Raw genomic sequence first — 57,671 nt, forward strand, 5'->3', positions numbered from 1 at the left:
TATTCTGTTTCAGATCCACGTGCAGAAGTCTTTAAAGGCTATGTGGAACAGCTTGCAAGAGAAAAGGGCAGAATGAAGGATTATCAGCTGTATGCTGCAGTAGAGCGTCTTGCACCAAAGGTTATCGCAGAGGAGCGTAAGATCTATAAGGGTGTCAGTGCCAATGTGGATTTTTACAGCGGATTTGTTTACAGCATGCTGGATCTGCCGCTGGAGCTTTACACACCGATGTTTGCTATTGCACGTATCGTAGGCTGGAGCGCACATCGTATGGAAGAGCTTATCAATGTGGATAAGATCATCCGTCCCGCATATAAGAATGTCCTTCCGGAAGCAGAGTATATTCCTCTTTGCGAGCGATAGGAAAGGACTGAGGTGGAATAGATGTTCAGATGCTTTTTTCCGGATGAATATCTGGATTCTGCGTATGGGATCGATTATGAGAAGCTTTACAGAGAAGGATACAGAGGGCTGCTCTTTGATATCGATAATACCATTGTTCCCCACGGTGCACCGGCAGATGACCGGGCAAAGAAACTGTTTGAAAAGCTGAGGGCTCTCGGGTTTCGATACTGCTTTGTATCCAATAACCAGAAACCTCGTGTGGAGCCCTTTGCCAAAGCAGTAGAGGGGGATTTTATAGAAAATGCCCATAAACCGGCTGTGAAAAATTATAAAAAAGCCTGCCAGGTGATCGGAATCGATCTTGACAGGACGATCTTTATAGGAGATCAGTTGTTTACGGATATTTATGGAGCAAAGAGAGCAGGGATCCGGACGATCCTTGTGAAACCGATTCATCCAAAAGAGGAGATCCAGATCGTACTGAAGCGATATCTGGAAAAAATAGTATTACATTTTTACCAAAAAGAGGAGGGAAAGAATTCATGAACCATATTGTAATCATCGGCTTTATGGGTTCAGGAAAGACACGAGTTGGAAAGAGACTGGCGAAGGACCTGGGGCTTCCGTTTATTGACGTGGACAGACTGATCGTGAAAAAAATGAACATGTCAGTAAAGGAGGTATTTGAACGCTTTGGAGAAGCATTTTACCGTGCGCTGGAGACTATGGCAGTCAAGGAACTGTCCACAGACAGCGAACGGAAGGTAATCTCTGTAAGTGCGGGATTGCCTCTTCAGGAGCAGAACCAGAAATATCTCCAGAGTATGGGAACGATCATCTATCTGAAGGGATCTGCTGCAACGTTGATCAAACGTCTGGAAGGAAGTAACAATCCCACATTGGAAGGAACTGAGAATAAAGAAGAGAAGATCAAGAAACTTCTGAAACAGAGAGATCCGGTTTATGAGAAGTTTGCGGACATTAAAGTTGTCACAGGAGTGAAGCCTTTTGATGAGCTGATCGCAGAAATTGAAGAAAAATTGAAGGCTTAAACAAAAAAACAGTTGAAAAATGGCAAAAGGTATTATAGAATAATCCATAGCGAAAAAGAACCGCATATATTAAGGAGGAAATATTTATGATTTCAGCAGGTGATTTCAAAAATGGTATCACACTTGAAATTGATGGAAACGTATGTCAGATCGTTGAATTCCAGCATGTAAAACCAGGAAAAGGCGCAGCCTTTGTAAGAACAAAATACAAGAACATTATCACAGGCTCTGTAGTAGAGAAATCCTTCCGCCCTACAGAGAAATTCCCGGCAGCACGTATTGAGCGTGTAGATATGCAGTATCTGTATCAGGATGGTGGTTTATACTACTTCATGAATACAGAGACATATGATCAGGTTGGTCTTACAGAGGAGCAGGTTGGCGATTCTCTGAAATTTGTTAAGGATAATGAGATGGTTAAGGTTTGCTCTCATAACGGAGAGGTATTCGCAATCGAGCCACCTCTTTTTGTAGAGCTTGAGGTTATTGAGACAGAGCCAGGATTCGCAGGAAATACAGCACAGGGTGCTACCAAACCGGCAACTGTTGAGACAGGTGCACAGGTTCAGGTTCCTCTGTTCGTAAACCAGGGCGACAAACTGAAGATCGATACAAGAACAGGTGAGTATCTCTCACGTGTATAATGCAGCAAAAAACCCGCGTAAGCGGGTTTTTTTGTGCCATAAAATTAAAAGATCATTTTGACAGTATTTAAAATACCAAAGTTTGAATGCATATTCCAGACTGTACAGGTAAGAAAAACTGTACAGTCTGGACTTTTTTTGAAATATCCTTGACACGAAAAATCATTCTGGTATAATTAAACCCAGTCAAAAAACTGACTAAGAAGTTCGTCTGTCCACCAGAGATGACCGGAAATGATCCTGTCACAGAAGTCTTTTAAGGGCTTGTACTGGTTTCGACGGGGGCTTTGAAGTTAGGGAAGCCATCCGCAGACTCCTGGACTGCGTACCAACCGGGAACTAAATATAAACGCAGACGAAAAGTTAGCGTTAGCAGCCTAAGCTGCTCGTCAGCCCCGTTGCACTCACACATCGGGAATCTGGCGTCGACCATGTGAGAAACCTTGCCGGGTAAGCTTTGCCCCGGTAGATGTATCATGAAGCTACTGAAGCAGTAAGCCTGTCGGTGGGCGTACTGCTGAGGGAATGTTAAATCAGCGACTGTGATGGGAGATGCCTTAAGGGATAGGCTTTCGGACAGGGGTTCGATTCCCCTCAGGTCCATTTATGGAACGTCCCGGAAAGACAGCATTTATGCGGCTTTCCGGGAATTTTTTTTACTTTCTTTATTACTCGTGGATATCAGGAAATTCTTCGCAGATACAGAAAGCGATGGTGATAGAATGAAAAAAACTCTGCTTAACAGAAAAAAGCAGAATAAGAAATCTGATTATTATGATTATAATCTGGTAGCTGTTATTGTACTGCTGGTGTGCTTTGGACTGGTCATGCTTTACAGCACCAGTTCATATATGGCAGAAGTGAATTATGGCAACGATATGTTTTATTTTAAGAAACAGGCACTGATCAGTGCAGCATGTCTGATCGGAGCGTTATTTATTTCAAAAATACTGGATTATCATATCCTTCTTCCTTTTACAACTGCGTTGTATGTGGCTTCGCTGATCCTTATGGGACTTGTGCGGACTCCGCTGGGACATTCCTCTCATGGTGCTACCAGATGGCTGTATATCGGACCGATCAACTTTCAGCCTGCCGAGCTGGCAAAGATCGCGGTTATTATCATGATGGCTTACATGATCGGAAAAATGGGACGAAAGGTGAAAACTTTAAAGAGCTGTATGATCCTGGGACTTCCGGGGGCAGGACTTGCGCTTGCGGCTTATATACTTACAGATAACCTGAGTACAGCCATGATCATTTTGGGAATAACAGTTGGAATGGTGTTTGTGGCACATCCGGATATGCGTCCGTTTATTGCTGTGGCAGCGGCAGGAGTGATCCTTATTGTGATCGGAGTACTTTTTCTGGTTGCGACGACCAAGAATAGTGACAGCTTCCGTGTTATGCGAGTACTTGTATGGCTTCAGCCTGAGAAATATTCCGATGAAGGCGGTTATCAGACGCTGCAGGCATTGTATGCCATTGGCTCCGGAGGGCTTTTTGGCCGCGGGCTTGGAAATAGTATCCAGAAGCTTGGAAGTGTTCCGGAAGCACAAAATGATATGATCTTTTCCATTATCTGTGAGGAGCTTGGAATTTTCGGAGGGATTTTTGTACTGATCCTGTTCGGATATCTTTTGTACAGGTTGTTTTTTATTGCGCAGAATGCACCGGATCTGTTTGGCTCACTGATCGTTACCGGGATTTTTATACATATTGCGCTGCAGGTGATCCTTAACATTGCCGTTGTACTGAATCTGATGCCCAATACAGGTGTCACCTTGCCCTTTATCAGTTACGGAGGAACGTCCATTGTGTTCCTGATGCTGGAGATGGCAATAGCTCTCAGCGTGGCCCGTCAGATAAAATTTCAAGAGTAAAATAGTTTTAAAATCAAAATATTTTTGCTCTGGAGCCATTTTTTGGGAAAATCCTCTTGACAACTGTTTTTGCAGACTATATACTTTGCTCAAAAAGAGGAAACAGATTCGATCTGTAACGATTAAAGGAGAGAATAAGACATGTTAGAAAAAATGAAAGAAATGCTTGCAGAGCAGTTAAATTGTGAGGCATCTACAATCACACCGGAGACATCTTTCAAGGATGATCTTGGTGCAGATTCTCTTGACCTGTTTGAACTGGTCATGGCTCTTGAGGATGAGTACAATGTTGAGATCCCGGCAGAGGAGCTTACAGATCTGAACACAGTTGGAGATGTGATCGATTATCTTAAGAACAAAGGCGTAGAAGCATAAGCAGAAATCTAGGATCCTCTGGGACGACAGTGTCTCAGAGGATTTTTTTGTATATGCGAAGATACATGAGAGGGATGGCAGGGTATTCCGCCGGAAAACCTATGGACATTTTGAAGGATTTGGGTATATAATAGCACCTATAAAGAGAAACAACAAAAACGAGGAGAAAAGAAATGACAAAGATCAGAACAAGATTTGCACCGAGCCCTACAGGAAGAATGCATGTGGGTAATTTAAGAACAGCTCTTTATGCTTATTTGATCACAAAACATGAAGGCGGAGATTTTATCCTCCGTATTGAAGATACAGACCAGGAACGTTATGTGGAGGGAGCTGTAGATATCATCTACCGTACTCTTGAGAAAACAGGACTTCTCCATGATGAGGGACCGGACAAGGATGGCGGATTTGGCCCGTATGTACAGAGCGAGCGTCAGGCAACAGGCATGTATCTGAAATATGCCAAACAGCTTATTGAGCAGGGAGATGCATATTACTGCTTCTGCGGCAAGGAAGAGCTGGAAAGCATGAAACGTACTGTTGCGGGTAAGGAAATCTCTATTTATGACAAGAGATGTCTCCATCTTTCCAAGGAAGAGGTTCAGCGCCGTCTGGATGCAGGTGAGCCGCATGTTATCCGCTTTAATATGCCAACAGAGGGAACCACTACATTCCATGATGTTATTTACGGAGATATCACCGTTAACAATGAGGAGATGGAGGATTTGATCCTGATCAAATCTGACGGTTATCCGACCTACAACTTCGCAAATGTAATTGATGATCACCTTATGGGAATCACACATGTTGTAAGAGGTAACGAATACCTTTCCTCTTCACCGAAGTATAATCGTATTTATGAGGCATTCGGATGGGAAATCCCGACCTATGTTCACTGTCCGCTGATCACAGACGAGACACATCAGAAGCTTTCCAAGAGATGTGGACATTCTTCCTATGAAGATCTGATCGATCAGGGATTTGTGACAGAGGCAGTGATCAACTATGTTGCACTCCTTGGATGGAGCCCGGCAGACAACCGTGAGATCTTTTCTCTTCCGGAGCTTGTGGAGGCATTTGATTATCATCATATCAACAAATCACCGGCAGTTTTTGACATTGCCAAGCTGAAATGGATGAATGGTGAGTATATCAAGAAGATGGATCCGGAGGCATTCTATGAGAGAGCACTTCCGTATCTGAAAGAAGTTCTGAAAAAAGACTTTGATCTTAAGAAGATTGCAGGAATGGTTCAGACCAGAATTGAAGTATTCCCGGATATTCCGGAGCTTGTAGATTTCTTTGAGGCAGTTCCGGAGTATGACAGTGCGATGTACCGCCACAAAAAGATGAAAACAACAGAGGAGACTTCTCTTGCAGTTCTCAAGGAAGTGCTTCCGGTACTGGAAGCACAGGAGGATTATACCAATGATCCGCTGTATGCATCTTTAAGCGCTTTTGTAAAGGAGCACGGATATAAGAATGGTTATGTTATGTGGCCGCTTCGTACAGCAGTATCCGGCAAGCAGATGACACCGGCCGGTGCAACAGAGATCATGGAGATCATTGGCAAGGAAGAGACACTGAAACGTGTACATGCAGCAATCGAAAAGCTTGAAAATAAATAAGAGTGTGATCGATAATCCAGTTATGAAACGAAATCCATCTCAGAAAAGGGCAATCGCCCACCTGTCAGGACCTATGATGGTTCTGGCAGGCCCCGGTTCGGGGAAAACTTCCGTCATAGTAGAAAGAACAGCACATATGATCCAGGAAGGGAAGATACCGGCTTCCTCTGTTCTTGTTGTGACTTTTTCCAGGGCAGCAGCAGTGGAAATGAAAGAACGGTTTCTGAAATTTACCAGTGTTCAGCGAACCGGCGTTACTTTCGGGACTTTTCACGGAGTGTTTTACGGGATCCTCAAACAGGCTTATGGTCTGAATGGAGGAAATATCCTGTCAGAAGAAGAAAAATATGCGATCTTAAGAGAACTGGTGGTAAACTGTGCTGCAGAACAGTCCCAGGAAGGGGATTTTGTGGAAGATATTGCCAAGGAGATCAGTGTTGTAAAAGGTGGAAGGATCTCTCTGGAACATTATTATTCTTCCTGCTGCCCGGATGAAGTATTCCGACAGATTTTTCAGGGATATCGAAAAGTCCTGAATGAAAGAAGAAAACTTGACTTTGATGATATGCTGTTAAGCTGTTATGAACTTCTGAAAAAGCGAAAAGATATCCTATCTGCATGGCAGAAGAAGTTTCACTATATTCTGGTGGATGAGTTTCAGGATATCAATCATCTTCAGTATGATATCGTGAAGATGCTGGCAGCACCGGAGAACAATCTGTTTGTGGTGGGAGACGATGATCAGTCTATCTATCATTTCCGCGGCGCTCACCCGGAGATCATGCTGAATTTCCCGGAAGATTTTAAAAATGCGGAGACGGTGATCCTGAATATCAATTACCGGTGCAGTGGAAATATCTTGGATACAGCCATGAAGGTGATCGATCATAATGAAAACCGTTATGTGAAAAAACTTTCCACACCAAATGAACCGGGAGAGCCGGTGCAGATAAAAGAATTTCGAAATCCCAGAGACGAATATATGGCAGTTGCAGGCCTGCTGCGGAATCGGATGGAAGAAGGGGATAATATTGAAGATACAGCGCTGCTTTTCAGGACTAATCAGGAAGCCGAAGGACTGGTCGCTGCGTTGATGGAGTATGGGGTTCCTTTCACTATGAAGGAAAAACTGCCCAACCTGTTCCGACACTGGATCTGCCGGAATATGATCGCTTATTTGAAAATGGCAGAAGGAGACCGGAGCCGCAGTACATTTCTGGAGATCATGAACCGGCCAAACCGATACATAGCCAGAGATGCTCTGACAGAAAAAAACGTTGATTTTAAAGCATTGGGAGAGTTTTACAAAGACAAAGACTGGATGTGTGACAGGATCACAACGATGGAGACACATCTTCGGATCTTAAAGACTATGGCCCCTTATGCAGCCATTAATTTTATCCGGAATGGCATGGGATACGAAGAATACTTGCAGGAATATGCAAGGTATCGTAAAATAAAACCGGAAGAGCTTATGGAAACCCTGAACCGGATCCATGAAAGTGCCAGAGGAATGAAAACATTGGAAGAATGGATGGCCTATATGGACGAGTATACCAGAAAGCTTGAAGAACAGGCGAAGAAACAGGATGTGAAACGGGAAGGAGTGGTGATATCCACTCTTCATGCGGTCAAAGGTCTGGAATATGACAATGTATATATCATGAATGTAAATGAAGGCAGCATGCCTTATCGGAAGGCAGTCCTGGAGGCACATCTGGAGGAAGAACGGAGGCTTTTCTACGTTGGTATGACACGGGCAAAGAAGAAACTCTGCCTGTATTATGTAAGACAGCAGTATGAGAAGGAACGGGAACCGTCCCGTTTTCTTGAGGAGGCCGGATTATGAATGGGATTATTTATTATACGAAGATCAGAGATGAATATAACAGCAAGAATATGGAGCATATGATCGGGGAAAAACTTCTGGAAATCGGACTTGAGCGGGAATTTGGACGAAAGCTTGCTTTTGAGCCTCGGTCAAAGGGGGAACATGGGAAACCGTTTTTTACCCTGCTTCCAAGAATTCATTATAATATCACACATTCCGGAAAATATGTGATGTGTCTGTTTGCCGGAGAAGAGGTGGGCATTGATGTGCAGATCCACAAGAAGGTAAATTACGAACGGCTCCTTGAAAGAATGGTGCCGGCAGATATGATACGGGAAATCCTGGATGCAGATGATATGGAGAAAGCCTTTTTTGCCCAGTGGGTTTTGAGAGAGGCATATATCAAATGGACCGGAGAGGGACTGTCCAGGGATCTGCGTACGATTTCCATGGATAAGGGAAATTACATAATGCTGGAGCTGGAACCGGGATACAGTGGTGCAATCTGGTCCAGGGACAGCCTGGAATTACGATTTGAATACGAAGACATCATTTTGAAATAGCAAATAGAGACGATGAAATGAACAAAGAGATGAAACGCAGCTTCAGGATTTTCATTCTGAAGATCCTGGCAGTTGTTTTTGTGCTGTGCATATGTTATTTTTTATATGCATTTGTTTACCGTGCAAAAACGGAGCTGCCCACAAAAGCTGTGGTGACAAACCGAGGTGCTGCAGTGTATACACTGCGGGGACAGAAACAGATGCTTTCCCAGAAAGAGGATTTTTCTTATTTTGCCTTTGATGGGAGAGAAAAAGAGAAGGAATATGGAACATATGTCATTCCCGGGCTGAAGAATACCAGGACGCTGCTCACAAAAAAGGGTGCCACTCCTGCCATGTGTACATCCATGACGCCTCAGGGACTGGCGGTTACAGAGGATTATGTGCTGGTCAGCGCTTACTGCAGCACACAGAAACATAATTCGGTCATTTATGTGATCGATAAGGAAAATCATAATTTTATTAAAGAAGTGATACTGCCTGGACAGCCTCATGTGGGAGGACTTGCCTATGACCCGGAGCATAAGTTATTATGGTGTTCCTCCAATATCAATGGGATCGCACAGGCAGTGAGTATAAAGATGGATACAATAGAAGCCTACGATTATGATGACAGCCATCTGCCGGTGGATACTTTCCAGATAGTCAGTCTTTATGGGATCGTGAGAGATTCTTTTATGACCTTTTATAAGGGATGTCTGTATGTAGGCTGCTTTGAAAAATATAACGAAAGTGTAATTGCACGATACGGAGTTGACGAAGAGGGAAAACTGATCAATACCATGGACGAGAAACTGGGCATGGATTTTGAAATGGCAGTTCCGTTGGATTATTCCACCATATCGGAGCAGGTTCAGGGAATTGCTTTTTATAATGATAAGCTTTTGATCTCTCATTCTTTTGGAATCCTGCCATCCAGGCTGGTGTTTTATGAACAATCCGATAAGCGTTTGTATGTAAACGAGAATTCTGCCAGAACTTATCGTTTTCCGGAACGACTGGAACAGATCGTGGTGGAGGGTGACAGTCTTTATGTGATGTTTGAATCCTGTGCCTATGCATACCGTGCGTCCTCCGTAAATATTGTGGATCGGGTCCTGAAGCTGAATCTTTCGAAGATGGAGACCTATGACGAAGAAGAAAGTCTTTTTTTTCTGTCGGAATAAAGAAAAAACGAGAGAGCATCAAAAAAGACAACAGGTACTAAATCCGGCATGTCCGCAATATATTTAAGTGTAAGAGGTGAAAACATGGACGCAAACCAGATCCAGAACCTGTTTGCCAGTAATGTCCGCCAGCTTCTGGTGGATGCAGACCTTGATTATGATAAATTATATGAGATACGTCTCCGCGTGGGAAGACCTCTGTTCCTCACTTATGATGGGGGAGAATGTTTCCTCCGGCAAAAAGATACAGAACCTTATCTGGTTACGCGGGAGGATCTTAAGGAAACACTGGAGTATGTCAGCGGCTATTCCCTGTATGCTTATGAAGATGAGATTCGCCAGGGGTTTTTGAGTGTACAGGGTGGGCACCGTGTAGGAGTTACCGGAAAGGTGATCCTGGACGGAAACCGTATCCGTGGGATGAAATATATTTCCTGCATCAATGTCCGTCTGGCACATGAGATCCAGGGATGTGCAGAAGAAGTGCTGCCATATATCCAGACAAGAGAGCAGATCATGCATACCTTGATCGTTTCTCCGCCCAGATGTGGGAAGACCACGCTTCTTCGGGATATCATCCGGCAGATGAGTAATGGATGGGGAAATATTTCCGGTGTTACGGTAGGAGTAGTCGATGAGCGCAGTGAGCTGGCCGGATGCTATCAGGGGATCCCTCAGAATGACCTTGGAATGCGTACGGATATCCTGGACGGCTGTCCGAAAGCAGAAGGGATGCAGATGCTGATCCGGTCAATGTCGCCGGTTGTGGTTGCTGTGGATGAACTTGGAAAAGAAGAAGATTTCAAGGCTGTGGAATCAGTTATCCACTGTGGATGTCGTCTGATCGCAACTGCACATGGAGCTTCCATGGAAGAAACATTATCCCAGCCGTTTTTCCGGAAATTGTGGGAAGCGCGGGTTTTCCAGAGATATATTTTTCTGGGAAAGCATGAACGTGCAGGAATCGTGGAAGGAATCTATGATGAAAATGGGAAATGCCTATGTACCGGATTGTAGGCTGTATTCTGGTAGTGGCGGCAGGAGCCGGAATGGGATTTTCCGGAAGTATGAGACTTTCGGAGCAGATTCGTATACTGGAAAAACTGCTTCAGATGGTGATCTGCCTGAAAGGCGAGATCCGCTGCGGGAATGCATCACTGCCGGATGCTTTTTATGGAGCAGCAGGAAGAATGAATGGAAAATACAGAGAGTTTCTCATCAGTGCCGCGGACAGGATGAAAGCGGGAACAGGAGAAAAACTTTCACAGATATGCAGGGAATGTGCGGAAAGCGCCCTGAAAAAAAGCTGCCTTACCCATGGGGAAAAGGACGCTTTTTTTTCTTTCGGAGAATATCTGGGCTATATGGATCTGGAAATGCAGATGCGACAGCTTTCCCTGTATGAAAATAATCTGGAAGCAGAGATATTGAAGCGGAAAGCGGAGGTTTCCGGAAAGAAAAAACTGTACCAGGGAATTGGGATTCTTGGAGGCCTGCTGCTTGCGGTTCTCCTGGTATAGTATTGTTTATCAGACAGTAGTAAGAAGGACAGGCTTTCAGAAGAAAAGGAGGGATCATTTGGAGGTCAGTATCATATTTAAGATCGGTGCAGTAGGGATCCTGGTCTCTGTTCTTTCTCAGATCCTGAAACATAGCGGAAGGGAGGAACAGGCTTTTCTGGTGAGTTTTTCAGGACTTCTTTTAGTACTGTTCTGGATCGTGCCGTATATTTATGAGCTTTTTAAAAATATCCAGCAGCTTTTTGTACTGTAGGGGAGGGAAAGAACCGTGGATATTCTGAAGATTTCTGTTCTGGGAGCGGCAGGGGTTCTTCTGGGGATTCTTCTGAAAGACCGCGCACCGGAGTATGTAAGCCTTGTTACGATGGGAATAGGTCTTGTGATACTGGGATTAGCGGTAGGGAAGATCAGCTATCTGTTCCAGTCTCTGGAGAGACTGAAACAGAGTCTTCCGATTGATGGAAGCTATATTACTACTTTGCTGAAGATGATCGGGATCACCTATATCGGACAATTTTCATCCGGTATATGCAGAGATGCAGGATATTCCTCCACTGGTGCACAGATCGAACTGTTCTGCCGGTTATCTGTAATGGTTTTAAGTATGCCGGTTCTTCTGGCACTGCTGGATACCATACAGGGATTTCTTGCATGAAAAGATATTGGTCAGAGATTTGTGCAGCCCTGTTTCTGGCTGTAGTTATAAGCTGTTTTGGCGGTGTGATCGTTTATGCTTCTTCGGCGGAACAACAGATCACAGATCAGATGGAGCTTACCGACCTGCAGTCCATGGTAGATGAGATGCTTGGAGAAAAAACATTTTCTGTTACAGAAGCGTTTCACAGACTGTTGTCAGGGGAAGAGGTGCTTTCGGAGGAGAGTGTGCGGGAATTTTTGCACAGTCTCCTTTTTTACGGTATTGAAAGAGAAAAAGAGCTGATCGTGAAGTTGCTGCTTCTGCTGTTGTTCGCTGCCGTTTTTTCCGGGTTTGCCGGTGCCTTTGATAACGGGCAGGTGGGAGAGATCAGTTTTTATGTGGTGTATCTTCTTGTTTTTACTCTTCTGATGAACAGTTTTTCCGGTTTGAGTGCATCATTGCTTTCAATGCTTGCGTGGATCACGGAGTTTATGAAGGAACTCTCACCGGTGTATTTTATGGCAGTGGCAGCAGCGTCAGGTGCATCCAGTGCAGCTGCTTTTTATCAGGGAGTATTGCTTCTGGTGTGGCTTTTTCAATGGATCCTGGAACGAGTACTGCTTCCCGGAGTGAGTTTATATATTCTTCTGAAATTTGTAAATCATCTTTCCAGGGAAGAAATGCTGGGAAAAATGGCTGAGCTGATCGAGACGGTGATCTCCTGGGGGCTTCGGACATTACTTGGAGTGGCAGCAGGACTGCAGGTGGTGCGTGGGCTTGTAGCTCCGGTAATGGATTCTCTGAAGCGGAGTGCTGTGGGAAAAACTGCCGGTGCTCTTCCTGGGATCGGGAGCGCGGTAAATGCAGTTACGGAACTGGTCCTTACCACAGCTGTTCTTGTAAGAAACAGTCTGGGCATTGCGCTTTTACTGGTGATCCTGGCGGTGGGGGCGGGGCCATTGGTCCGATATGGACTTTTGTCACTGACCTATCGCTTTCTGGCGGCTGCGGCGCAGCCTGTATCAGACAAACGGCTGGTAGAAGCCTTTGGTACCATGGCAGAGGGATGTGCACTTCTGATGAGAATCCTGTTTACTGCGGAAATTTTATGTATGCTTACATTTCTGATCCTGATGGCAGGAGGAGGCTTGGGATGAGAACAGAACTTTATCAGTGGATGAAAAGCCTGGCTTTTTTTCATGTACTTACTACAGCACTTCTGCATATTCTGCCTGATAAGCGTTATGAGCAGTATATACGGCTGTTTATGGGGCTTCTGTTGGTGCTTTTGATCTGTACACCTATATTTGCCGTAGTGGGAAAAAGTGAAGAACTTCTGTCCGGATTCAGCAATAATTATGGGAGAGAAGAACAGGTACGTATGGAGACAGAAGCAGAAGGAATAAGGGAAACATTTCTTAAAGGAGCATATGAACAGGAGTTGAAGGATCAGGTTCAGGGTATCCTCAGGAAAGAAGGGGTTTTTTCGGCAAAAACAGAAGTAGATCTGGAGAAAGAGCTTCAGCTGACCATAACACTTTATGGAACAGTCACAGAAAAACAGAGGGAGGCGGTGAAAAATGAGCTCGAAAGAATCTGCGGACTCAGGAAAGGACAGTATCAGATCCTGGCTTCTGAGGATGGGATGGAAGGAGTGGGGAGTTTTCCTTCTTCTGGGAATCCTTCTTCTGGTGGCAGGACTTCCGGTAACCCGAAAGAACAGTAAAACAGCAGAGGATCAGAATGCGGAGAAAACCCGCCTGGAGAGCCGCCTTGAGGAACTGCTTTCTAATGTGGAAGGAGTCGGAGAAGTGGAAGTGATCATTATGACCGGGGATGAGGGAAATACGGAAAACTTTTCCATAAGCAGCAAAAATGAAGTTACCGGTGTACTGGTGGCGGCCCAGGGAGCAGGCAGCGCAGTGACAGTCCAGAATATTCAGCAGGCAATTATGGCATTATTTCAGATCGACGCTAATAAAATTAGAATAATGAAAATGAAATGAGGAGAGTAGAAGTGAAAAAGATCATGAAGAAAAATCAGGTAATCATCACCTCGCTGGCCATTCTCATTGCTGTGGCCGGATATCTGAATTTCGCAGATGTGGATCTGGGATTTAAGGATAAGGAGACGAGTACAGACAGCAGCAGTATCCTGGATGACGTGGATTATGATCTGACCGATGAAACAGCCCTTCTGGATGAGAACGGGGCAGATGGCACAACCCAGTCGGAGGTGATGGATACCGCATCTCCGGGCGAGGCCGTACTTACCGGTGCTTCGGATTTTGCAGCACAGGCAAAAGTCAGCAGGGAGCAGGTGCGTTCCCAGAACAAAGCGGACCTGCAGGCAATCATCAGTAATAAAGACATCAGTGATGAGGAAAAACAGAATGCCATTAACACAATGGTTTCCATGACAGATCTTACAGAAAAAGAGGCGGCTGCAGAGCTTCTTCTGGAGGCGAAGGGCTTTGAAAATGTGATCGTAAATCTGACGGGTGAAACTGCGGATGTTGTGGTGCCGGATGCAGATCTGGAGGATGCAAAACGTGCACAGATCGAGGATATTGTAAAGAGGAAAACCGGTGTGGCAGCAGAGAGCATTGTGATCACGCCTCTGAGTCAAAGTAAAAATGCATCGGATGTCATAAATACTGCAGATGAAGCTGAAAAAAATACGGGAGGTGCAGAGGATAATGCGGAAAGTACAGGTGATGAGGTGCAGGATACCGCTGCATCTGTGGAAAGCGATCCGGCGGATCAAACATCTGAGGACGCAGAGACGGCTGCAGATATCCAGAACGATCAGACTATTGATACAGAGGGAATTTACGACTGAATTGCCTTGACAGCAAAGCCTTGTCTATACTAGAATAGGAAAGGTTATAGTAAAATAGAGATATCAGAGAATATACAGGAGGCTCACGTGTCGAAGTATACGAAAGAAATAGAAAAAAGAAGAACATTTGCCATCATCTCTCATCCGGATGCTGGTAAAACAACATTAACAGAAAAATTTCTGCTGTATGGAGGGGCCATCAATCTGGCCGGAAGTGTAAAGGGTAAGGCTACGGCCCGCCATGCAGTATCAGACTGGATGGAGATCGAGAAGGAAAGAGGTATTTCCGTTACTTCATCCGTTCTTCAGTTCCATTATGACGGATATTGTATAAACATTCTGGATACACCTGGACATCAGGATTTCTCCGAGGATACCTACCGTACATTGATGGCTGCGGATTCAGCAGTTATGGTCATCGATGGATCCAAGGGTGTTGAGGCACAGACCCGTAAGCTTTTCAAGGTCTGTGTTATGAGACACATTCCGATCTTTACTTTTATCAATAAGATGGACAGAGATGCCAACGATACTTTTGATCTTCTGGATGAGATCGAAAAAGAGCTTGGTATTGCAACCTGTCCGATCAACTGGCCAATCGGCTCCGGTAAGAAATTCCGGGGTGTGTTTGATCGTAATACAAAGAAGATCCTTACCTTTTCCGATACACAGAAGGGCACCAAGGAAGGTGTGATAGAAGAGATTGATATTAATGATCCCCGTGCAGATGAGGTCATGGATCCTGAGCAGAAAGAGCAGCTGATGGAAGAAATCGAGCTTCTGGATGGCGCAAGCGCGGAGTTTTCTCAGGAAGAGGTCAGCAAAGGACAGCTGACACCGGTATTTTTCGGTTCTGCTCTTACCAACTTTGGTGTGGAAACATTTCTGGAGCATTTCCTGAAGATGACCACTTCTCCGCTTCCGAGAACTGCAGACTGCGGACCGGTAGATCCTATGAGTGATGATTTTTCAGCCTTTGTATTTAAGATTCAGGCGAATATGAACAAGGCTCACAGAGACCGTATCGCATTTATGAGGATCTGTTCAGGCAAGTTTGATGCGACCAAAGAGGTTTATCATGTGCAGGGAGACAAGAAGATGCGACTTCTTCAGCCGCAGCAGATGATGGCAGAATCCCGTCATGTTGTGGAGGAGGCTTATGCAGGTGATATCATCGGTGTCTTTGACCCGGGTATTTTTTCTATTGGAGATACCATCTGCGCACCTGGAAAGAAATTTGCCTTTGAGGGGATCCCGACCTTCGCGCCGGAGCATTTCGCACGTGTGCGTCAGATCGATACCATGAAGAGAAAACAGTTTGTAAAAGGTATCAACCAGATCGCTCAGGAAGGTGCGATCCAGATATTCCAGGAGTTTAACACCGGTATGGAGGAGATTATTGTGGGTGTTGTCGGTATCCTGCAGTTTGATGTCCTGAAATACCGTCTGGAGAATGAGTACAATGTAGATATCCGCCTGGAAACACTTCCATATGAGCATATCCGCTGGATTGCCAACAAGGAGACTGTAAAAGTAGATAAGATCGTGGGAACTTCTGATATGAAGAAAGTCACAGACCTTAAGGGAAATCCGTTGCTGCTCTTTGTCAATGCATGGAGTGTTGGCATGGTTGAGGACAGAAACCCTGATCTGGTACTGACAGAATTCAGTAAATAAGCCCTTTTATTTCATAACTTTTTTTGATATAATAGTATAAAATTACGAACAAAAATATTATATCCGTAGGAGGGTTTCCCATGGCAGAAAAAAGAACAACATATAAGATACAGGATTTGGGCGGAATCGGTGAAGTTCACATTGCAGATGAAGTTGTTGCGATCGTTGCAGGACTTGCAGCAACAGATGTGGATGGAGTTGCTTCCATGGCAGGAAATATCACCAATGAGCTGGTAAGTAAACTTGGAAAGAAGAATCTGTCCAAGGGCGTGAGAGTAACCATTCTGGAAGGAGTCGTTACCGTGGATCTGTCACTGAATATCGAGTATGGCAGAAACATTCTTGAGACAAGCAAGAAGGTTCAGGAGAAGGTTAAATCCGCTATTGAGAATATGACAGGACTTGAGGTTGCAGATGTAAATATTCATATTGCCAGCGTGGATATGGAGAACGAAAAAGGAAAGTAAACCTTTCCTTTTTTCCGTCTTAGGAGGAAATTATGAGAAGAAGAGAACAGAGAGAACATGTATTTAAACTTATGTTTATGACAGAGTTTAATTCAGAAGAAGAGATGACAGAACAGCTCTCTCTTTATTTTGAAGGTCTTGGAGAACTTTCAGAACAGGACCAGGAATATATGAAGAAGAAGTACGCACATGTGAAAGAACATCTGGAAGAGATCGATGCACAGCTGAACAGTGCAAGCCGTGGATGGAAGACAAAGCGTATGAGCCGTGTGGATCTTGCGGCACTTCGTCTGGCAGTATATGAGATGGAATATGATGCAGACGTACCGACAGGAGTAGCTATCAACGAAGCGGTAGAACTTGCCAAAAGATTTGGCGGAGATGCTTCCGGCTCCTTTGTAAATGGAGTACTGGGTAAGATCGCATCTGAGAAGGATGAAAAGAAAAACGAGGAGGAGACTGCTGACACAGAAGAGAAGGCAGCAGAAGCCCCGGAAGAGAACGCATGAGAAATGTCTATTCTGTCGGTCAGGTAAACCATTATGTCAAAAATATGTTTACCCAGGATTACTTTCTCCGGAAAGTCTATGTAAAGGGAGAGGTATCCAACTGTAAATACCATACCAGCGGACATATTTATTTTTCCCTGAAGGATGAAACAGGCACATTAAGCTGTGTGATGTTTGCGGGACACCGTAGGGGTCTTGCTTTTCGCATGAAGGACGGGGATAAGGTAGTTGCAGGCGGAATTGTAGACGTATATGAGAGAGACGGGCGTTATCAGCTTTATGCAAAAGAGATCACACTGGAGGGTGCTGGTGCCCTCTATGAGCGGTATCTGGCACTGAAACAGGAACTTGAGGATATGGGGATGTTTGCCCAGGAATATAAGCAGCCCATTCCTCATTTTATTCATACCCTTGGCGTGGTGACAGCACCTACTGGTGCAGCAGTACAGGATATCCGCAATATTGCAGGCAGAAGGAATCCATATCTGCAGGTGATCCTTTATCCGGCACTTGTGCAGGGAGAGGGAGCGGCGCAGAGTATCGTAAAGGGAATCCGGATGCTGGATAAAGCAGGGGTGGACGTGATCATCGTCGGCCGTGGAGGTGGCTCTATTGAAGATCTCTGGGCCTTTAACGAGGAGAGCGTTGCCCGTGCTATTTTTGAGTGCAGGACACCGGTGATCTCGGCAGTGGGACATGAGACGGATTTTACCATTGCGGATTTTGTAGCAGACCTGCGGGCACCTACACCATCTGCTGCAGCAGAGCTGGCAGTGGATGATTTTCGCAGTGTTCTGGAGAGCTTTCATATGTACGGAGACCGTCTGCAGCGTGCCATGAACAGTAAGACAGAACTTTTTGCCGCAAAACTTAAGGCCTATGAGAACAGATTCCAGTATCTGAGTCCGGAGTCCATGCTACGTGAAAAACGTCAGTATGCATCGGAGCTGGAGGAATGCCTGTGTTCTTCCATGAAACAAAAGCTTACAGAGAAAAGACATGAACTGGCAATATGGATCCAGCGGTTTGAGGGACTTTCTCCATTAAGAAAGCTAAATGGAGGATATGCATTTGTGTCCGACTTAGGCGGACATGCGGTGACAGAGATCAGTCAGATAAAAAAAGGTGACAGGATCTCCATTGCAGTAACCGATGGAGTCATAGAAGCAGTTGCGGATCGCATCAGGAAGGAAGAGCGATAATGGCAGAAGCAAAGAAAGAAGAGAAATCCATAGAAGATACTTTTGGGGAGCTTGATCTGCTTGCCCGGAAGCTGGAGGATAAAGAAACACCTCTTGAGGAGTCTTTCCGCCTCTACAGACAGGGAATGGAGCTCCTAAAGGATCTGAACGGAAGACTGGATACTGTAGAAAAAAAGATGCTTCAGATGAATGAGGATGGGACATTTCGTGAATTTTAAAGAAGAACTGAAAAGAAGAACAGAAGAAGCAGAACATGTGATCCGGGAATATCTTCCGGAAGAATCCGGTTTTGCAAAAACCATGGCAGAGGCTATGAATTACAGTATGACGGCAGGTGGAAAGAGACTCCGCCCGATCCTGATCAGGGAAACCTACGAGCTGTTTGGAGGAAAGGATAAGCTTTGTGAGCCTTTTATGGCGGCTATGGAGATGATCCATACACATTCGTTGATCCATGATGATCTCCCTGCACTGGATAACGATGATTACCGAAGGGGAAGGCTGACCACACATAAAGTATACGGAGAGGCCATGGGCGTTTTAAGCGGTGTGGCACTCCTTAACAGAGCTTATGAAGTAATGCTTTCCGCCTTTGATCTGACCGAGGATAAAGACCGTGTGATAGCCGCCATGCGGATCATTGCAGATAAGACCGGCATCAACGGTATGCTAGGTGGACAGAGTGTGGATGTGGAGAATGATGGGAAACCTCTGGAACACAAGATGCTGGATTATATTTACAAAAACAAGACCTCCGCATTGATCGAGGCTTCCATGATGACCGGTGCTGTGCTGGCAGGGGCATCTGAGAAAGAACTTGAGATTGTGGAGCAGGCTGCAGAAAACATCGGGCTGGCTTTTCAGATCCAGGATGATATCCTTGATGTGACCAGTATCCAGGAGGAACTGGGAAAACCGATCCACAGTGATGAAAAAAACAACAAGGTTACCTATGTAAGCCTTGTTGGAGCCCCGGCAGCAGCCAGCAGGGTTAAAGAACTTTCTGACCATGCGGTAGAACTTTTAGACGACCTTGACAGGAAGAACGGCTTTCTGGATCTTCTTGTGGAAAGTCTTGTCAGCCGCAGGAAATAGAAAGAACAAAGGAAGGGTACAAATGATTCTGGAAAAAATTAAAAAGCCAAATGATATTCATAAAGTTTCATTGGAGGATTTTCCGCGCCTTGCTGAGGAAATCAGGAGCTTTTTGATCCAGAGTGTAAGTGAGACAGGTGGCCATCTGGCATCCAATCTGGGTGTGGTGGAGCTGACTCTTGCTCTGCATAATGAGCTTGATCTTCCACAGGATAAGCTGATCTGGGATGTGGGACATCAGGCTTATACACATAAAATCCTTACAGGAAGAAAAGACGGCTTTAAGGATCTTCGTAAAGAAGGAGGTTTAAGCGGTTTTCCAAAAAGGAATGAAAGTGACTGTGATTCGTTTGATACCGGACACAGTTCCAATTCCATTTCCGCAGGACTTGGCTATGTCCGTGCCAGAGACCTGATGGGAGAGAAATACCATGTGGTTTCCGTGATCGGAGATGGTGCGCTTACCGGTGGGATGGCTTATGAAGCATTGAACAATGCGGCTGAGCTGAAGACTAATTTTATTATTATCATCAATGATAATAACATGTCTATTTCCAAGAACGTAGGAGGAATGTCCACCTATTTAAGCGCTCTGCGTACAGCTGAGACTTATACAGGAATGAAGATTGGCGTGACAAAAACACTCAAAAAGATTCCCCATGTTGGAACCGCTGTGGTAGATACGGTCCGAAAGACCAAGAGCAGCATCAAGCAGCTGATCATTCCCGGAATGCTTTTTGAAAATATGGGGCTGACTTATCTGGGACCGGTAGATGGCCATAATATGCGTCAGATGATGAAGCTTTTTAATGAGGCAAAGAGAGTGGAGGGACCGGTTGTTGTCCATGTCCTTACAGAAAAAGGCAGAGGCTATGGACCGGCATCTTCCCATCCGGAGCGTTTTCACGGAACAGGTCCTTTTGACATCCAGAGTGGCAGACCCCTTACAGCAAAAACAGCGCCGACATATACGGATCATTTTTCCGGTGCAATATGTTCTTTGGCAGAGAAGAACAAAAAAGTAGTTGCTATTACAGCTGCTATGCCAGATGGAACCGGACTGAACCGATTCCGGAAGAAATTCCCGGAGCGTTTTTTTGATGTGGGTATTGCGGAAGAACATGCAGTAACCTTTGCGGCAGGCATGGCACTTGGGGGAATGATCCCGGTTTTTGCGGTATATTCTTCGTTCCTGCAGAGAGGGATCGATCAGATCCTTCACGATGTATGTATGCAGGATCTTCATGTGATCTTTGCCATTGACAGGGCAGGATTTGTCGGAGCAGATGGTGAAACACATCATGGATGCTTTGATTTATCCTATCTGTCCATGATTCCCAATATGACAGTTATGGCTCCTAAGAATGGAAAAGAGCTTGAGGAGATGTTGAAATTTGCAGTAGAAGAGCTGGATGGTCCCTGTGCGATCCGATATCCGAAAGGATCGGCATGTACCGATATGGAAGAATGTCATGAGCCACTTAAGAAGGGCAGAAGTGAAGTGATCACTCCAGGCAGTGAGATTGCAGTTCTCGGGGTTGGCAGCATGGTTTCTGTCTGTCAGAAGGTCTGTGAAGAGATAAGAGATCACAAAATAGCAGGAGCTACGTTTGTCAATGTCCGTTTTGTAAAGCCTCTGGATACAGAGCTCCTTGATCGGCTTTCGCAGAACCACAGTCTTTTGGTCACTGTGGAGGAGAATGTAAAAAGCGGTGGGTTCGGAGAACATGTATCTGCTTATATGGAAGCCTGTCATCCGGAAGTAAGAGTTCTTCCACTGGCAATACCGGATCATTTTATTGAGCATGGAACGGTGGACCGTCAGCGAATGAAAATAGGTTTAAATGTACAGGGAATCCTGGATGCGGTAGAACAGAGCTGGGAAAATCTTGTGAATAACAGAAAATAAAGGACATAGCCTTTGCAGAAGAATACGAAGCTGTGAGGCATTTTACAGCCCGGCACATAAAGAGCCGGGCTGTTGGAGGATAATATGAAAAAAAGACTGGATATCATGATGGTGGAACAGGGACTTGCACCGTCACGCGAAAAAGCAAAAGCGTATATCATGGCCGGGGAAGTATATGTCAACGGTCAGAAGGAAGACAAGGCTGGCTCCATGTTTGCTGAGACTGTCAAGCTGGAGGTAAGAGGAAAGACTCTTCCTTATGTCAGCAGAGGCGGACTGAAGCTGGAAAAAGCCATGAAAAATTTTGGCGTGACACTGAAGGATAAGGTGTGCATGGATGTAGGCGCATCCACCGGTGGTTTCACAGATTGTATGCTTCAGAACGGAGCGGTCAAAGTCTATTCCATTGATGTGGGATATGGACAGCTGGACTGGAAACTCAGGAATGATCCAAGAGTTGTATGCATGGAAAAAACAAATATCCGCTATGTGGTACCGGAAGATCTGGAAGGTCCGGCAGCATTTTCTTCGATCGATGTTTCTTTTATCTCCCTTACAAAAGTGCTTCTTCCTGTAAGAAACCTTCTCACAGAGGACGGAGAGATCGTATGTCTCATCAAACCTCAGTTTGAGGCCGGCAGAGAAAAAGTCGGAAAAAAAGGCGTTGTCCGTGATCCGAAGGTCCATGAAGAAGTCATTGAGAAAGTCAGAGATTATGCCATGAGCATTTTTATGGAGCCCTGTCATCTTTCCTTTTCTCCCATCAAGGGACCTGAAGGAAATATTGAATATCTCCTTCATCTGAAGAAACATCCGGAAGGAACAGAAGTACCTGTGAGTCTTGACGTATCCGTAGAGGATGTGGTAAAGGAAGCCCACGGACAGCTGGACTGATGTTTGGAAAGGACTGAAGCAATATGGACAGATTTTATATAATTCCAAACAGTGCCAAGGATCCGGAACTGACATTTTCTAATAGGATCATTGCCTATCTGGAGAAGCATGGTGCCAGGTGTCATGTGCAGAAGATTACCGAAAAAATGGAAGGACCGTATCATTATACGGACCCGGATGGGATTCCGCAGGATACACAGTGCATTATTGTACTGGGTGGAGATGGAACACTTCTGCAGGCTGCAAGGGATGTGGTGCATCTGGATATCCCTCTTCTTGGAATCAATCTGGGAACTCTGGGATTTCTTGCCGAGGTGGATAAAAATTCCGTGTATCCGGCTCTGGATCGGCTTCTGTCAGATGACTATGAGCTGGAAGATCGTATGATGCTGGAAGGAAAGATCTATCGGGGAGAAGAACTTATTGGAAAAGATATCGCATTAAATGATATTGTGATCGGAAGAGAAGGACATCTCCGTGTGATCCGTTTCAAGAATTATGTTAATGATGCATATATGAATTCATACAATGCAGATGGTATCATCATTTCCACTCCGACCGGTTCTACCGGATATAGTCTGTCAGCGGGAGGTCCCGTGGTTTCTCCCAGTGCCAGTATGATGATCATGACCCCCATCGCTCCCCATACCATGAACACCCGAAGTATCATTCTTTCCGGGGAAGAGGCAGTTACAGTAGAGATCGGTGAGGGAAGACATAATACCATTGAGAAAGCGGTGGCCTCTTTCGACGGGGATACCCAGATATCCATGGTCACCGGTGACCGGATCGTGATCCGGAAAGCCACAGTCAGGACAAAAATCCTCAAGCTGAACCATCTGAGCTTTGTGGAGGTTCTGAGACAGAAAATGAGTAACAGCTGATGCAGGAGGTTCAATTTTGAAAGTAGCAAGACATGAAAAAATTATCGAACTGATCCGTCAGTACGAGATCGATACACAGGAAGAACTTGCAGCAAGACTGAATGAGGCCGGTTTTAAGGTTACGCAGGCTACCGTATCCAGAGATATCCGTGCTCTGAAAATGACAAAGGTTGCAGGCAGCAACGGAAAGTCCAGATATGCGATCCTGGAAGAACATACACCGGATGTGTTAAGTGATAAATATTCCAGAGTTTTGAAAGATGCAGTGATCGCTATGAACATCGGACAGAATATCGTAGTGGTAAAAACAATTCCGGGAATGGCCATGGCGGCAGCAGCAGCTCTTGATGCCATGAAATGGCCGGAAATCCTGGGATGTATTGCCGGAGATGATACCATTATGTGTGTGGTGAAAACCTCTGAACAGGCACCGGGTGTAGTTCAGAAGCTTGGCGGGATCTTATCCAGAGGAAAATAAAATGACAGAATATGTAAATGCTTTATACCAGAAAGGAAATCAATGTTAGTACATCTGCATGTAAAAAATCTTGCACTGATAGAGGAATCAGAGGTGGAATTCGGACCAGGCTTAAATATCTTAACTGGTGAGACCGGAGCCGGAAAATCCATTCTGTTAGGATCCATACAGCTTATCCTGGGTGGAAAAACTTCCAGAAGCATGATTCGTGAAAATGCTTCCTATGCCCTGGTAGAGTTGCTGTTTCAGGTTGAAAACACGAAAGCCAGAGAGTCCCTTGCGGCGCTTGACATCTATCCGGAAGACGGACAGGTGCTGATGTCCCGCAAGATCATGGACGGCAGAAGTATCAACAAGATCAACGGAGAGACAAGTACTGTCAGCCAGATGAAAGCAGCAGCAGCCTGTCTTCTGGACATTCACGGACAGCATGAGCATCAGTCACTTCTTTATGGAGACCGCCAGCTGGCTATTTTGGATGTATACGGAAAAGAACAGATCCTTCCTGCCAGGGAGAAGGTCCGGAAAGCTTATCAGGAGTATCGGGACTGTGCGGATCAGCTGAAAGCACTGGATATGGATGAGGAACAGCGCAACCGCGAAAAAGCCTTTCTGGAATTTGAGATCAATGAGATCGAGGAGGCAGCTCTTATTCCGGGAGAGGACGAAACACTGGAGGACCGCTACCGGAAGCTGAGCAATGCCAGAAGAATCATGGAAACAGCACAAATGGTCCGTGGGATGACCGGATATGAACAGGGCGCCGCAGATATGACCGGAAATGCCCTGAAAGAGTTTTCAAGAATTGCAGATTACGATAAGGATCTTGCACCTTTACAGGAAGCTCTTGTGGAAATCGATTCACTTCTCAGTGACTTCTGCCGTGATCTGTCTTCTTATATGGATAGTTTGACTTTTGACGAAGAGACTTTTTTCGAAACAGAAAAAAGACTGGATCTGATCAATAGTCTGAAGGCAAAGTATGGACAGACGATCCATGAAATTTTGTCTTATCAGAAGGAACAGCAGGAAAAATTAGAAAAACTTCAAAGATTCGAAGAAAATTTCCGGTTACTGAAAGAAAAACTTATGCAGGCAGAAAAGATTCTTGAGGAAGCTTCGCATGAACTTTCAGAGATCCGGAAAAAATACAGTAAGCAGCTGGATGAAAAGATTATCGAAGGATTGAAGGAACTGAATTTTGAGGATGTGGATTTTTCTATCCGTTTTGACCGCAGAAAAAATTATACAGATAATGGTTATGATGCGGTGGAATATGAGATTTCCACAAATCCAGGTGAGAGTAGAAAACCGCTGGGACAGATTGTATCCGGTGGTGAGCTTTCCAGGATTATGCTTGCCATCAAAGCGATCCTTGCAGATAAAGATCAGATCGATACACTGATCTTTGATGAGATCGATACAGGGATCAGTGGGCGTACTGCACAGAAGGTCTCTGAAAAAATGGCAGTGATCGGACAGCACAGGCAGGTGCTTTGTATCACACATCTTCCACAGATCGCAGCAATGGCAGATACCCATTTTGAGATTGAGAAACATGTAGAAGGAACAGAAACCATCACCCAGATCCATCCTCTGGAAGGAGAGGAATCTGTTCGTGAGCTTGCCAGACTTCTGGGCGGTGCCCAGATCACGCCGGCTGTTCTTGGAAATGCAAGAGAGATGAAGGAATTGGCACAGCAACAAAAAAATACAAGACTGAAATAATTTATACGTTACATACTAAGAGAGGACGGCCGAAAGGTCGGTCCTCTTTTTTAACCGAATCAAGTCAGTCCCCTGCTTCAGTTGCGAAAAGCAATAAGCAGTGGGTGGGGATTTGCTTGTATCAGAAAATTACAAAGGATGTGACGTAAGATGAACAGAAAAAGAAAATACCGATGTTGGCTCCTTGTATTTCTTGCGCTGGATCTGATTCTGATGGGATGGCTGGGCTACCGGCTTCTGGACAGAAAAATCCCGGATCAGATTCTGGTGGATCATGAGGACAGCCGGGAAGTAGCCAATCTTCTTAAACGCCCTTTTATCAGCTTTGATGATGCGATCACCGTTTCAGGAAAAGACAGCTATAAGTTGCACTGCAGACTCTTGGGAGTGATCCCTTTTAAGGATGTGAAGGTAAAAAATATAACTGCAAAAGAAGTATATGCAAGCGGAGATGCAGTAGGTATTTATATGCAGACGAAAGGAGTTCTGATCATTGATACAGGCGAGATCCTTTCGGAAAGTGGTGAGATGGAAGAACCGGCCCGGGACATTGTAAAGCCGGGAGATTATATTGTGGCTTTTGATCAGAACCGGATCCAGTGCAAGCAGGATCTTCTGGAGGATCTTGCAGATCTTTGCGGAGAATCTGTAACACTGAAGGTCCGCCGGGGAAAAGAGACGATTCCCCTGTCCCTGACGCCGGTGAAAGATGAGAAAGGAAAATACAAGCTTGGCATCTGGGTGAGGGACGATACACAGGGAATCGGAACCCTGACTTATGTGGACGAAAATGGAGGGTTCGGTGCTCTTGGTCACGGGATCAGCGATGTGGATACCGGCGAACTTTTAAGTATCGCAGATGGAAATCTTTACAACGCCCAGATCCTGGGGATCCGGAAAGGAGAAAAAGGAAATCCCGGAGAACTATCTGGTCTGATCCGATACGAAGCTGACAATATCCTGGGTGAGATTTCCGAAAACAGTAAAAACGGCATTTTTGGAACTGTGGATGCTGACCAGGTGAAAAATCTGGATCTGAAGAAGATTCCTGTAGGTTACAAACAGGATCTGAAAATTGGACCCGCATCTGTTCTCTGCTGCACAGACGGCGAAGTAAAAGAATATGCCGCAGAGATCACCAGGATCGATATGAACCATGAGGATTCTAATAAGAGCTTTGTGATCCAGATCACAGATAAAGAACTCCTGGAAAAAACAGGTGGGATCGTTCAGGGAATGTCTGGAAGTCCTGTGCTTCAGAACGGAAAACTCTTTGGTGCTGTGACTCATGTATTTGTGCAGGATTCTACCGGCGGATATGGGATTTTTATTGAAAATATGACAGGCAATGCATAATCTGCAGTTGAGGAAAGAGGCACAAAAACATGGAAAAAGTCCGGGAAAAGTGCCTCTTTTTTATATGGGGAAAAATGCCGGATACAGATGGAAATACCTGCATTTTAGTGAATTTTGTGATATATAAGAGAAAAAATGTCGAAAAATATCGTACGAAAGTGTGATAAAATAACTACTTTTATCTTGATTTTACTACAGGATTTCCACTATAATAATTTTGTCGCCAGCAAGGGGAAAGCGCAGGCAGCTAACAGTGTCGGTTACTGCCATGGTGACAGGGGGTATGTCTGGAAACCCAAGGAGATAGAAGTTAGGAGGGTCCTCATGGACAAATTAAATGTTGCAATTGCTGATGATAACGCGAAAATGACAGACATGCTCGGTCAGATGATCGAAGAAGATAAAGACCTTGAACTGGTCGGAAAAGCACACAACGGAGAAGAAATCTGTAACATAATCAAAGATAAGGAGCCGGATGTGGTGATTCTCGACATCATTATGCCGAAGATGGACGGCCTTTCCGTTATGGAGAAATTTTCCCATAACGCAAATGTCAAAAAAGTTCCAGTGTTTATCGTATTATCTGCAATTGGACAGGAGAGGATTACAGAGGATGCATTCAGTCTTGGAGCAGACTATTATGTTTTGAAGCCTTTTGACAACACTACACTTTTAAACCGGATCAAACATATTCGGAAGATTGGGGACAGGAGAGTGCGGGAGATTGCAAGGCCAGGTATCACAGAAACCAAAAAGCCTCAGCCGGAGAGGAATCTGGAAACCGATGTGACGAATATCATTCATGAGATCGGAGTTCCGGCACACATCAAGGGGTATCAGTATTTAAGGGATGCGATCATTTTGTCTGTCAATGACATGGAAATGCTCAATTCCATTACCAAGGTATTATATCCAACCATTGCGAAACGCCATCAGACAACACCGAGCAGAGTGGAGCGGGCGATCCGACATGCGATCGAGGTGGCATGGAGCCGGGGAAAGATGGATACCATTGATGAATTGTTTGGATATACTGTAAGCACCGGAAAAGGGAAACCCACGAATTCTGAATTTATAGCACTGATCGCAGATAAAATCAGACTAGAATATAAAAATCGGTCTTTAAATTAGATGAATTTTGGAGTATAATCATAAATAAAAACGGGTGTACCCAGGGAGGGGAATACAGATGAAAAAAATTCTGTTTGCTACATCAGAAGCAGTACCTTTTATCAAAACAGGAGGACTCGCTGATGTTGCCGGCTCACTGCCTAAGTGCTTTGACAAAAAATATTTTGATATACGCGTGATCTTACCGAAATATGCCTGCATGAAACAGGAATGGAAAGACAAAATGGAGTATGTGACCCATTTTTATATGGATCTGGGATTTAAGAACTGCTATGTAGGCATTATGCAGATGCAGTATGACGGGATCCAGTTTTACTTCATTGACAATGAATATTATTTCAGCGGTCCGAAACCATATGACAGTGCACCATGGGATCTTGAGAAATTTGCTTTCTTTTCCAAAGCTGTGTTATCGGTTCTTCCGGTGATCGGATTCAGACCGGATATCATCCACTGTCATGACTGGCAGACAGGACTTGTTCCGGTTTACCTTCACGATTCTTTCCAGGAGAATGAATTCTTCCGTGGAATCAAGACTGTTATGACAATACATAACCTGAAATTTCAGGGTGTATGGGATGTTAAGACTGTTAAGGATATCACAGGCCTTTCCGATTACTACTTTGCGCCGGATAAACTGGAAGCATACAAGGACGCAAACTTCCTGAAGGGCGGTATGGTATTTGCAGATGCCATTACCACAGTAAGTAATACCTATGCAGAAGAGATCAAGACACCGTTTTATGGTGAGAAGCTGGACGGACTTCTCAATGCGAGAGCCAACAGCCTGCGTGGTATTGTAAATGGTATTGATTACAATGAATTCAATCCGGAGACAGATCCGAATATCACCAAGAACTACAATGCAAAGAACTTCCGCAAGGAGAAGATCAAGAACAAGATCCAGCTTCAGAAAGATCTTGGACTTGAGCAGGATCCGAAAGCTATGATGATCGGTATTGTATCCCGCCTGACAGATCAGAAGGGATTTGATCTGATCGCTTATATCATGGACGAACTGTGTCAGGATGCGGTTCAGATCGTTGCTCTTGGTACCGGTGAGGAACGTTATGAGAATATGTTCCGTCATTTTGACTGGAAGTATCATGGCAAGGTATCTGCACAGATCTACTATGATGAGGCAATGTCTCACAGAATTTATGCAGCATCTGACGCATTTCTGATGCCGTCACTGTTTGAGCCATGTGGCTTAAGCCAGCTGATGAGCCTTCGTTATGGAACTCTTCCGATCGTCAGAGAGACCGGTGGTCTGAAGGATACAGTTGTCCCGTACAATGAATTCGAGGGAACCGGAACAGGATTCTCCTTCGTAAATTACAATGCACATGAAATGCTTGCTACGATCCGTTATGCAGAGAGTGTATATTATGACAAGAAACGTGAATGGAATAAAATGGTAGATCGCGCGATGGCTGCAGATTTTTCCTGGAACAATTCCGCACGTCAGTATGAGGAAATGTACAATTGGTTAATTGGTGAGTAAGGATTCACCGAAGCGGTTCTCGCAATAAAAAGGCGCAGACGACAGATAATATGTCGTTTGCGCTTTTTTATTGCGGGAATATACATGGATGTTATTGTATCTCTGAAAAAAAATATGAAGATGTTTGTTTATCAAACAGGAATTGTGCTAAAGTGAGAAAAAATATAAATGTTAATGATAAATAACTTTTGAATTGGTATTATTTATATGAAACTTATCAGATTAATCAGTTATTGTCAAATAACTTAAATTGTGTTACATTTATATTAATACATCGTTTTTGAAATAACTATACCATTCACTTGTCTGTGAATCCGATTGATATAGTTATTTACGAAACGATGTACTAGTGGATAATACAGATATATGTATTGACCATGTAAATTGTACTTATGATGAGGTGACAATATGACACTGGACAAATTAAAGACTGGAGAGTGTGGCAGAATCATCAGTGTTCGTGGCGAGGGGGAGCTGAGACATCATCTTCTGGATATGGGGCTTACACCGGGGACAGAAGTGTCTCTTCGTAAAACAGCTCCTATGGGAGATCCGGTACAGCTTGTGCTGCGCGGATATGAGCTGACATTGCGGCTGGCGGAAGCTGCAAAGATTGAGATCGTATCGATCGAATCCATGACGGAAACGAAGAAAGAAAATGAACGGCATCAGCCGATTGCTCATCCTGGTGTGGGAGAACTTGGAAAGGCTCGAGATTATCGTAAGAACCGGATCGGTAATACGATTCCCAAAGGGGAACCGATCACGTTTGCACTGGCAGGTAATCAGAACTGTGGAAAGACAACTCTTTTTAATCAGTTGACAGGTTCCAATCAGCATGTTGGTAACTTTCCGGGTGTAACTGTTGACAAGAAAGAAGGAAGCATCCGGAGGCATCCGGAGGCAACGGTAACGGATCTTCCTGGAATCTATTCACTTTCCCCGTATTCCAGCGAGGAAATCGTAACAAGAGATTTTCTGCTGAATGAGAAGCCGACAGGAATCATTAATATTGTAGATGCTTCCAATATTGAGAGAAATCTTTATCTTACCATGCAGCTGATGGAGCTTGGAATCCCAATGGTGCTGGCCTTAAATATGATGGATGAGGTAAGGGCAAATGGAGGCTCTGTTCGGATCAATGAACTGGAGGAGATTTTAGGAATTCCGGTTGTACCTATTTCAGCAGCGAAGAATGAAGGAATTGATGAGCTGATCGATCATGCAGTCCATGTTGCAAGATACAGAGAAGCACCGGGAAGAATTGATTTCTGTACTGACAATCAGTCACCGAAGGATCCGGTAGGCGCACTTCACAGATGTATCCATGCAGCCGTTCATCTGATCGAACCCTATGCAAAAAAAACAGGACTTCCTGTACGTTTTGCAGCTACGAAGATCGTAGAGAAAGATTCTCTGATCGAAAAACGTCTGGATTTGCCTGAAGGTGAAAAAAAGGTTCTTGATGGGCTGGTACATGTTATGGAAAAGGATGGCGGTCTGGACCGTGAGGCAGCTCTTGCGAACATGCGCTTCAATTTTATTGAAAAGCTTTGTGAGAAAACTGTGGTAAAACCGGCAGAAAGCCGTGAGCATAAACGAAGTGTCGCCATAGATCGTATCCTTACCGGAAAATATACAGCAATTCCCTGTTTTGTGGGAATTATGGCAATTGTATTTGTGATGACGTTTAATTATCTGGGAGCCTGGCTTTCAGACGGAATGACTATGGTCGTGAACTGGGTAATTGCACTTATTGGCAGGGGACTGGAGGTGGCAGGTGTCAGCTCAGTACTGCGGTCACTGGTTGTGGATGGAATTTTAAGCGGTATCGGAAGCGTGATCGGATTTCTTCCTACGATCGTTACTTTGTTTTTCTTCCTGTCAATCCTGGAAGATACCGGATATATGGCTCGTGTAGCCTTTGTTATGGACAAGCTCCTTCGAAAGATCGGACTTTCCGGAAGAAGCTTTGTGCCGATGCTGATCGGATTCGGCTGTTCGGTGCCGGCCATTATGGCAACCAGAACATTATCCAGTGAACGTGACCGGAAAATGACGATCCTGATTACTCCGTTTATGAGCTGCAGTGCCAAGCTTCCAATCTACGGACTTCTCACCAGTGCATTTTTCCCGAAGCAGTGGAGAGGAGTTGTGATGATCAGCCTTTATTTTGCAGGAATTCTCTGCGGGATCCTGTATGCGCTGATCCTGAAAAAGACGAAATATAAGGGAGAGCCGGTTCCGTTTGTCATGGAGCTTCCCAATTACCGGCTTCCTTCTGCAAAAAGTGTAGGACAGCTGATCTGGGAAAAGGCGAAGGACTTTATCCAGAAAGCGTTTACAATTATTTTTGCGGCAACGCTGATCGTGTGGTTCCTGCAGAACTTTGATGCAGGTCTTAACCTTGTTACCAGCACAGATCAGAGCCTTCTGGCAAAGATCGGAAGCATCGTGGCACCACTTTTTGCTCCGCTGGGCTTTGGTGACTGGAGAGTATCCACCGCATTGATCACGGGCTTTATGGCAAAAGAGAGTGTTGTGTCTACGCTGACAGTCCTTCTGGGCGGAAATACGGCATTGCTTCAGACTTTATTTACACCGTTTACTGCTTACGTATTTTTGATCTTTACCTTGCTCTATACACCCTGTGTTGCAGCTATTGCAACTGTACGTCGGGAGATGGGAACTGTAAGAGCTGCTGCTGGTATTGTAGCAGTACAGTGTGCCACTGCATGGATCGTTGCGTTTGCGGTACATGGTGTGGGAATGATGCTTGGATTATAGAAAAAATACCTTACATATGGCTTTTCACAAACTGCAGAAAACATTCTACAGAGGTTGTGAGAGCCATATTTTTTTTATGGGCAATTCCAATAGATAGCTTTTCCAGTCCGTTAACCGGGACAGCAACAAGCGAAGGCTGACGAAAGAACTGAAAGCTGCTTTCTGTAAGAAGACTGATCCCTTCGCCAATTTCCACTGCGCTGACAATAGATTCTGCACGGGCAGTACGCAGAAGCTGAGGGTGGATCCCTGCATTATGAAAACTTTGCATACAGAAACGGTAAATGGAAGTGTGCGGAGGCATCAGGATAAAAGATTCTTTTTTCAGTTCGGAAAGAGAGACCGATTTTTTGGACGCAGAGGGATGAGCTTCAGGAAAAACAGCAACCAGACGGTCTGCTGTGAGAGCATGAAAAGTATAGAGCTCCGGGTCTATCATGTGTTTTCGTACAAAGATCAGATTAAAAAAGTCTTTTTCAAGACCGGAAAGAAGTTCTTCGTCTTCTACCTCCTTCAGAGAAAAAGAAAGCTCCGGGTGTGTATCACAAAAACTGTGTATCACAGAAGTAAGATGGTACTGAGAAAGAAAAGGAAGTGTTCCAATATGAAGTGCCTGGAGCTTACTGTCCTTAAAATAGTACACCGCTTCCAGAGAACGATGATACTGTCTGGAAATCTTAAGTGCTTCTTTGTAAAAAAACTCTCCTTCAGGAGTAAGCACAGCAGTACGCTTGCTGCGGTCCCATAAGGTAAGCTCCAGTTCTTTTTCCAGTTTCATGATCTGCTTGGAAAGGGAGGACTGGGAGATATGCATAGCTTCTGCAGCATCAAAAAAAGTCCGGGATTGAGCTGCACAGATAAAATAGTCGATCTGTTCAAGGGTCATGGTAACACCTGCCTTTTAGAAAATAGTGACGAATCATTCCATATTGGAAACAATTATATCATAGAAAGAATTGATTCACCATGTAAAAAAGAGATAAAATAACATAAGAAAATAAAGATGTTACTGAGAACGGAGTGAACAGTAATATAAAGATAACGCAGGAGGTTTTTTATGGCAGAAAAAGTAAGAGATCTGAGAAGTGCTCTGGCACTTCTGGAGCAGATGCCAGATCAGCTGATCGAAACAGAGGTGGAAGTTGATCCGATGGCAGAGCTTGCAGGGGTATATCGTTATGTAGGAGCCGGTGGAACGGTGAAGCGTCCCACAAAGGAAGGACCTGCCATGATCTTTAGTCGTATAAAAGGACACCCGGATGCAAGGGTAGCTATCGGTCTTCTGGCAAGCAGAAAAAGAGTTGCTGCTTTACTTGACACTCAGCCGGAAAATCTTGGAAAGATGCTCTGCAAAAGCGTGGAGAATCCAATTCCACCGGTCGATCTTGAAGGCGATGCACCGTGTCAGCAGGTGGTGCATAAGGCAGCAGATCCGGATTTTGACCTCTATAAGCTGGTTCCTGCGCCAACGAACACACCGGATGATGCGGGCCCGTATATCACACTTGGCATGTGCTACGCCACACACCCGGATACTGGAGTTCACGATGTGACCATTCACCGTCTCTGCATTCAGGGAAAAGATGAGCTTTCCATTTTCTTTACACCTGGTGCCAGACATATCGGAGCAATGGCAGAGCGTGCTGAGGAGCTGGGACAAAGGCTGCCGATTTCTATCAGTATCGGAGTTGATCCTGCTATTGAGATCGGTTCCTGTTTTGAGCCGCCTACAACACCACTGGGGTATGATGAGCTGTCTGTAGCCGGTGCACTGCGCAAAGAGCCGGTGGAACTCTGTAAATGTTTAACCGTTAACGAGCGTGCCATCGCCAATGCGGAATACGTGATCGAGGGAGAAGTGATCCCGGGTGTGCGTGTAAAGGAAGATCAGAACAGCAATACCGGATACGCCATGCCGGAGTTTCCGGGATATACAGGGCCTGCAAGTGATCAGTGCTGGCTGATCAAGGTTACAGCAGTGACACATCGTGAAAATCCGATCATGCAGACCTGTATCGGGCCAAGTGAGGAGCACGTATCCATGGCGGGAATCCCTACAGAGGCCAGCATCTATGGCATGGTGGAAAAAGCAATGCCTGGAAGGCTTCAGAACGTATACTGCAGCAGTGCCGGAGGTGGAAAGTATATGGCTGTCCTTCAGTTTAAAAAGCTTTCTCAAAGTGATGAGGGAAGACAGCGTCAGGCTGCACTTCTTGCATTTTCCGCCTTTAGTGAGCTGAAAAATGTATTTCTGGTAGATGAAGATGTGGACTGCTTTGATATGAATGATGTACTTTGGGCGATGAATACGAGATTCCAGGGGGATGTGGATGTGATCACCATTCCGGGTGTCCGTTGTCATCCTCTTGATCCGTCCAATGATCCTGCATTTTCTCCAAGTATCCGTGATCATGGAATTGCATGCAAGACTATTTTTGACTGTACGGTGTCTTATGATCTGAAGGAAGATTTTCACAGAGCCCGTTTTATGGAACTGGATCCGGAGAAATGGCTGAAAAAATGAAAAAGAGAATTATAGTTGGTGCGACAGGTGCAAGCGGCCTGCCGCTCCTTGTAAAATGTCTGGAGATCATCCGGGAGAATCCGGATTTTGAGTCTTATCTGATCATGAGTTCCAGTGCAGAGATGACTCTTCGCCAGGAGACGGAGCTGGAACCGGAGGATGTGAAACGATTGGCAGATCATGTATGTGCACCGGGAGAAATTGGGGCAAAACCGGCCAGTGGTTCTTTCAAAACAGAGGGGATGCTGATCGTGCCCTGCAGCATGAAGACGATCGCGGGGATCCACAGTGGCTATGCAGATAATCTTATTCTGCGTGCGGCAGATGTGACGGTCAAGGAACAGAGAATACTGGTGCTGGCAGCCAGAGAAACACCGTTAAGCGGGATTCATCTCCGAAATCTTTATGAGCTTTCCATGCTTCCGGGAGTGCGGATCATTCCGCCGATGCTGACGTTTTATCATAAACCGGAAAGCATTGATGATATGGTGTATCATATTGCGGCAAAGCTTTTGGAACCGTTTGGGATCGAAGCAAAGGAGTATCGCAGATGGAATGGATTATAAAAGAGTGTGTGGAGACTGCAGGCTGTGAGCTGGAGGTCAGTGCTGCATTTATCGGAGAGGATGTGCTTATCTGTCTGAAAGGCGGAGAGAGACCTCATCTGGGATGTGTGGTGCAGACGGAACCGAGAGTGTCTCTGACAGGGGATGGTTCTGTGAGTGCGACTTCTTCAGTTTTGAATTTTCCGGGACATAAGGACGAGGTGATCTGCCGGTGGATGGCGGAGAAGGTTTCGAAAGAGCTGGGAAAGAGAGTGGTTTGCACCGGGGGATTTCATAAGGATGGTATTTCGGAGAAAGAGATCCGGGAGGTGCAGGGAAGTGTTGTGCGTCTGACAGAGATGGTGATAGAAGGACTGCAGCGGTAGTTGAGTAACGAACGGCTGGAACCTGCTAAAGTTATTTTCCAAAAGTCCAAAACTTTCTTCGCTCAAACAGCGAATTTTTGAAAAATAACGCAGATTCCAGCCGTCTAAAATGTTTCTGTATTCTATTTATTTTCAAATATATTCTCACGGGTAATATTCTTAGCCCACTTCCCACTGAGATACCTTTTGATCACCCATGGCCACTTCACAAATTCATCCGTACAGAGCAGAAAATACACCCACATAACCGGCAGCTTCAGTACAAAAGCAGCGAAGAATCCAAGGGGTACTGCATATACCCACATATCAATGGTATCACAGATCAGACCAAACTTTGTATCACCACCTGCCCGGAACACACCGGCGATCAGGGTTGTATTTACGGCAGACCCCATAATATAGTAGCTGTTGATCAGAAGCATATATTTCAGATAATGCATGGCAGTGGGTGTCAGGGACGCAAATCTCATTACGAACGGTGTGATGGCAAGAACGATAAGTCCGCCCAAAAAACCTGCAATAACAGTAAGCTTCAGTGTTTTGGAAGCATAACGCCTGGAACGTTCCAGATCGCCCTGCCCCATAACATTGCCTAGAAGGATACCTCCTGCACTGGCAATACCGAAACAGAAAACAGAGCCGATATTACGGACTACTACAACCAGAGAATTGGCAGCAACCGCATCCGTACCAAGATGCCCCAGGATCACAGAGTACATGGAAAAACCAATACTCCAGGAAATATCATTGCCAAGAGCCGGCAGGGAAAGCCGCACGAAATCACTGAACAGCAGTTTGTTTTTTGTGAACATACATCGGAGATCCAGTCGGACATTTTTGCTGAAAGCAGAAACAATAAAACAGGCGATCAGCTCGATCATTCTGGAAAGTGCAGTAGCAATAGCCACACCGGTAGCACCAAGCTTGGGTGCTCCGAACAATCCGAAGATAAAAGTCGCATTCAAAAGAATATTTAGTCCAAAGGCCAGCATATTCATCGCCATGCTGGTAGTCACCCGTCCAATGCTTCGAAGAACAGCCAGATAAACCTCCGTCATACCCCAGCAGATATAGGTGATACCCATAATGCGGATATAGGAAGAACCAATGGCCAGAAGCTCCGGATCGTTGGTGAACAGTTTCATCATCATCTGTGGCATGGTAAATGCAACGAGTGCCACGAGAACAGAGATGATCATGGAAAAACGAAGAGCGATTCCCTCGATGATCTGAATGGCTTTGTAATCTCCCTTTCCATAATACTGGGCACAAAGCAGGGTGGCTCCCGTACCAAGACCGTAATAAACCATAAACAGGACATTGGAATAATTCGCTGCCAGGGATACTGCGGAGATGGATGACTGACCTACAAAGTTCAGCATGATAACATCGGCGGAATTGACCGCTGCACTTAGCAGATTTTGAATGATGATGGGGATGACAAGCTTAACGATCTGTGGATAAAAATCATCCCGCTGTGAAAGTTGATTTCTCATTTCCTCCTCCAAAAAAATACAATTACAATGACGTGAAAAACAGTAGATCACATACATGGTAACTGTGTCAGCTTTTGTAAAAAATGAAAGCAGACATGATTGCACGATAACATAGTTTACAGGCAGTGTCAATCAGCAAACTGTGGAACTGTTTAAACAACTTACGGGAAAATGACGAATACAAAAAATGAATAAAAAATGCATAAAAAACCATATCAGCAGTTGTTGAGATTTCCAATCCATGATAAACTGAATGAAGATATTTTTCAGAGAAAGAGGAGTAAAAAATATGCCAGTTTTTGATTTCAGCGCAGCACCGGCAGATAAAAAAGAGACAAAAAGCCAGTGCACATATACAACGTTTCGTTCCAATGAAACAAAAGCCACACCGGAGAAACCGGTGCTGATTCTGGATAACAGCAAAAGAGAGTGGAAACATCATTCTTGCGGATATTTTTCCAATCCTGCGAAGCAGACTGCATTTGAGTTTAAGGAAGAGGACGGTGTTTTTCCGGCAGACATCCTGAAGATCGATTCCCGTTTTACAAGCCTGATCAAATGGCTCGGAGAAAATCATATCAACATCCGTCTTTCAGGACAGAATACAGAAGAAGGATATGCTGTTTACAAAATCCGCGAGATCGCTTTTGGCGGAGGCACCAAGCTTTCTGCTGAGGACGGATTTCTTCAGTTTATGATCGAGCGTCTGTTTGCAAGCAGTGCGCCGGCAGAAGAAAATGAGAACGATGAGGAGGAAGAAGACGGTGACGATATGAAGCTTACCAGTATTCAGAGTATCACCGACTTTATGAACTGTGCCGGAAAGACTATGCCGGATAATATCCGTCTCTGGGCAAGAAGAAATCTGGCAGTTGCCCGTTCTCATGAGGTTTCTCAGGAGGAAAGACGCCATGCCCAGAGAGCACTTTCCATCATGATGAATATTCAGTGGAAGCATAATTATTTTGAGTCTATTGATCCGAAGGAAGCACGTCGTATCCTGGATGAGGAGCTTTATGGAATGGAGCGTGTAAAACAGAGGATCATTGAGACGATCATTCAGATCAACCGTACTCATACACTTCCTGCTTACGGACTGCTTCTTGTAGGACCGGCAGGTACCGGTAAATCTCAGATCGCTTATGCAGTTGCAAGAATCCTGAAAATGCCGTGGACAACCCTGGATATGAGTTCGATCAATGATCCGGAACAGCTTACAGGAAGCTCTCGTGTTTATGCAAATGCCAAGCCTGGAATCATCATGGAGGCTTTTTCCATGGCAGGAGAATCCAATCTGGTATTTATCATCAATGAGCTTGACAAGGCTGCATCAGGTAAAGGAAACGGAAATCCGGCAGACGTGCTTTTGACACTGCTGGATAACCTTGGTTTTACAGATAACTATATGGAATGTATGGTTCCGACAGTTGGTGTCTATCCTATTGCCACAGCCAATGATAAGGCACAGATCAGCGCACCTTTGATGTCACGTTTTGCAGTGATCGATATTCCGGATTACACACCGGAGGAAAAGAAGATCATCTTTTCCCGATTTGCGCTTCCCAAGGTTCTGAAACGCATGAGCCTGAAACAGGAAGAATGTATCGTAACGGATGAGGCGCTGGACGCAGTAATTAAGAAATTTGAAGATACCACAGGAATCCGTGATCTGGAGCAGGCTGCGGAGCATATTGCGGCCAATGCCCTGTATCAGATCGAGGTAGATCATGTGAAGGCTGTAACCTTTACCCCCGAGATGGTACAGGAGCTTCTGGACTGACAAAGGGATCTGTTTTGCAATGATAAAAATGCTTCCGGAGATTTTTTTCGGAAGCATTTTTGGCTGAGGGAATGCACCTGTTTATGCCGGGCCTGTCTGATCGTAAAGGAAAATTATAAAAATAATGAAATCAGGGATTGCCTGAGAAAGTGTAAATGTGTATAATGAGATAAAAGAGCGTGCGCGTGAACACAAAGCACACAGGAGAGGTTTTGGAGGGTAAAATATGGCAGTAACATTACAACAGATTGCGGAAGCAGCAGGAGTTTCAAGAGGCACTGTGGACAGGGCACTGAACAACAGAGGCCGTATCCGCCCGGAAGTAGAAGAAAGGATCAAAAGGATCGCCCGGGAGATGGGATATCAGCCCAGCCGTGCCGGTCGTGCCCTTGCCATGGCAAAGAGGAAAATCCGTATCGGTGTGATCCTTCAGTATATGGAGACTCCTTTTATGCAGCAGGTTTTAAAGGGAGTCCTGGAAGCAAAAGAAGAAGTGGAGAGCTTTGGCGGAACAGTAAAGATCTATGAGATTGAAGGCGTGGAACCGGAAAAAGTAATGGCTGCAATGGAAGAACTCCGGGAAAAGGGGTTTAATGGAATCGCGCTGACTCCATCAGAGGATCAGCTTTTGAGAGCGAGGATCGATCAGTATCAGGAAGAGTATGGAATTCCGATAGTTACCTTTAATGCAGATCTGGAAGATACAAAAAGGTTATGCTTTGTGGGACAGGATACCTTTCAGGCCGGTCGTACGGCAGCAGGCCTGATGTGGGAGATGACAGGCGGAAACGGGCAGGTTGCCATAATTTCCGGACAGGTTGCCAATCCTGGTCTGATCAGCAGGCAGAAAGGATTCACGACAGAGATTAAAGAAAGCTTTCCGGGAATCGAGATCGTGGATATAAGGTATTCTTATGATGACGAATGGGTGGCATCCAAGATCGTGGAAGAACTTCTGGAGCTTTATCCGGAGCTGACCGGGATCTATATTACGGGTCATGGTGTAAAGGGTGTCTGCCAGACCTTGCAGAAGCTTGGAAAGGATAAAACCATGCATGTGATCGCCAATGATTTCCTGGAAGAAAATCTGAAATGGCTGAAAGAGGGGACGATCAATTTCCTTATCGGTCAGGATGCGGCTGTACAGGGACATTCTCCGGTGATTATTTTGTTCCAGCTTCTCTTTGACAGCAAGGCACCGGAAAAGGAATACCAGTATACAGATATTGTGATCCGGACGAAATATAATATGGGTTAAAAAGTCAGTATAATCATTAAAATTGCTGTTGTGCACGGAGTCTATAGTCAGATTATATACCAGGGTTCTGTACAGAAAAAAGCAGATTCAGGAGGAAAAATGAATTATAAAAATGTAAAGATCGCAGAAGGTGCCAGGATTGCAAAGCAGTCTGTGATCCTGGGAAATGTAACGATCGGCCGTGACAGCTGTGTATTATATTATGCGGTGATCCGCGGAGATGATGCGCCGGTAGTGATCGGAGAAGAAACAAATATCCAGGAAAACTGTACCATTCATGTGAGCCACAACATGCCGGTCCATATCGGAAACAACGTTACTGTGGGACATAATGCGGTGATCCATGGATGTACCATCGGAGACCGGACACTGATCGGAATGGGAGCCGTGATCCTGGATGGTGCAAAGATCGGAAACGAATGTATCATAGGAGCCGGAAGCCTTGTGACTAAAAATACGGTGATCCCGGATGGCTCCCTGGTAATGGGAAGTCCGGCTAGGATCAAACGAAACCTTACTTGGGAAGAGAAGCTTGGTATCGTGGAAAACAGCAAAGAATATCTTACTGTGTCCGAAGAGATGAAAGCGCAGGATGTATTATAAAAAAGTGAAGAAGACATTTGTAAACGGACAGCTCCGACTGCTTTGTAATATGAGAAGCAGTCGGAGCTGTAACTTTGTTATATAAAATGCTTATATTTATCGCTTTTTTATTTATCGATCACTTCCACCGGTGTGTCATCCCGTGCATCCAGATCGTTGATATATTTTTTGGTCTCTTTTACGATCACATTGGAAAGCAGTAATACTGCGATCAGGTTTGGAATAGCCATCAGTGCATTCAGGATATCCGCTACGGTCCATACCAGGTTCAGAGAAATAACAGGGGAGATGGCAGCTACCGCAATGTACAGCACACGATAGGGGATGAGTCCCTTTTTGCCGGAGAAATACTCCACGCACCGCTCGCCATAATATGCCCATCCAAGGACTGTAGAATATGCGAAGGAAATGATACCCACTACAAGGATCACAGGACCAAGAACCGGGATCTGCTGAAAAGCCAGTGTAGTAAGAACACCGCCATCAGTGATATTTCCCATGTCGATCGAAGGATTTTTCATAATACTGGTTACCAGAACAAGACCGGTCATCAGACATACCACAACGGTATCCCAGAATGTACCGGTGCTGGAAACGAGAGCCTGACGAACCGGATTTCTTGTCTGTGCGGCAGCAGCAGCGATGGGGGCAGAACCCATACCGGATTCATTGGAAAAAAGTCCTCTTGCGATTCCATACTGCATGGCCATCATGATACCACGTCCTACAAGACCTCCTGCAGCAGCACCAGGGGTAAAAGCAAATTTGCAGATGGTTTTTACTGCGGGAATGATAAAATCGAAATTGATCCCCAGGATGATGATACATCCGATCACATAGAAAAATGCCATAAACGGAACAAGACGTTCACATACATTGGCGATGGATTTGATCCCGCCGAAAATAACAAGAGCAGTAAGAACTGCCACAGCAATGCCGATCGCTGCCGGAGAAATATGAAGGTTCTCATTACATACCGTTGCAATGGCATTGACCTGGGTAGCACATCCGATTCCAAAGGAAGCAAAGCCACCGAAAAAGGCAAAGATCAGACCAAGCCAGCGCATATTTAATCCGCGCTCCAGGGCATACATAGCACCACCCTGCATACGGCCGTCTTTGGTTTTGACGCGGTATTTTACAGCGATAAGAGACTCACTGTATTTGGTGGCGATTCCGAAGACACCGGTAAGCCAGCACCAGAGGACTGCACCGGGACCACCAAGAGCAATGGCAGTACCGACACCGATGATATTTCCGGTTCCAATAGTGGAAGCAAGGGCTGTTGTCAGGGCGCCAAACTGGCTGACTTCACCTTCCGCATTGGTATCTTTGGTGACAGACAGGCGAATGGCGGTACCAATCTTACGCTGGATCACACCGGTACGGATGGTCATGAAAATATGGGTGCCCAGAAGTAAAATGATCATCCACCAGCCCCACACCAGACTGTCGATCTGGTTTATCACACTTCCGATTGCATTCATCATAGAAATCTCCTCCCTTTCTCAAAGCGAAATATCGCAGGACTGCAGAAATAGCACAAGGGCGTACAGACACAGGAAATATGTGCTGTACGCCCTTGTACGTTACGCTCTTAAGTTTTGATTATTGTGTTAATTATACAGGAATATTCAGAATAATGCAACAAAAAGATTCCCTCTGAACAGAAGATTTTTTGCTTCAATATATGTTGATCAAAACACTACAGGACCTTCCTTGCAGTACATATAAAATCCCGGGCGTACTGTGGGAGATAGGTACCTCTTCGGTATGCAATTGTCAGTGTGCTGAAAACGCCATCTTCACCAATGGAAAAACAGGCTGGTTTTACAGGGAGGTCCATATTTTGAACATAGGTTTCCGGGGTGAAACACATACCAAGTCCTTGCATGCAGAGTTTGACACAGGTTTCTGTGTTGCGGCTCTGTATTGGCACATAAGGCTTGATATGGGCAGCTTTCAATGCTTCCAGCGAAAGCTGTCCGGTAGTCTGTTCCGGAAAATGCAGGATAAAAGGCTCTTCTGCCAGAAGTGAGAGATCAAGCTTCGGGTATATGCCGTGAGTGGATACACTGCCGGCAGCAGCCAATGGGTGCTCCGGAGGCATGATCAGAAGGATTTCTTCTTTTTTCAGCAGTTCGTATTCCAGCTTGGGGTGTTTATGTACTTCATTGAAAATGCCAAAATCAAGCTGATCATTGAGCAGAAGTTTTTCCTGGATAGAATATGCCTCTTCCAGGATATTGACCTTTACTTTAGGATATTTTTGAAAAAAAGAGGTCATGATCTGAGGAACCATACAGGTACTCCTCATCAGTGGGAAAGCAACGTTCAGTTCTCCTTCATTATTTTCTGTAAGATCTTTCAGCTCTTTTTCCCAGTCCTGTTGTATCTGCAGGATCTTTCGGGTATACTCCATATATTTGCGGCCCGCAAAGGTAGGTGTATAGCTGTTTCCGCTGCGGCTGAACAGCTTGGTCCCCATTTCTCGTTCCAGTTTCTGGAGATGCTTGGTCAGGGTTGGCTGGGAAATATAAAGCTCCTGTGCGGCTTTTGTAAGATTCTGATATTTGGCAATGCAGAGAATGTACTTCAGTTCATGATAGTTCATGTTTTCCTCCAATTATTCCATTTTGGCATAATTTTTATGTATAATATGAATTTGACTTCCTGATATGCATATTTTACAATACATCCTATCATCATATCAAGGGGGGAAAAAATAAATGAAAAACTGGCTGGAAAAACAGTTCAGACTGTCTGAGTTCAATACAAATATAAAAACAGAACTTCTGGCAGGACTGACAACTTTTGTAACTATGGCATATGTGCTTGCCACGATCCCAAATATTCTGGCAGGCGCCGGTTATGATAAACACACGACTCTGACAGCTATGATCATTCTGATCATTGTGACCAGCTGTGCAATGGCATTGGTTACCAATCGACCGTTTGCTCTGGCTCCGGGACTTGGAAGCGTTGGAATTATTGCGTCTATGATTACCAATGAAGGCGTAAGTATGCCGATCGCAGCAGGTGTGATATTCTGGAGTGGTGTTCTTTTTATCATAATTTCATTCTTTGGTCTGAGAGAAGCCGTGGTACGTGTGATCCCGGTAAGCCTGAAACAAGCGGTTAGTGCCGGTATTGGTCTGTTTATCGCACTTCTTGGTGCAAAAAACTGTGGACTGATCGTGGCAAATGATGCAAAAAACTGTCTTTCCTTTGGAGATCTTGCATCTCCATCTGTGATCGTAGCAGTGATCGGATTTCTGATCCTTCTGGTGATCAAGGTACGAAATATACCGGGTGGTATGATTCTTGCGATCTTGCTGACCACTCTGGCAGGAATTCCTTTCGGTGTTACACATGCTCCGGAATCCATTTTTGCATTTCCGGCAGGTATCGGCCATCAGTTCCTGAAAGTTGATTTTATGGGAGCGCTGAATTTTGCTTATATTCCATTTCTGATCGCTCTGTTTGTACCGGATTTCTTTTCTACATTCGGAACAGTTCTGGGAGTAGGAGCAAAGGCAGGCTATCTGGATAAGGATGGAAATCTTCCGGGTATTGATAAATGCTTTAAGGTAGATGCGATTGCAACAAGCTTTGGAGCATTGTTTGGAATGCCGAGTCTTACTACTTATCTGGAGTCATCTGCAGGCGTAGAAGCAGGAGGAAAAACGGGACTTACGGTTATTTTTACAAGCATTTTCTTCGGACTTTCGCTGTTTCTGGCACCACTGGCTCTTGTGATCCCATCTGCGGCAACCGGTCCGGTGCTGATCTATATCGGCATCAATATGCTTGGGGCTATGAGAAATATTGATTATTCGGATATTACAGAGTATATTCCGGCATTTTTATGTGTAACCTTTACGATTTTTGCAAATAATATCGCAAATGGTATCTGCGTGGCGCTTCCGGCTTATCTCGTTATGAAGATCGCAGCAGGAAAGATCAAAAAGGTTGAACCGGTCATGTATGTACTGGTAGCAGTCTGTCTGTTGTATTTTTATTCAATTATCTAAGGATGGTGAAATGGTATGGAGCAGGTTCATCTGCTGATCAAAAACGCAAAGGTATTTAATTCCTATCTTAAGAAATTCATATCTGCCAATGTTGCGGTGAAAGATGGAAAATTTTATTACATAGACAGAAAACAGGATACGGATCTTCAGACTGACAATGTGATCGATGCAAAGGGATCATACATGATTCCAGGACTGACAGATATTCACATGCATATTGAGAGTTCTATGGCCACACCGGCTTTTTTTGGAAAATGTGCAGGAGAAAATGGTGTGACGACGGTGGTTTCAGAGCCTCACGAAATGGCCAATGTCAAAGGGATCCGAGGGATTCTGGAAATGATTTCGGCGGCAAAGAATGCACCTATTGATATTTTTTACGGGATTCCAAGCAGCGTTCCGTCAACCAGTGAAAAGCTGGAAACAACAGGCGGGATCATTGACTGCAGTGCAATGAAGCATCTGCTGGAAGAAAAAGATGTGGTATGTGTAGGCGAAATCATGAATTACCGGCAGATCATCCGGGAAAATGATCTGGAGATCAGCCGGTTTCTGGAATATCTGAAAAAAGACCATCCGGGATATGTGATCGAGGGACACTGTCCGTCATTACTGGATCTGGATCTTGCAAAGTTTCTTTATCTGGGTATTAATGGTGATCATACAGAACATACTCTTGAGGAAGTAAAGCAGCGGATCGAAAACGGAATGTTTTTTGAGATCCAGGATAAAATGCTGAAACCGGAAATCCTGGAATATATCTGCCAGAACCAGCTCTACGAGTATTGTTCCTTTGTAACAGATGATACTATGGCAGATGTTTTGTATGAGCAGGGACCGCTGAATGCAGTGGTACAGAAAGCGATCGATATGGGATTTCCGATGGAACAGGCAATCTACTGTGCCACATATACACCGTGTCAGCGGATGCATTTTTATGACAGAGGAGCTATCGCACCGGGAAAACTTGCGGACTTTATGCTGCTTAAAGATCCGTCCGTTCTTAAACCGGAAGCTGTATTCAAAAATGGTGTTCCGATTTATGCAAAGGATGAACCGCAGTTGCCGCTGTCTGCTTCCACATATGAATTTCCGGCAGATTTTTACCGGAGTGTACAGCTTCCGGATATTTTTCTGAAGGATTTTCAGGTGAATGCTCCTTTTCAGGAAGGATATGCAACGGTTCGTGTGATAGAGATCAATCCGGATCGTACCCATACTACTGAAAAACTGGTGGAAATGCCGGTGAAAGCCGGAAAGATCTGCTGGGAAAACAGCGGATGTCTTCTGGCTATGGTGGTGGAACGTCATGGGAAGAACGGAAATATCGGCTATGGATTTCTTACAGGCTCCTGCTTGAAAAAGGGAACTGTGGCAACAACATATTTTCATGATCATCATAATCTCTTTGTGGCAGGAAGCTCTCCGGATGATATGTTATTTGCTGTAAACAGGATCCGGGAACTGCAGGGGGGATTTCTGACAGTAAAAGATGGAAGGATCCTTTCTGAACTTGCACTTCCGGTATGTGGGCTTTTATCCGAAGAATCAATCAGGGAGAATGGCCTTGCATTGAAGGCGGTAAGAAAAAGCCTTACAGATCTGGGATATGTGCATAATAATCCGATCATGTCAGTGGCAACACTTGGATTACCGGTAAGCCCGGCACTGAAGCTGACTGATAAGGGACTGGTGGATGTAAAAAAAGGAGAAATTGTTCCGCTGATAGTAAACACAAAGAAAAATAAATAACGTTGTTCTTATTGCAGCAATATAAGCCGGACGTGAGTCGCGGAAGGCGGCATAATAAGGCATAATAATCAGATATCGTTGTAAAAAATCTGCATTTTTCAATCTTATGATTGGAATCTGCAGATTTTTTGTTATAGAGAAAAAACAAAAATCATGGTAAAATAAAAATGCAGGACAAAAAAGGTTAGATCAGGAGAAAACGTATGAAAAAGAATCACTTTGAATTAAAAAATTATGTTATGGCAACCGGCGTTTTTATCTTGGCGGTTATAGCAGGGATTCTTATTTTTTTCGAGTGTGTGCAGAGGGCTGTACAGGTGAATTCTCAGAATACATTGAAGATAAATGTGCAGAGACAAAGTGAACATTTGCGGACGATACTGGATATTAATTATCAATATCTGAATGAGATTGCCTCTGCAATGGGAAAATCAGAAGAACTTTTTTCAGAAGAAAATAAAGAACAACTGATATCTATTTATGAAAAGACAGACCTGGAGAGGGCTGCTCTTATTGATAAGAATGGAGATGCATACTACGACAATGGAGTAACCAAGAATGTTTCTCATCGCAGATATTTTCAGGAGGCTATCAGTGGAGCGCAGACCATCAGCAATCCCCTGGAAAGCAGTGTGGACCATAAGGTGCGGGTGGTTTTAGGTGTGCCGGTATACAAAGACCATAAAGTGATCGGTGTGTTGGGCGGATCCTGTAATGTTACAGCGCTGAGCCATATGCTTTTTAATGATCTTTTTGATGGAGCGGGAAACAGTCTTCTGGCTACAAGTGATGGAGAGATCATTGCCTTTGACAGTGGTTCGGCGTCTGGTACGGAGATCATATATGGAATCAATCTTTTTAAATATTACGGAGAAAAAAATCTCAAAGGAAAGAATACTCTTCAGGATATTCAGGAAGATTTTAAAGTTGGCGAAAGTGGTCTGGTGAAGTTTAGTCTCAAAGAGAGAAAAGAAGAGGACCGGTATCTGGCATATATGCCTCTTGGATACAATGACTGGATGATCTGTTATGCAATTCCTGTAAAAAGTGCACAGCAGGCTTATGAATTCATTTCTGGTTATGAAATCCTATTTATGGGAAGCTTCTGTATTCTGGTGCTGCTCCTGCTCCTGTATATTGTTGTAAGAAATAATCAGGAGAAAGCGGAATTGGTACGTTCTGCCCAGAAGGATGCGCTTACAGGCGTTTATAACAGAGAGAATACGCAGAAGGTGATCGATGCTATTCTGAGAGAAAAAGCTCCGGAAGGCTTTCATGGCTTTTTGATCCTGGATATGGATCATTTTAAAGAAGTGAATGATGTTTACGGACATGTCATGGGAGATAATGTATTAAAGATGCTGGGAGGTTTTCTTAAAGAGCAGTTCTGGGAACAGGATGTGATCGGGCGTATCGGCGGGGATGAGTTTGTGATCCTGCTCTGTAATATCGGTTCCCGGAAAAATATGGAGAGCAGAATAAAAAAACTTCATGAAAAGCTCAGGGAGATCCGTATGGAAGGCATGGGAGAGCATACATTTACTTTTAGTGCAGGAATTGCTTTTGCACCACAGGATGGAGATACCTTTATGGAACTGTATCAAAAAGCAGATTTTGCCCTTTATCAGGTAAAACGCTCCGGAAGGGATGGCTACCGGATCTATAAATAACAATAAAAAAGACAGAAGATATCCTGAAGAGAAAAAGGAAATCTTCTGTCTTCTTTTTGTATAAATTGGAATGGGAAGCTTTGATGTCCTTAGGCTTCCGGAATTTTTTGAATGATCGTTCTGTTTATGACAACCAGGAAAGTTACGGACACGATCAGAGAAATGATCTCCGCAATGGGGAAAGACCACCATACTGCGTGAAGTCCGCCGATGGAAGCAAGGATATAAGCAGCAGGTACCAGGACAAACAGCTGACGCATGATAGATACGATCATACTGAATACAGCTTTTCCGAGTGCCTGGAATACAGTTCCCGCAATGATACAGAACCATGCGATCAGATAGTGGATTCCTATGATACGAAGTGCAGGGATTCCGATGGTAAGCATATCTTCGGAAGCACTGAACAGCCCCAGCAGTGTTTTCGGAATAAATTCAAAGGCAAGAAAACCAATGAATGTAAAACAGAATGCGATGAACATGCTGACTTTGACAGTTTTAAGCATACGCTTTCTGTGGCGTGCACCATAATTATAGGCAATGATCGGTGTAATGCCGTTGTTAAGTCCAAATACAGGCATGAAGAAAAAACTCTGTAATTTGAAGTAAACACCAAATACTGCAGTTGCAGTGACTGTGAACTGTACCAGGATCAGATTCATGCAGTAGGTCATGATAGAACTGATGGACTGCATGATGATCGATGGAATACCTACTGCATAAATATGGCCGATGATCTTAAGGTCAGGACGGAAGCCCCTGAAGCTGAGCCGGACTTCATGATTAAATTTATGGTTGCAGATTCCGGCAACGATGCAGGCTACACACTGTCCGATCACAGTAGCTACAGCAGCTCCGGTAACACCCATTTTCGGAGCACCGAACAGACCAAAGATCAGGATCGGGTCAAGGATGATGTTGGTGATGGCACCGCACAGCTGAGAAGTCATGCTGAATATGGTTTTTCCTGTGGATGTGAGCAGACGTTCAAAGAAAAACTGTCCAAGCAGACCAAAGGAGAATATCATAACTGTGCTCAGATATTCAATCCCAAATTTAAGGATCTCAGGGTCTGCGTTATGTACCTGGCTGGCATAAAATGGTTTTACTACTGTAAATCCAAGGATCAGGAAAACCAGATAGCTTAAGCCATACAGGAAAGCAGCATTGCTGGCTGTCTGATCAGCTTTTTTAAAATTCTTTTCTCCAAGGGATTTGGAAAGCAGTGCGTTCATACCCACACCGGTACCTGCACCTACTGCGATCAGAAGTGTCTGCAGTGGAAAAGCCATGGAAACTGCCGTCAGAGCATTTTCGGAAAGCATGGCAACGAAAACACTGTCTACAATATTGTACAATGCCTGCACCAGCATGGAGATCATCATTGGCAGAGACATGTTTAGTACAAGCCTTCCTACGGGCATGGTCCCCATTTTGTTTTCTGCTATGGGAGCAGATGTACTTTTTTGATTCATATTTCCTCCATTTTGTATTTTGTAGTTTTTGACCTAATTATACATATTAGCATGAAAATATGAGGGATTCAAGAAAAGAATATCCTTCTGACATTATTATAAATGGTTCATACTATAAGTATTTAAACGATTTTGATAGTTGACATGAATTTTCAGATATGCTATGCTTATGAAGATTTTGAAGGACAAGAAAGAGTCTTTTCAAAGCAATTATTTTGGACCACTCCATTTTGGGGTCAAGGCCATACGGACAGCCGGGTCCACTGCCGCTGATGGTAACTTTGGTTGCCTTATTGATTGAGTTAGAAGCTCAAATTTTATAAGTTGGTTCCTTTGATAACCGTCATGCGCCTGTTGCGCAGACTTGTGAAACGGTCAATAAGAGTAGTAAAAGTATGATTGCTATATAGACTCTGACATATATCATCCGGATTCTGATCTCATGTAAATATGGGGATTCTCATATTTATATGCGATGAAAATAAAATCAGGAAGAATGATCTAAGCAGGTTTACGGTTTTGTATCGGCCTGCTTTTTTTGTGCGGATAAAGGAACTGGAAATGGAGAAGCAATGAACAGAAGTCGTTTTAAACTGGACCAGAATCATGCTCCAATTCATGAAGCTCTTGAAAAATTCCTGCGTATGAGAGTAGTACCTTTCGATGTGCCGGGACATAAAAGAGGAAGAGGAAATCCGGAGCTTACTGAATTTCTGGGACAAAAATGTGTAGGTGTGGATGTAAACAGCATGAAGCCGCTTGATAATCTCTGTCATCCTGTATCCGTGATCCGGGAGGCGGAAGAGCTGGCAGCAGATGCCTTTGGAGCAGCTCATGCATTTCTTATGGTTGGAGGAACTACAAGCTCAGTACAGACTATGGTGCTAACTGCCTGTAAGAGGGGAGATGAGATCATTCTTCCCCGAAATGTCCACAGAAGTGTGCTGAATGCGCTGGTTCTGTGCGGAGCAATCCCGGTCTATGTGAATCCGGAGGTGGATCAGAGACTTGGAATTTCTCTTGGAATGCGACGTGAACAGGTGGCAAAGGCAATTAAGGAGCACCCAAATGCGGTGGCTGTGCTGGTGAACAATCCCACCTATTATGGAATCTGCAGTGATCTTCGCGCAATTGTACGCATGGCTCATGAAGCAGGAATGCTGTGTCTGGCAGATGAGGCACATGGAACCCATTTTTATTTTGGCGGAGGTCTGCCGGTTTCGGCAATGGCAGCTGGTGCAGATATGGCGTCTGTATCCATGCATAAAAGTGGCGGAAGCCTGACCCAGTCCAGCCTTCTTCTTACAGGACCAGGTGTTCATGCCGGTTATGTCCGTCAGATCATCAATCTGACTCAGACTACTTCAGGCAGCTATCTTCTGATGTCAAGTCTTGACATTTCGCGCCGGAATCTTGCACAGCGAGGACGCCAGATTTTTCATCAGGTAGCAGATATGGCAGAGTATGCAAGGGAAGAGATCAATGCTATTGGCGGCTATTATGCATTTGGAAAAGAGCTGGTGAATGGAGATTCGGTTTTTGATTTTGACATTACGAAATTAAGTGTACATACCCTGGATATCGGACTTGCAGGAATCGAGGTTTACGATATACTGAGAGATGAATATGATATTCAGATCGAATTTGGTGATATTGGAAATATTCTGGCTTATCTGTCGATCGGAGATCGTGCCCAGGAAATAGAGCGGCTGGTAAGTGCTCTTGCGGAGATCCGCAGGCGATTCCAGAAGGATAAATCAGGATTGCTGGATCAGGAATATATCGATCCTCAGGTAGTGACAAGTCCTCAGGAAGCTTTTTATGCAGAAAAATGCAGCCTTCCTCTCAGAGAAACCGAAGGCAAGGTATGCAGCGAGTTTGTAATGTGTTATCCTCCGGGAATCCCGATTTTGGCTCCGGGGGAACGAATCACTCCGGAAATCCTGGATTATATTGAATATGCCAAGGCAAAAGGATGCAATATGACAGGCCCTGAAGATCCGGATATATTGCGTTTAAACGTACTGGCAGGGAGGTAAAGAAAATGGAAATGTGGTTTTCGGAATTTCATACACCGGATGTGAAGCATAGTATCCGGGTAAACCGTCAGCTTTATTCAAAGCAGAGTGACTATCAGAGAATTGATATTTTTGAGACACCGGAATTTGGCAGGGTGCTCACACTGGACGGTAATGTAATGCTCACAGAGCGTGACGAATTTATTTATGACGAAATGATCACTCATGTACCTATGGCTATTCACAAAGAAGCTAAAGATATTCTTGTGATCGGAGCAGGAGATGGCGGAGTTGTACGTGAACTGACCAGGTATGACCGTGTCAGCCATATTGATCTGGTAGAGATGGATCCTATGGTAGTAGAAGCCTGTCGCGCATATCTTCCGGGAAATGCCTGCAGGCTGGATGACAGGAGAGTGCACCTTCATTATGAAAATGCGTTGAAATATATACGCCGCTGCGAAAATAAATATGATCTTATTATTGTAGATTCCTCGGATCCCTTTGGCCCATCGGAGGGATTATTTACCCGTGAATTTTACGGAAACTGCTATAATGCGCTGAAGGCGGATGGAATTATGGTTAATCAGCAGGGAAGTCCTTTTTATTCCGAGGATGCGCATGCCATGCAGCGCAGTCACAAAAGAATTGCCAGTACTTTCCAGATCAGCCGTGTTTACCAGGCTCATATTCCTACCTTTGCTGCCGGCTACTGGCTGTTTGGCTTTGCAAGTAAAAAATATCATCCTGTGGATGACCTGGATTCGAAGGCATGGAATTCACTGAATCTTCGCACCCGTTACTATACTACAAGGCTTCACAAAGGTGCATTTTATCTTCCGGCTTTTCTGGAGGAAATGCTTCAGGAGGTGGAGGACTGATTTATGATCTTACCAAATATTGAAAATTTTATCGGTTGTGACAGCAGCTTTGAGGAAGCAGAAATTGTTCTTTACGGAGCTCCCTTTGATTCGACCACAAGCTTTCGTCCGGGAGCCAGGTTCGGTCCTTCTGCCATTCGTCATGAAAGCTTTGGACTGGAAACCTACAGCCCTTATCAGGATCGTGACCTTATGGATATCCGGGTATTTGACAGTGGAGATCTGGAACTTTGCTTCGGTAGCAGTGAAAAGGCGCTTGCTGATATACAGGATCGTGCAGAGGAAATCCTGAAAGAGGGAAAAATGCCGTTGCTTCTGGGGGGAGAGCATCTGGTGACACTGGCTGCTGTGAGAGCTGTCGCCGGGAGATATCCGGGACTTCATATTATTCATTTTGATGCGCACGCAGATTTAAGAGACGATTATCTTGGTGCCCATTTAAGTCATGCGTGTGTTATCCGCAGATGCTATGATATTCTGGGAGATGGGCGGATACATCAGTTTTGTATCCGAAGCGGGGAAAGAGAAGAATTCCGGTTTGCAAAAGAGCATACAGATTTTCATCCCTTTACCTTTGAAGGCCTGGAAGAAACTGTACAGGAATTGGCCAGGAAGCAGGTTCCGGTATATTTTACCATTGATCTGGACTGTCTGGATCCATCTGTATTTCCGGGAACCGGTACACCGGAGGCAGGAGGCGTAAGCTTCCTTGAATTGCTCGCTGCTATCCGGAAGGTATCAGAATTAAATATTGTGGGAGCAGATGTTAATGAGCTGGCACCTATGCTGGATCCAAGCGGTGTTTCCACAGCTACAGCATGTAAGGTGGTCAGGGAACTGTTGCTGGCGGTGGCAAAATAAAAACAGTTACGAGAATTGAGTATAAAAAAGGAGACAAAAAACATGAGCAGAGTACTTGTAATCGGCTGCGGCGGAGTAGCCAGTGTAGCAATTCAGAAGTGTTGTCAGGCAGATACTGTATTTACAGAACTGTGTATAGCAAGCAGGACAAAAGAAAAATGTGATGCACTTGCCCGGAAACTGGAAGGAAAAACAAAAACAGTTATTACCACCGCAAAGGTGGATGCAGATGATGTAAACCAGCTGATCCAGCTGATCAATAGTTACAAACCGGATCTAGTAATGAACATTGCGCTTCCGTACCAGGATCTGACCATCATGGATGCATGTCTGGCATGTGGTGTAAACTATATGGATACGGCAAACTATGAGCCGGAGGATACGGATGATCCCAAATGGCGTGCTATTTACGAAAAACGCTGCAAGGAAGCGGGATTTTCCGCATATTTTGATTATTCCTGGCAGTGGGCATACCGGAAGAAATTTGAAGAGGCAGGACTTACAGCACTTCTTGGCTGCGGCTTTGACCCGGGTGTTACCCAGGCATATTGTGCATATGCATTAAAGCATGAGTTTGACCAGATCGATACCATTGATATTCTGGACTGCAATGGAGGAGACCACGGATATGCATTTGCAACCAACTTTAATCCGGAAATCAATCTTCGTGAGGTAAGTGCGCCCGGAAGCTACTGGGAGAATGGACACTGGGTGGAAATTCCTCCGATGGCGATCAAGCGGGAATATGATTTTGATCAGGTCGGCGATAAAGATATGTATCTTCTGCATCATGAGGAGATCGAGTCCCTTGCCCAGACAATTCCGGGAGTAAAGAGAATCCGTTTCTTTATGACCTTCGGACAGAGCTATCTGGATCACATGCGCTGTCTGGAGGATGTGGGAATGCTTTCTACTACTCCGATCAACTATAATGGACAGGAAATCGTTCCTATCCAGTTTTTGAAGGCTCTTCTCCCGGATCCGGCCAGCCTGGGTCCACGTACTAAGGGAAAAACTAATATTGGCTGCATTTTCACCGGGGTGAAGGATGGAAAAGAGAAAACCTATTATATTTATAATGTTTGTGACCACCAGGAATGTTATAAAGAGGTTGGAAGTCAGGCAATCAGCTATACGACAGGCGTTCCGGCTATGTGCGGAGCATTAATGATGCTTACCGGAAAATGGATCCGCCCGGGAGTGTATACAGTAGAAGAATTTGACCCGGATCCGTTCCTGGAAGCACTTGACAAATATGGACTTCCACGCAGCGAAAATCATGATCCGGAGCTGGTGGATTAATGGAAAGAACAGATACAAGACCACCCTTTGCAGCGTCCGGCGGAATTATTCCGCCGGAGCTGCGGAAGATCAAAACACCTTGTTATGTTCTCGACGAAGCGGCACTTATAAAAAATGCAGAATTAATGGGGAATATTGCCAAGAGAACAGGCTGCAAAATGCTCCTGGCACAGAAGGCTTTCAGTAATTATGACTGCTATCATCTTTTGGAACCATATTTGACAGGAACAGAAGCAAGCGGACTGTACGAAGCCAGGCTTGGTGCCCAGGAGATGCCCGGAAAAGAGGTACATGTATTTTGCGCCGGATATCGTGAGGATGAATTTGAGGAGCTGCTTAGCTTTGCAGATCATATAGTGTTTAACTCTCCTTCTCAGCTTCTTCGCTTTGGAAAAAGAGTGAAGGAGGCCGGGAAAAGTGCAGGGCTTCGGATCAATCCGGAATGCTCTACCCAGGAGGGACATGCTATTTATGATCCCTGTGCCCCAGGCAGCCGCATGGGTACCACAAGAGCACAGTGGGAGACTGCTGTGAGAAAGCATCCGGAGCTGATCGGATTATTGGATGGTATTCATTTTCACACCCTTTGTGAGCAGGACTCTTCTGATCTGGAAACTACTCTTACAGCAGTAAAGACGAAATTCGGAGATCTGATTTCTCAGATGAAATGGCTGAATCTGGGAGGAGGACATCATATTACAAGACCAGGCTATGATATTGCACGGCTTGAGAAGTGCATCAGAGCAGCAAAGGAAGAATGGAAGGTAGATGTTTATCTGGAGCCCGGAGAGGCATGGGCCTTAAATGCAGGATTCTTTTTGACAACTGTTCTGGATGTGCTGCAAAATGGTGATACCCGGCTTGCAATTTTGGATGGAAGTGCTGCCTGTCATATGCCGGATGTTCTGGAAATGCCTTATCGTCCTCCTCTTCTTGGAGCAGATGAACCGGGAGAAAATGCAGTCACAATCCGGCTCGGAGGACCAACCTGCCTGTCAGGAGATATCATAGGAGATTACAGCTTTTCAGAGCCGTTGAAGTACGGAGACATTCTCATGTTTGGTGATATGGCCATTTATACAACCTGCAAGAACAATACCTTTAATGGAATGCCTTTGCCTGATATATGGCTGAGACATGGTGATAAAACCATGGAACGTCTTACTGATTTTGGGTATGAAGATTTTAAAGGCAGACTTGGACGCTGCAGGAAATAAGAGCAGTTTTTTTGAAAAAATAATATTGACAGGTTTAATGAAAAATGGTGCTGAACATAATATCCAACACCATTTTTTATATAGTCTGGTCCAATGATCATAATCTGACATGGTGTAGCTATTGGTGTCATAAATACAGGAAATACTGGGATTATTTCATGTTTCAAAAAGGTGTGGATCTGCATTTGGTTAAGATGATTTGACAGGTTCTTATAAAATAAATTTGATAAAATATGTAAAGTTTTAGTTGGATTTTAAGCATTTTGTGGTACACTAATATAGTATATCAAAAATGGGAGGGAGATTCAAAAATGAGCAAAAACGAAGGAAAAGGGTTAAAGTCTTTTAACAAGGGATTCCAAGTGCCTGATACCTACATTATCATCTTTTTTGTAGTTGTTTTCGCAGCACTTATGACATTTCTTGTACCAAAGGGATTTTACGAAACACAGGATATTTCATATATGATCAATGGTGTTGAGAAAACCCGTACAGTAATCAAAGACGGAAGTTTCCAGTATCTGACAGATGATACAGGAAATGTAGTAACAGAAGGAGTAGCACTCTTTAGTGGAGATGGTGGAACAGGATTTTTCAACTATATGTATAATGGAATCGTAAATAGTTCTGCAATCGAGATTATCGCATTTCTTATGGTAGTAGGTGGTGCATTCGGTATCATGATCCGTACAGGTGCGATTGAATCCGGATTGATCGGATTGATCCGTAAGGCAGAGGGAGCAGAAAAACTACTGATTCCGATACTTTTCGTACTGTTTTCTCTTGGTGGAGCAGTTTTCGGGATGGGAGAAGAAGCGCTTCCGTTTACTATGATTCTTTGTCCGTTGTTTGTAGCAGTTGGATATGATTCAGTTATCGCAGTTCTTGTTACTTATGTTGCAACACAGATTGGTTTTGGTTCATCTTGGATGAATCCATTCTCTGTAGGTATTGCACAGGGTATTGCAGGTATTGACGTATTCTCCGGAGCAGGATTCCGTATGGTAATGTGGGTAGTATTTACAGCACTCGGCTGTGGAATGACTATGTTCTATGCATCAAAGATCAAAAAGACTCCGACAATCTCAATCGCATATAAGACTGATTCATATTTCCGTGAGCAGAATGAAAAAACAGGAATTGACGAAGGACATTCATTTGGTCTTGGACACATTTTAGTTCTTCTGACACTGGCTGCTACAGTAGTATGGGTAGTTTGGGGAGTTATGACTCAGGGATACTACATGCCGGAGATTGCTACACAGTTCTTCATTATGGGAATTGTTTCCGGTGTGATCGGAGTTATCTTTAAACTGAACGACATGAAACTGAATGATATCGCAATATCATTCAAAGATGGAGCAAAAGATCTGATTGGTGCTGCACTTGTTGTTGCTATGGCACAGGGTATCATGCAGGTTCTTGGTGGATCTGATCCGACCACACCTACAGTTATCAATACAATTATGTATAATATTTCAAATGCATTGTCTGGAGTTTCCGGAGCGGTTGCAGCAGTACTTATGTATCTGTTCCAGTCCGTATTCAACTTCTTTGTTGTATCCGGAACAGGACAGGCTGCGATCACAATGCCGATCATGGCTCCACTGTCAGACCTGTTAGGGGTTTCACGACAGACAGCTGTAGTTGCATTCCAGCTTGGTGATGCATTTACAAATCTGATTGTTCCTACATCCGGATGTCTGATCGGATCTCTTGCAATTACAAAGATTGAGTGGTCTAACTGGATTAAATTCATGTG

53 protein-coding genes and 1 other RNA gene (2 of these 54 cut by a window edge) are annotated in these 57,671 nt (G+C 44.6%); 49 read left to right on the forward strand and 5 right to left on the reverse strand.

Annotated elements, in window-relative coordinates; translation table 11 throughout:
• From EAI83_RS00225 to feoB, 34 genes are all read left to right on the forward strand, one after another.
• A protein-coding gene (locus tag EAI83_RS00225; protein ID WP_129974431.1) for a citrate/2-methylcitrate synthase crosses the window boundary here: on the forward strand, positions 1-363 show its end. Its footprint begins 999 nt before the window's first position; the window shows 363 of its 1,362 coding nt (coding positions 1,000-1,362); its start codon lies off the left edge, out of view; its stop codon occupies positions 361-363.
• A 21-nt stretch (positions 364-384) separates the two neighbouring features.
• Positions 385-891: a YqeG family HAD IIIA-type phosphatase gene (locus EAI83_RS00230; protein WP_110103007.1), complete on the forward strand. Its 507-nt coding sequence runs from the start codon at positions 385-387 to the stop codon at positions 889-891.
• Positions 888-1,397: a shikimate kinase gene (locus EAI83_RS00235; RefSeq protein WP_015524429.1), complete on the forward strand. Its 510-nt coding sequence runs from the start codon at positions 888-890 to the stop codon at positions 1,395-1,397. The genes EAI83_RS00230 and EAI83_RS00235 overlap by 4 nt, the downstream gene beginning before the upstream one ends.
• An 86-nt stretch (positions 1,398-1,483) precedes the next feature.
• On the forward strand, positions 1,484-2,041 hold the full coding sequence (gene efp / locus EAI83_RS00240) for an elongation factor P (RefSeq protein WP_015524430.1): 558 nt from the start codon (positions 1,484-1,486) through the stop codon (positions 2,039-2,041).
• 260 nt (positions 2,042-2,301) lie between these two features.
• Positions 2,302-2,647: a transfer-messenger RNA gene (gene ssrA, locus EAI83_RS00245) on the forward strand.
• Positions 2,648-2,763: 116 nt separating this feature from the next.
• Complete coding sequence (locus tag EAI83_RS00250; RefSeq protein ID WP_092070471.1) at positions 2,764-3,924, forward strand: FtsW/RodA/SpoVE family cell cycle protein; 1,161 nt, start codon at positions 2,764-2,766, stop codon at positions 3,922-3,924.
• Positions 3,925-4,065: 141 nt separating this feature from the next.
• A complete protein-coding gene (gene acpP, locus EAI83_RS00255; RefSeq protein ID WP_015524431.1) occupies positions 4,066-4,299 on the forward strand; it encodes an acyl carrier protein in 234 nt (77 codons plus the stop codon).
• Between the two features lie 173 nt (positions 4,300-4,472).
• Positions 4,473-5,927: a glutamate--tRNA ligase gene (gltX, locus tag EAI83_RS00260; protein ID WP_015524432.1), complete on the forward strand. Its 1,455-nt coding sequence runs from the start codon at positions 4,473-4,475 to the stop codon at positions 5,925-5,927.
• Between the two features lie 22 nt (positions 5,928-5,949).
• Positions 5,950-7,776: an ATP-dependent helicase gene (locus EAI83_RS00265; RefSeq protein ID WP_129974469.1), complete on the forward strand. Its 1,827-nt coding sequence runs from the start codon at positions 5,950-5,952 to the stop codon at positions 7,774-7,776.
• Positions 7,773-8,321, forward strand: a complete 549-nt coding sequence (locus EAI83_RS00270) for a 4'-phosphopantetheinyl transferase family protein (RefSeq protein WP_022426374.1) — start codon at positions 7,773-7,775, stop codon at positions 8,319-8,321. The genes EAI83_RS00265 and EAI83_RS00270 overlap by 4 nt, the downstream gene beginning before the upstream one ends.
• 17 nt (positions 8,322-8,338) lie before the next feature.
• Positions 8,339-9,487 carry a YncE family protein gene (locus EAI83_RS00275; RefSeq protein WP_092070438.1) on the forward strand — a complete coding sequence of 383 codons (1,149 nt, stop codon included), beginning with the start codon at positions 8,339-8,341 and terminating at the stop codon, positions 9,485-9,487.
• An 84-nt stretch (positions 9,488-9,571) separates the two neighbouring features.
• Entirely contained in the window at positions 9,572-10,504 is a 933-nt protein-coding gene (gene spoIIIAA / locus EAI83_RS00280; RefSeq protein ID WP_015524435.1) for a stage III sporulation protein AA, read from the forward strand.
• On the forward strand, positions 10,489-11,007 hold the full coding sequence (locus tag EAI83_RS00285; RefSeq protein ID WP_021650701.1) for a stage III sporulation protein AB: 519 nt from the start codon (positions 10,489-10,491) through the stop codon (positions 11,005-11,007). Before spoIIIAA ends, EAI83_RS00285 begins: the two co-directional genes overlap by 16 nt.
• Before the next feature lie 58 nt (positions 11,008-11,065).
• Entirely contained in the window at positions 11,066-11,260 is a 195-nt protein-coding gene (gene spoIIIAC, locus EAI83_RS00290; RefSeq protein WP_021650700.1) for a stage III sporulation protein AC, read from the forward strand.
• A 15-nt stretch (positions 11,261-11,275) separates the two neighbouring features.
• On the forward strand, positions 11,276-11,662 hold the full coding sequence (locus EAI83_RS00295) for a SpoIIIAC/SpoIIIAD family protein (RefSeq protein WP_021650699.1): 387 nt from the start codon (positions 11,276-11,278) through the stop codon (positions 11,660-11,662).
• Positions 11,659-12,801 (forward strand): stage III sporulation protein AE, encoded by a 1,143-nt coding sequence (locus tag EAI83_RS00300; RefSeq protein WP_129974432.1) that lies wholly within the window; start codon positions 11,659-11,661, stop codon positions 12,799-12,801. Before EAI83_RS00295 ends, EAI83_RS00300 begins: the two co-directional genes overlap by 4 nt.
• Entirely contained in the window at positions 12,798-13,370 is a 573-nt protein-coding gene (locus EAI83_RS00305) for a stage III sporulation protein AF (protein WP_161206330.1), read from the forward strand. The genes EAI83_RS00300 and EAI83_RS00305 overlap by 4 nt, the downstream gene beginning before the upstream one ends.
• A complete protein-coding gene (locus tag EAI83_RS00310; protein ID WP_021650696.1) occupies positions 13,336-13,650 on the forward strand; it encodes a stage III sporulation protein AG in 315 nt (104 codons plus the stop codon). Before EAI83_RS00305 ends, EAI83_RS00310 begins: the two co-directional genes overlap by 35 nt.
• Positions 13,651-13,661: 11 nt before the next feature.
• The gene (locus tag EAI83_RS00315; RefSeq protein ID WP_129974434.1) at positions 13,662-14,486 is read left to right on the forward strand and encodes a SpoIIIAH-like family protein; all 825 of its coding nucleotides are present in this window, start codon (positions 13,662-13,664) and stop codon (positions 14,484-14,486) included.
• Between the two features lie 87 nt (positions 14,487-14,573).
• Positions 14,574-16,163: a peptide chain release factor 3 gene (locus EAI83_RS00320; protein ID WP_022426368.1), complete on the forward strand. Its 1,590-nt coding sequence runs from the start codon at positions 14,574-14,576 to the stop codon at positions 16,161-16,163.
• Positions 16,164-16,243: 80 nt separating this feature from the next.
• Positions 16,244-16,630: an Asp23/Gls24 family envelope stress response protein gene (locus EAI83_RS00325; protein ID WP_015524453.1), complete on the forward strand. Its 387-nt coding sequence runs from the start codon at positions 16,244-16,246 to the stop codon at positions 16,628-16,630.
• A gap of 32 nt (positions 16,631-16,662) precedes the next feature.
• A complete protein-coding gene (gene nusB / locus EAI83_RS00330) occupies positions 16,663-17,139 on the forward strand; it encodes a transcription antitermination factor NusB (RefSeq protein ID WP_015524454.1) in 477 nt (158 codons plus the stop codon).
• On the forward strand, positions 17,136-18,341 hold the full coding sequence (gene xseA, locus EAI83_RS00335; protein WP_129974435.1) for an exodeoxyribonuclease VII large subunit: 1,206 nt from the start codon (positions 17,136-17,138) through the stop codon (positions 18,339-18,341). Before nusB ends, xseA begins: the two co-directional genes overlap by 4 nt.
• On the forward strand, positions 18,341-18,559 hold the full coding sequence (xseB, locus tag EAI83_RS00340; protein ID WP_021650691.1) for an exodeoxyribonuclease VII small subunit: 219 nt from the start codon (positions 18,341-18,343) through the stop codon (positions 18,557-18,559). The genes xseA and xseB overlap by 1 nt, the downstream gene beginning before the upstream one ends.
• Positions 18,549-19,436 carry a polyprenyl synthetase family protein gene (locus EAI83_RS00345; RefSeq protein ID WP_129974436.1) on the forward strand — a complete coding sequence of 296 codons (888 nt, stop codon included), beginning with the start codon at positions 18,549-18,551 and terminating at the stop codon, positions 19,434-19,436. Before xseB ends, EAI83_RS00345 begins: the two co-directional genes overlap by 11 nt.
• Positions 19,437-19,458: 22 nt before the next feature.
• Positions 19,459-21,345 carry a 1-deoxy-D-xylulose-5-phosphate synthase gene (gene dxs / locus EAI83_RS00350; protein ID WP_192926452.1) on the forward strand — a complete coding sequence of 629 codons (1,887 nt, stop codon included), beginning with the start codon at positions 19,459-19,461 and terminating at the stop codon, positions 21,343-21,345.
• 84 nt (positions 21,346-21,429) lie between these two features.
• Positions 21,430-22,239, forward strand: coding sequence for a TlyA family RNA methyltransferase (locus tag EAI83_RS00355; protein ID WP_021650688.1), 810 nt, complete (start codon positions 21,430-21,432; stop codon positions 22,237-22,239).
• Positions 22,240-22,262: 23 nt separating this feature from the next.
• Positions 22,263-23,123: an NAD(+)/NADH kinase gene (locus tag EAI83_RS00360; RefSeq protein ID WP_015524460.1), complete on the forward strand. Its 861-nt coding sequence runs from the start codon at positions 22,263-22,265 to the stop codon at positions 23,121-23,123.
• A 16-nt stretch (positions 23,124-23,139) separates the two neighbouring features.
• The gene (gene argR, locus EAI83_RS00365; protein ID WP_021650687.1) at positions 23,140-23,601 is read left to right on the forward strand and encodes an arginine repressor; all 462 of its coding nucleotides are present in this window, start codon (positions 23,140-23,142) and stop codon (positions 23,599-23,601) included.
• 42 nt (positions 23,602-23,643) lie between these two features.
• A complete protein-coding gene (gene recN / locus EAI83_RS00370; protein ID WP_129974437.1) occupies positions 23,644-25,329 on the forward strand; it encodes a DNA repair protein RecN in 1,686 nt (561 codons plus the stop codon).
• 150 nt (positions 25,330-25,479) lie between these two features.
• A complete protein-coding gene (gene spoIVB, locus EAI83_RS00375) occupies positions 25,480-26,685 on the forward strand; it encodes a SpoIVB peptidase (protein WP_110102998.1) in 1,206 nt (401 codons plus the stop codon).
• Between the two features lie 324 nt (positions 26,686-27,009).
• On the forward strand, positions 27,010-27,816 hold the full coding sequence (gene spo0A / locus EAI83_RS00380; protein ID WP_015524464.1) for a sporulation transcription factor Spo0A: 807 nt from the start codon (positions 27,010-27,012) through the stop codon (positions 27,814-27,816).
• Positions 27,817-27,874: 58 nt separating this feature from the next.
• Complete coding sequence (gene glgA / locus EAI83_RS00385) at positions 27,875-29,320, forward strand: glycogen synthase GlgA (protein WP_015524465.1); 1,446 nt, start codon at positions 27,875-27,877, stop codon at positions 29,318-29,320.
• A gap of 408 nt (positions 29,321-29,728) precedes the next feature.
• Complete coding sequence (gene feoB, locus EAI83_RS00390) at positions 29,729-32,107, forward strand: ferrous iron transport protein B (RefSeq protein ID WP_129974438.1); 2,379 nt, start codon at positions 29,729-29,731, stop codon at positions 32,105-32,107.
• A 10-nt stretch (positions 32,108-32,117) separates the two neighbouring features.
• Here the strand turns inward: feoB and EAI83_RS00395 are convergent, their stop codons facing one another.
• On the reverse strand, positions 32,118-32,993 hold the full coding sequence (locus EAI83_RS00395; protein ID WP_129974439.1) for a LysR family transcriptional regulator: 876 nt from the start codon (positions 32,991-32,993) through the stop codon (positions 32,118-32,120).
• Between the two features lie 171 nt (positions 32,994-33,164).
• On the opposite strand from EAI83_RS00395, the gene EAI83_RS00400 reads away from it, so the two are divergent.
• From EAI83_RS00400 to EAI83_RS00410, 3 genes are read left to right on the forward strand one after another with little or no spacing between them, the layout of a single operon-like run.
• Positions 33,165-34,631, forward strand: coding sequence for a UbiD family decarboxylase (locus tag EAI83_RS00400; RefSeq protein WP_022426359.1), 1,467 nt, complete (start codon positions 33,165-33,167; stop codon positions 34,629-34,631).
• On the forward strand, positions 34,628-35,197 hold the full coding sequence (locus EAI83_RS00405) for a UbiX family flavin prenyltransferase (protein ID WP_192926453.1): 570 nt from the start codon (positions 34,628-34,630) through the stop codon (positions 35,195-35,197). Before EAI83_RS00400 ends, EAI83_RS00405 begins: the two co-directional genes overlap by 4 nt.
• The gene (locus EAI83_RS00410; protein WP_015524472.1) at positions 35,182-35,562 is read left to right on the forward strand and encodes a prenylated flavin chaperone LpdD; all 381 of its coding nucleotides are present in this window, start codon (positions 35,182-35,184) and stop codon (positions 35,560-35,562) included. Before EAI83_RS00405 ends, EAI83_RS00410 begins: the two co-directional genes overlap by 16 nt.
• Positions 35,563-35,684: 122 nt before the next feature.
• On the opposite strand, the gene EAI83_RS00415 is transcribed toward EAI83_RS00410, so the two are convergent.
• Complete coding sequence (locus EAI83_RS00415; protein WP_022426357.1) at positions 35,685-37,058, reverse strand: MATE family efflux transporter; 1,374 nt, start codon at positions 37,056-37,058, stop codon at positions 35,685-35,687.
• A 289-nt stretch (positions 37,059-37,347) separates the two neighbouring features.
• On the opposite strand from EAI83_RS00415, the gene EAI83_RS00420 reads away from it, so the two are divergent.
• The 3 genes from EAI83_RS00420 (at position 37,348) to EAI83_RS00430 (ending at position 40,699) form a co-directional block, all read left to right on the forward strand.
• A complete protein-coding gene (locus tag EAI83_RS00420; protein ID WP_015524474.1) occupies positions 37,348-38,838 on the forward strand; it encodes an AAA family ATPase in 1,491 nt (496 codons plus the stop codon).
• A 226-nt stretch (positions 38,839-39,064) separates the two neighbouring features.
• Complete coding sequence (locus EAI83_RS00425; protein WP_022426356.1) at positions 39,065-40,096, forward strand: LacI family DNA-binding transcriptional regulator; 1,032 nt, start codon at positions 39,065-39,067, stop codon at positions 40,094-40,096.
• Positions 40,097-40,195: 99 nt separating this feature from the next.
• Complete coding sequence (locus EAI83_RS00430; protein ID WP_022426355.1) at positions 40,196-40,699, forward strand: gamma carbonic anhydrase family protein; 504 nt, start codon at positions 40,196-40,198, stop codon at positions 40,697-40,699.
• 107 nt (positions 40,700-40,806) lie between these two features.
• Here the strand turns inward: EAI83_RS00430 and EAI83_RS00435 are convergent, their stop codons facing one another.
• Complete coding sequence (locus EAI83_RS00435) at positions 40,807-42,189, reverse strand: alanine/glycine:cation symporter family protein (protein ID WP_021650672.1); 1,383 nt, start codon at positions 42,187-42,189, stop codon at positions 40,807-40,809.
• A 215-nt stretch (positions 42,190-42,404) separates the two neighbouring features.
• Positions 42,405-43,313 carry a LysR family transcriptional regulator gene (locus EAI83_RS00440; protein WP_022426354.1) on the reverse strand — a complete coding sequence of 303 codons (909 nt, stop codon included), beginning with the start codon at positions 43,311-43,313 and terminating at the stop codon, positions 42,405-42,407.
• A gap of 115 nt (positions 43,314-43,428) precedes the next feature.
• Between EAI83_RS00440 and EAI83_RS00445 the strand changes: the two genes are divergently transcribed.
• The 3 genes from EAI83_RS00445 to EAI83_RS00455 all read left to right on the forward strand — a co-directional run bounded on the left by EAI83_RS00445 (position 43,429) and on the right by EAI83_RS00455 (position 48,155).
• Positions 43,429-44,733 (forward strand): NCS2 family permease, encoded by a 1,305-nt coding sequence (locus tag EAI83_RS00445; protein ID WP_021650670.1) that lies wholly within the window; start codon positions 43,429-43,431, stop codon positions 44,731-44,733.
• A 15-nt stretch (positions 44,734-44,748) separates the two neighbouring features.
• On the forward strand, positions 44,749-46,485 hold the full coding sequence (locus EAI83_RS00450) for an adenine deaminase C-terminal domain-containing protein (protein ID WP_021650669.1): 1,737 nt from the start codon (positions 44,749-44,751) through the stop codon (positions 46,483-46,485).
• A 203-nt stretch (positions 46,486-46,688) separates the two neighbouring features.
• Complete coding sequence (locus tag EAI83_RS00455; protein WP_129974440.1) at positions 46,689-48,155, forward strand: sensor domain-containing diguanylate cyclase; 1,467 nt, start codon at positions 46,689-46,691, stop codon at positions 48,153-48,155.
• Positions 48,156-48,244: 89 nt separating this feature from the next.
• Here the strand turns inward: EAI83_RS00455 and EAI83_RS00460 are convergent, their stop codons facing one another.
• On the reverse strand, positions 48,245-49,630 hold the full coding sequence (locus tag EAI83_RS00460; protein ID WP_129974441.1) for an MATE family efflux transporter: 1,386 nt from the start codon (positions 49,628-49,630) through the stop codon (positions 48,245-48,247).
• Between the two features lie 572 nt (positions 49,631-50,202).
• Between EAI83_RS00460 and EAI83_RS00465 the strand changes: the two genes are divergently transcribed.
• From EAI83_RS00465 to yfcC, 6 genes are all read left to right on the forward strand, one after another.
• A complete protein-coding gene (locus EAI83_RS00465; RefSeq protein WP_015524484.1) occupies positions 50,203-51,669 on the forward strand; it encodes an aminotransferase class I/II-fold pyridoxal phosphate-dependent enzyme in 1,467 nt (488 codons plus the stop codon).
• 5 nt (positions 51,670-51,674) lie between these two features.
• The gene (gene speE, locus EAI83_RS00470; RefSeq protein WP_015524485.1) at positions 51,675-52,529 is read left to right on the forward strand and encodes a polyamine aminopropyltransferase; all 855 of its coding nucleotides are present in this window, start codon (positions 51,675-51,677) and stop codon (positions 52,527-52,529) included.
• Between the two features lie 3 nt (positions 52,530-52,532).
• Positions 52,533-53,390 carry an agmatinase gene (speB, locus tag EAI83_RS00475; protein WP_015524486.1) on the forward strand — a complete coding sequence of 286 codons (858 nt, stop codon included), beginning with the start codon at positions 52,533-52,535 and terminating at the stop codon, positions 53,388-53,390.
• A 42-nt stretch (positions 53,391-53,432) separates the two neighbouring features.
• Positions 53,433-54,692 carry a saccharopine dehydrogenase family protein gene (locus tag EAI83_RS00480; protein WP_022426348.1) on the forward strand — a complete coding sequence of 420 codons (1,260 nt, stop codon included), beginning with the start codon at positions 53,433-53,435 and terminating at the stop codon, positions 54,690-54,692.
• The gene (locus EAI83_RS00485; RefSeq protein WP_092070382.1) at positions 54,692-55,909 is read left to right on the forward strand and encodes a carboxynorspermidine decarboxylase; all 1,218 of its coding nucleotides are present in this window, start codon (positions 54,692-54,694) and stop codon (positions 55,907-55,909) included. The genes EAI83_RS00480 and EAI83_RS00485 overlap by 1 nt, the downstream gene beginning before the upstream one ends.
• Positions 55,910-56,220: 311 nt before the next feature.
• Positions 56,221-57,671, forward strand: partial view of a putative basic amino acid antiporter YfcC gene (gene yfcC / locus EAI83_RS00490; protein ID WP_129974442.1) — the 5' portion only. The gene runs 70 nt beyond the window's last position; the window shows 1,451 of its 1,521 coding nt (coding positions 1-1,451); the start codon lies at positions 56,221-56,223; its stop codon lies beyond the right edge, outside the window.

It is taken from the genome of Blautia sp. aa_0143 (genome assembly GCF_004167315.1).
Classification (GTDB): domain Bacteria; phylum Bacillota; class Clostridia; order Lachnospirales; family Lachnospiraceae; genus Blautia_A; species Blautia_A fusiformis.

Coding starts and splice junctions, on each gene's coding strand:
- EAI83_RS00230 (WP_110103007.1), top strand. CDS start 385: ATGTTCAGATGCTTTTTTCCGGATGAATATCTGGATTCTGCGTATGGG.
- EAI83_RS00235 (WP_015524429.1), top strand. CDS start 888: ATGAACCATATTGTAATCATCGGCTTTATGGGTTCAGGAAAGACACGA.
- efp (WP_015524430.1), top strand. CDS start 1,484: ATGATTTCAGCAGGTGATTTCAAAAATGGTATCACACTTGAAATTGAT.
- EAI83_RS00250 (WP_092070471.1), top strand. CDS start 2,764: ATGAAAAAAACTCTGCTTAACAGAAAAAAGCAGAATAAGAAATCTGAT.
- acpP (WP_015524431.1), top strand. CDS start 4,066: ATGTTAGAAAAAATGAAAGAAATGCTTGCAGAGCAGTTAAATTGTGAG.
- gltX (WP_015524432.1), top strand. CDS start 4,473: ATGACAAAGATCAGAACAAGATTTGCACCGAGCCCTACAGGAAGAATG.
- EAI83_RS00265 (WP_129974469.1), top strand. CDS start 5,950: ATGAAACGAAATCCATCTCAGAAAAGGGCAATCGCCCACCTGTCAGGA.
- EAI83_RS00270 (WP_022426374.1), top strand. CDS start 7,773: ATGAATGGGATTATTTATTATACGAAGATCAGAGATGAATATAACAGC.
- EAI83_RS00275 (WP_092070438.1), top strand. CDS start 8,339: ATGAACAAAGAGATGAAACGCAGCTTCAGGATTTTCATTCTGAAGATC.
- spoIIIAA (WP_015524435.1), top strand. CDS start 9,572: ATGGACGCAAACCAGATCCAGAACCTGTTTGCCAGTAATGTCCGCCAG.
- EAI83_RS00285 (WP_021650701.1), top strand. CDS start 10,489: ATGTACCGGATTGTAGGCTGTATTCTGGTAGTGGCGGCAGGAGCCGGA.
- EAI83_RS00300 (WP_129974432.1), top strand. CDS start 11,659: ATGAAAAGATATTGGTCAGAGATTTGTGCAGCCCTGTTTCTGGCTGTA.
- EAI83_RS00305 (WP_161206330.1), top strand. CDS start 12,798: ATGAGAACAGAACTTTATCAGTGGATGAAAAGCCTGGCTTTTTTTCAT.
- EAI83_RS00325 (WP_015524453.1), top strand. CDS start 16,244: ATGGCAGAAAAAAGAACAACATATAAGATACAGGATTTGGGCGGAATC.
- nusB (WP_015524454.1), top strand. CDS start 16,663: ATGAGAAGAAGAGAACAGAGAGAACATGTATTTAAACTTATGTTTATG.
- xseA (WP_129974435.1), top strand. CDS start 17,136: ATGAGAAATGTCTATTCTGTCGGTCAGGTAAACCATTATGTCAAAAAT.
- xseB (WP_021650691.1), top strand. CDS start 18,341: ATGGCAGAAGCAAAGAAAGAAGAGAAATCCATAGAAGATACTTTTGGG.
- dxs (WP_192926452.1), top strand. CDS start 19,459: ATGATTCTGGAAAAAATTAAAAAGCCAAATGATATTCATAAAGTTTCA.
- EAI83_RS00355 (WP_021650688.1), top strand. CDS start 21,430: ATGAAAAAAAGACTGGATATCATGATGGTGGAACAGGGACTTGCACCG.
- EAI83_RS00360 (WP_015524460.1), top strand. CDS start 22,263: ATGGACAGATTTTATATAATTCCAAACAGTGCCAAGGATCCGGAACTG.
- recN (WP_129974437.1), top strand. CDS start 23,644: ATGTTAGTACATCTGCATGTAAAAAATCTTGCACTGATAGAGGAATCA.
- spoIVB (WP_110102998.1), top strand. CDS start 25,480: ATGAACAGAAAAAGAAAATACCGATGTTGGCTCCTTGTATTTCTTGCG.
- spo0A (WP_015524464.1), top strand. CDS start 27,010: ATGGACAAATTAAATGTTGCAATTGCTGATGATAACGCGAAAATGACA.
- glgA (WP_015524465.1), top strand. CDS start 27,875: ATGAAAAAAATTCTGTTTGCTACATCAGAAGCAGTACCTTTTATCAAA.
- feoB (WP_129974438.1), top strand. CDS start 29,729: ATGACACTGGACAAATTAAAGACTGGAGAGTGTGGCAGAATCATCAGT.
- EAI83_RS00395 (WP_129974439.1), bottom strand. CDS start 32,993: ATGACCCTTGAACAGATCGACTATTTTATCTGTGCAGCTCAATCCCGG.
- EAI83_RS00400 (WP_022426359.1), top strand. CDS start 33,165: ATGGCAGAAAAAGTAAGAGATCTGAGAAGTGCTCTGGCACTTCTGGAG.
- EAI83_RS00405 (WP_192926453.1), top strand. CDS start 34,628: ATGAAAAAGAGAATTATAGTTGGTGCGACAGGTGCAAGCGGCCTGCCG.
- EAI83_RS00410 (WP_015524472.1), top strand. CDS start 35,182: ATGGAATGGATTATAAAAGAGTGTGTGGAGACTGCAGGCTGTGAGCTG.
- EAI83_RS00415 (WP_022426357.1), bottom strand. CDS start 37,058: ATGAGAAATCAACTTTCACAGCGGGATGATTTTTATCCACAGATCGTT.
- EAI83_RS00420 (WP_015524474.1), top strand. CDS start 37,348: ATGCCAGTTTTTGATTTCAGCGCAGCACCGGCAGATAAAAAAGAGACA.
- EAI83_RS00425 (WP_022426356.1), top strand. CDS start 39,065: ATGGCAGTAACATTACAACAGATTGCGGAAGCAGCAGGAGTTTCAAGA.
- EAI83_RS00430 (WP_022426355.1), top strand. CDS start 40,196: ATGAATTATAAAAATGTAAAGATCGCAGAAGGTGCCAGGATTGCAAAG.
- EAI83_RS00435 (WP_021650672.1), bottom strand. CDS start 42,189: ATGATGAATGCAATCGGAAGTGTGATAAACCAGATCGACAGTCTGGTG.
- EAI83_RS00440 (WP_022426354.1), bottom strand. CDS start 43,313: ATGAACTATCATGAACTGAAGTACATTCTCTGCATTGCCAAATATCAG.
- EAI83_RS00445 (WP_021650670.1), top strand. CDS start 43,429: ATGAAAAACTGGCTGGAAAAACAGTTCAGACTGTCTGAGTTCAATACA.
- EAI83_RS00450 (WP_021650669.1), top strand. CDS start 44,749: ATGGAGCAGGTTCATCTGCTGATCAAAAACGCAAAGGTATTTAATTCC.
- EAI83_RS00455 (WP_129974440.1), top strand. CDS start 46,689: ATGAAAAAGAATCACTTTGAATTAAAAAATTATGTTATGGCAACCGGC.
- EAI83_RS00460 (WP_129974441.1), bottom strand. CDS start 49,630: ATGAATCAAAAAAGTACATCTGCTCCCATAGCAGAAAACAAAATGGGG.
- EAI83_RS00465 (WP_015524484.1), top strand. CDS start 50,203: ATGAACAGAAGTCGTTTTAAACTGGACCAGAATCATGCTCCAATTCAT.
- speE (WP_015524485.1), top strand. CDS start 51,675: ATGGAAATGTGGTTTTCGGAATTTCATACACCGGATGTGAAGCATAGT.
- speB (WP_015524486.1), top strand. CDS start 52,533: ATGATCTTACCAAATATTGAAAATTTTATCGGTTGTGACAGCAGCTTT.
- EAI83_RS00480 (WP_022426348.1), top strand. CDS start 53,433: ATGAGCAGAGTACTTGTAATCGGCTGCGGCGGAGTAGCCAGTGTAGCA.
- EAI83_RS00485 (WP_092070382.1), top strand. CDS start 54,692: ATGGAAAGAACAGATACAAGACCACCCTTTGCAGCGTCCGGCGGAATT.